Annotated in this window: 43 protein-coding genes and 1 other RNA gene (2 of these 44 only partly in view); 18 read left to right on the top strand and 26 right to left on the bottom strand. The window is 61.6% G+C overall.

Annotated elements, in window-relative coordinates; all coding sequences use genetic code 11:
* Positions 1-89, top strand: partial view of a helix-turn-helix transcriptional regulator gene (locus PFZ56_RS15395; RefSeq protein ID WP_170004300.1) — the 3' portion only. Its footprint begins 730 nt before the window's first position; the window shows 89 of its 819 coding nt (coding positions 731-819); its start codon lies off the left edge, out of view; it ends in the stop codon at positions 87-89.
* 10 nt (positions 90-99) lie between these two features.
* Here the strand turns inward: PFZ56_RS15395 and PFZ56_RS15390 are convergent, their stop codons facing one another.
* The 8 genes from PFZ56_RS15390 to PFZ56_RS15355 all read right to left on the bottom strand — a co-directional run bounded on the left by PFZ56_RS15390 (position 100) and on the right by PFZ56_RS15355 (position 11,323).
* Positions 100-603 (bottom strand): GrpB family protein, encoded by a 504-nt coding sequence (locus tag PFZ56_RS15390; protein WP_170004298.1) that lies wholly within the window; start codon positions 601-603, stop codon positions 100-102.
* Positions 604-711: 108 nt separating this feature from the next.
* Complete coding sequence (locus PFZ56_RS15385) at positions 712-1,653, bottom strand: class I SAM-dependent methyltransferase (protein WP_102878990.1); 942 nt, start codon at positions 1,651-1,653, stop codon at positions 712-714.
* A gap of 366 nt (positions 1,654-2,019) precedes the next feature.
* Positions 2,020-2,116: signal recognition particle sRNA small type (ffs, locus tag PFZ56_RS15380), an RNA gene on the bottom strand.
* 162 nt (positions 2,117-2,278) lie between these two features.
* Entirely contained in the window at positions 2,279-3,445 is a 1,167-nt protein-coding gene (locus tag PFZ56_RS15375) for a putative zinc-binding metallopeptidase (protein WP_110652554.1), read from the bottom strand.
* Positions 3,446-3,563: 118 nt separating this feature from the next.
* Positions 3,564-5,936, bottom strand: a complete 2,373-nt coding sequence (gene ligA, locus PFZ56_RS15370) for an NAD-dependent DNA ligase LigA (RefSeq protein WP_123392352.1) — start codon at positions 5,934-5,936, stop codon at positions 3,564-3,566.
* Positions 5,937-6,060: 124 nt separating this feature from the next.
* Positions 6,061-6,915, bottom strand: coding sequence for a cell division protein ZipA (gene zipA / locus PFZ56_RS15365; RefSeq protein ID WP_102878987.1), 855 nt, complete (start codon positions 6,913-6,915; stop codon positions 6,061-6,063).
* Positions 6,916-7,172: 257 nt separating this feature from the next.
* Positions 7,173-10,661, bottom strand: a complete 3,489-nt coding sequence (gene smc / locus PFZ56_RS15360) for a chromosome segregation protein SMC (protein WP_170004296.1) — start codon at positions 10,659-10,661, stop codon at positions 7,173-7,175.
* A gap of 2 nt (positions 10,662-10,663) precedes the next feature.
* A complete protein-coding gene (locus PFZ56_RS15355; RefSeq protein WP_102863827.1) occupies positions 10,664-11,323 on the bottom strand; it encodes a GntR family transcriptional regulator in 660 nt (219 codons plus the stop codon).
* Positions 11,324-11,589: 266 nt separating this feature from the next.
* Here PFZ56_RS15355 and xdhA point away from each other — a divergent pair, with 266 nt between their 5' ends.
* The 4 genes from xdhA (at position 11,590) to guaD (ending at position 17,703) form a co-directional block, all read left to right on the top strand.
* A complete protein-coding gene (gene xdhA, locus PFZ56_RS15350; RefSeq protein WP_102863828.1) occupies positions 11,590-13,044 on the top strand; it encodes a xanthine dehydrogenase small subunit in 1,455 nt (484 codons plus the stop codon).
* A complete protein-coding gene (xdhB, locus tag PFZ56_RS15345; RefSeq protein ID WP_115581941.1) occupies positions 13,037-15,436 on the top strand; it encodes a xanthine dehydrogenase molybdopterin binding subunit in 2,400 nt (799 codons plus the stop codon). Before xdhA ends, xdhB begins: the two co-directional genes overlap by 8 nt.
* Before the next feature lie 96 nt (positions 15,437-15,532).
* Positions 15,533-16,375, top strand: a complete 843-nt coding sequence (gene xdhC, locus PFZ56_RS15340) for a xanthine dehydrogenase accessory protein XdhC (protein ID WP_170003311.1) — start codon at positions 15,533-15,535, stop codon at positions 16,373-16,375.
* A 23-nt stretch (positions 16,376-16,398) separates the two neighbouring features.
* Positions 16,399-17,703: a guanine deaminase gene (gene guaD / locus PFZ56_RS15335; protein WP_170003313.1), complete on the top strand. Its 1,305-nt coding sequence runs from the start codon at positions 16,399-16,401 to the stop codon at positions 17,701-17,703.
* Between the two features lie 82 nt (positions 17,704-17,785).
* On the opposite strand, the gene PFZ56_RS15330 is transcribed toward guaD, so the two are convergent.
* The 3 genes from PFZ56_RS15330 to PFZ56_RS15320 form a co-directional block, all read right to left on the bottom strand.
* On the bottom strand, positions 17,786-18,619 hold the full coding sequence (locus PFZ56_RS15330; protein ID WP_102878982.1) for a nucleoside-binding protein: 834 nt from the start codon (positions 18,617-18,619) through the stop codon (positions 17,786-17,788).
* A gap of 148 nt (positions 18,620-18,767) precedes the next feature.
* Entirely contained in the window at positions 18,768-19,718 is a 951-nt protein-coding gene (locus tag PFZ56_RS15325; RefSeq protein WP_102863832.1) for a LysR family transcriptional regulator, read from the bottom strand.
* Between the two features lie 187 nt (positions 19,719-19,905).
* On the bottom strand, positions 19,906-20,670 hold the full coding sequence (locus PFZ56_RS15320) for a GntR family transcriptional regulator (RefSeq protein WP_025128787.1): 765 nt from the start codon (positions 20,668-20,670) through the stop codon (positions 19,906-19,908).
* A 318-nt stretch (positions 20,671-20,988) separates the two neighbouring features.
* Here PFZ56_RS15320 and PFZ56_RS15315 point away from each other — a divergent pair, with 318 nt between their 5' ends.
* A complete protein-coding gene (locus PFZ56_RS15315) occupies positions 20,989-22,179 on the top strand; it encodes a benzoate/H(+) symporter BenE family transporter (protein ID WP_170003315.1) in 1,191 nt (396 codons plus the stop codon).
* Positions 22,180-22,361: 182 nt separating this feature from the next.
* On the opposite strand, the gene PFZ56_RS15310 is transcribed toward PFZ56_RS15315, so the two are convergent.
* Positions 22,362-22,706: a YggL family protein gene (locus PFZ56_RS15310; RefSeq protein WP_102863834.1), complete on the bottom strand. Its 345-nt coding sequence runs from the start codon at positions 22,704-22,706 to the stop codon at positions 22,362-22,364.
* A 234-nt stretch (positions 22,707-22,940) separates the two neighbouring features.
* Here PFZ56_RS15310 and dacB point away from each other — a divergent pair, with 234 nt between their 5' ends.
* Positions 22,941-24,401, top strand: coding sequence for a D-alanyl-D-alanine carboxypeptidase/D-alanyl-D-alanine-endopeptidase (dacB, locus tag PFZ56_RS15305; RefSeq protein ID WP_102863835.1), 1,461 nt, complete (start codon positions 22,941-22,943; stop codon positions 24,399-24,401).
* Positions 24,402-24,446: 45 nt separating this feature from the next.
* On the opposite strand, the gene PFZ56_RS15300 is transcribed toward dacB, so the two are convergent.
* Entirely contained in the window at positions 24,447-26,846 is a 2,400-nt protein-coding gene (locus PFZ56_RS15300) for a diguanylate cyclase (RefSeq protein WP_115581939.1), read from the bottom strand.
* A gap of 136 nt (positions 26,847-26,982) precedes the next feature.
* Positions 26,983-29,247, bottom strand: a complete 2,265-nt coding sequence (gene rlmKL, locus PFZ56_RS15295) for a bifunctional 23S rRNA (guanine(2069)-N(7))-methyltransferase RlmK/23S rRNA (guanine(2445)-N(2))-methyltransferase RlmL (protein WP_170003317.1) — start codon at positions 29,245-29,247, stop codon at positions 26,983-26,985.
* 546 nt (positions 29,248-29,793) lie between these two features.
* Between rlmKL and rmf the strand changes: the two genes are divergently transcribed.
* Positions 29,794-30,009, top strand: coding sequence for a ribosome modulation factor (gene rmf, locus PFZ56_RS15290; protein ID WP_016965693.1), 216 nt, complete (start codon positions 29,794-29,796; stop codon positions 30,007-30,009).
* Between the two features lie 131 nt (positions 30,010-30,140).
* Here rmf and PFZ56_RS15285 read toward each other — a convergent pair whose 3' ends face one another.
* A complete protein-coding gene (locus PFZ56_RS15285) occupies positions 30,141-31,163 on the bottom strand; it encodes a quinone-dependent dihydroorotate dehydrogenase (RefSeq protein WP_170003319.1) in 1,023 nt (340 codons plus the stop codon).
* Between the two features lie 229 nt (positions 31,164-31,392).
* Here PFZ56_RS15285 and PFZ56_RS15280 point away from each other — a divergent pair, with 229 nt between their 5' ends.
* From PFZ56_RS15280 to cobA, 8 genes are all read left to right on the top strand, one after another.
* Positions 31,393-32,604, top strand: coding sequence for a CmpA/NrtA family ABC transporter substrate-binding protein (locus PFZ56_RS15280; protein WP_170003321.1), 1,212 nt, complete (start codon positions 31,393-31,395; stop codon positions 32,602-32,604).
* 15 nt (positions 32,605-32,619) lie between these two features.
* Positions 32,620-33,195: an ANTAR domain-containing response regulator gene (locus PFZ56_RS15275; protein ID WP_102863840.1), complete on the top strand. Its 576-nt coding sequence runs from the start codon at positions 32,620-32,622 to the stop codon at positions 33,193-33,195.
* A gap of 329 nt (positions 33,196-33,524) precedes the next feature.
* Complete coding sequence (locus PFZ56_RS15270) at positions 33,525-34,736, top strand: NarK/NasA family nitrate transporter (RefSeq protein WP_102878976.1); 1,212 nt, start codon at positions 33,525-33,527, stop codon at positions 34,734-34,736.
* A gap of 7 nt (positions 34,737-34,743) precedes the next feature.
* Entirely contained in the window at positions 34,744-36,414 is a 1,671-nt protein-coding gene (locus PFZ56_RS15265) for a protein kinase (protein WP_394304640.1), read from the top strand.
* 457 nt (positions 36,415-36,871) lie between these two features.
* Positions 36,872-39,325, top strand: a complete 2,454-nt coding sequence (gene nirB / locus PFZ56_RS15260) for a nitrite reductase large subunit NirB (protein ID WP_170003325.1) — start codon at positions 36,872-36,874, stop codon at positions 39,323-39,325.
* Positions 39,322-39,639 carry a nitrite reductase small subunit NirD gene (nirD, locus tag PFZ56_RS15255; RefSeq protein ID WP_170003327.1) on the top strand — a complete coding sequence of 106 codons (318 nt, stop codon included), beginning with the start codon at positions 39,322-39,324 and terminating at the stop codon, positions 39,637-39,639. The genes nirB and nirD overlap by 4 nt, the downstream gene beginning before the upstream one ends.
* Positions 39,639-42,359, top strand: a complete 2,721-nt coding sequence (locus PFZ56_RS15250) for a nitrate reductase (RefSeq protein WP_170003329.1) — start codon at positions 39,639-39,641, stop codon at positions 42,357-42,359. Before nirD ends, PFZ56_RS15250 begins: the two co-directional genes overlap by 1 nt.
* Before the next feature lie 9 nt (positions 42,360-42,368).
* Positions 42,369-43,109 (top strand): uroporphyrinogen-III C-methyltransferase, encoded by a 741-nt coding sequence (cobA, locus tag PFZ56_RS15245; protein ID WP_170003331.1) that lies wholly within the window; start codon positions 42,369-42,371, stop codon positions 43,107-43,109.
* Positions 43,110-43,187: 78 nt separating this feature from the next.
* Here cobA and PFZ56_RS15240 read toward each other — a convergent pair whose 3' ends face one another.
* The 8 genes from PFZ56_RS15240 to ppsA form a co-directional block, all read right to left on the bottom strand.
* Positions 43,188-44,165 carry an OmpA family protein gene (locus PFZ56_RS15240; RefSeq protein WP_025128772.1) on the bottom strand — a complete coding sequence of 326 codons (978 nt, stop codon included), beginning with the start codon at positions 44,163-44,165 and terminating at the stop codon, positions 43,188-43,190.
* 107 nt (positions 44,166-44,272) lie between these two features.
* Complete coding sequence (sigX, locus tag PFZ56_RS15235) at positions 44,273-44,863, bottom strand: RNA polymerase sigma factor SigX (RefSeq protein ID WP_011060195.1); 591 nt, start codon at positions 44,861-44,863, stop codon at positions 44,273-44,275.
* A gap of 87 nt (positions 44,864-44,950) precedes the next feature.
* Positions 44,951-45,775 (bottom strand): mechanosensitive ion channel domain-containing protein, encoded by an 825-nt coding sequence (locus PFZ56_RS15230; protein WP_016964357.1) that lies wholly within the window; start codon positions 45,773-45,775, stop codon positions 44,951-44,953.
* Positions 45,776-45,777: 2 nt separating this feature from the next.
* Positions 45,778-46,023, bottom strand: coding sequence for a hypothetical protein (locus tag PFZ56_RS15225; RefSeq protein ID WP_011060193.1), 246 nt, complete (start codon positions 46,021-46,023; stop codon positions 45,778-45,780).
* A gap of 63 nt (positions 46,024-46,086) precedes the next feature.
* A complete protein-coding gene (locus PFZ56_RS15220) occupies positions 46,087-47,082 on the bottom strand; it encodes a zinc transporter ZntB (RefSeq protein ID WP_102863847.1) in 996 nt (331 codons plus the stop codon).
* 25 nt (positions 47,083-47,107) lie between these two features.
* Positions 47,108-47,599: a ribonuclease E activity regulator RraA gene (rraA, locus tag PFZ56_RS15215; RefSeq protein ID WP_102863848.1), complete on the bottom strand. Its 492-nt coding sequence runs from the start codon at positions 47,597-47,599 to the stop codon at positions 47,108-47,110.
* A gap of 255 nt (positions 47,600-47,854) precedes the next feature.
* Positions 47,855-48,844 carry an alpha/beta fold hydrolase gene (locus PFZ56_RS15210; RefSeq protein WP_123392283.1) on the bottom strand — a complete coding sequence of 330 codons (990 nt, stop codon included), beginning with the start codon at positions 48,842-48,844 and terminating at the stop codon, positions 47,855-47,857.
* A gap of 102 nt (positions 48,845-48,946) precedes the next feature.
* Entirely contained in the window at positions 48,947-51,322 is a 2,376-nt protein-coding gene (ppsA, locus tag PFZ56_RS15205) for a phosphoenolpyruvate synthase (RefSeq protein ID WP_102878970.1), read from the bottom strand.
* 174 nt (positions 51,323-51,496) lie between these two features.
* Between ppsA and PFZ56_RS15200 the strand changes: the two genes are divergently transcribed.
* Positions 51,497-52,315 (top strand): pyruvate, water dikinase regulatory protein, encoded by an 819-nt coding sequence (locus tag PFZ56_RS15200; protein WP_102863851.1) that lies wholly within the window; start codon positions 51,497-51,499, stop codon positions 52,313-52,315.
* A gap of 73 nt (positions 52,316-52,388) precedes the next feature.
* Here the strand turns inward: PFZ56_RS15200 and PFZ56_RS15195 are convergent, their stop codons facing one another.
* The gene (locus PFZ56_RS15195; RefSeq protein WP_170003333.1) at positions 52,389-53,813 is read right to left on the bottom strand and encodes a PLP-dependent aminotransferase family protein; all 1,425 of its coding nucleotides are present in this window, start codon (positions 53,811-53,813) and stop codon (positions 52,389-52,391) included.
* Positions 53,814-53,906: 93 nt separating this feature from the next.
* Between PFZ56_RS15195 and PFZ56_RS15190 the strand changes: the two genes are divergently transcribed.
* The gene (locus PFZ56_RS15190) at positions 53,907-54,860 is read left to right on the top strand and encodes a DMT family transporter (RefSeq protein WP_170003335.1); all 954 of its coding nucleotides are present in this window, start codon (positions 53,907-53,909) and stop codon (positions 54,858-54,860) included.
* A 124-nt stretch (positions 54,861-54,984) separates the two neighbouring features.
* Here PFZ56_RS15190 and prpD read toward each other — a convergent pair whose 3' ends face one another.
* Together prpD and prpF are read right to left on the bottom strand one after the other, a co-directional pair.
* A complete protein-coding gene (gene prpD, locus PFZ56_RS15185; RefSeq protein ID WP_170003337.1) occupies positions 54,985-56,469 on the bottom strand; it encodes a 2-methylcitrate dehydratase in 1,485 nt (494 codons plus the stop codon).
* 164 nt (positions 56,470-56,633) lie between these two features.
* Positions 56,634-57,671 carry the 3' portion of a 2-methylaconitate cis-trans isomerase PrpF gene (prpF, locus tag PFZ56_RS15180; protein WP_170003339.1) on the bottom strand. 153 nt of this gene lie beyond the right edge of the window, so the window shows 1,038 of its 1,191 coding nt (coding positions 154-1,191); the start codon falls outside the window, past its right edge — the gene reads right to left on this strand; its stop codon occupies positions 56,634-56,636.

Raw genomic sequence — 57,671 nt, 5'->3', positions numbered from 1 at the left:
CCAGCGGCTACGCCTCGGCATCACGCTTTGCGGCGCGCTTTCGCAAGCATTACGGGCTTTCGCCCCGTGAACTGCGGGCAGCGATCTAGCCAGCGCGCCTCACCGCGACAGGCCATCCATCACCGCATCGATGAAGGGCGCCTTTTGCGCGAGATACTCGCCAATGCCCTCGCGATTGCCGGCTTCAAGCCGAAGCTTAAGATCCTGATATTGCTGACGGATGCCGCTGTCCTGACGCAACAGATCACGAAAACGCAGCATGCGCCCGATCTGCTCATGACCACAGATGCAGACATGCACTTTGTGGGTCCGCACGCCTTCAACATCGCGGCGGTAAAAGTGATGCCCCGGGGACAAATCACTGCCCCGGACATAGCCCAGGGTCGCCATGAAGGCATTGCGCGCAGCCTCATCCCGGTGCTCCACGACCACGGCCAAAAGATCGATTTCCGGCTTGGCCGCCAGCCCTGGAACAGCCGTGCTGCCCACATGCTGAATATCCACTAGCTCGACGCCCAAGCCCTGGGCGATACGCGCTTGCTCGGCAGTGAAGGCCGCAGGCCAGTGATTGTCATAAGCACAGATTTTACTGGTCAGCGCCATTGGCACTCCGTCCCTGGTAGCAAAAAAACGCGAGAGCTTAACTTCGATAGGCACCCCTTGGAATCCTCCAGGTCGCAGAAGCAGTCTTTGAAGAGGCCGTAGATGGCGCTACGCGCATTCCCTGCGCCCATCAAACTCAAACCAGAAACTGGCGCCACCACTAACGGATCGGCCGTACATGAATTCGCTCAACAGGTCGTCATTAAAGTGCTTGTGATAGGCATTGCCATACAACAGCCGGGTTCGCGGGTTATCAATCAACAACGCAAGCAGAAGATACTGCTCGGTCCAATAGATCTGATGATCAATCACCCAACTCTGCGGCAGCGCAAAGGGAAGAAAGACATCATGCACATGGACAAAGATCTTCTTGGTTATTTTCGGCAGCAGGCGCAAGTAAATGTGCAGGCAGTCGCTACCGGTCTTCACCGTATGCGTGGAGTCGATAAAAAGGATATCGCCATCTTGCAGAATGGCGTTCAGGCACTCGACCGTCAGTTCCTGAGCCGGCCTTACCTGCAACTCAAGTGCACCCTCGGCCCCCAGCGCAGCAATGAACGGCCGCGGGAAGGGCTCGATGCAATGCAACCGCCCGACCGCGTTCCTGGACAATGCCTCCAAGGCAATCAGCGAAGAAAAACCACTGCCGATCTCGACAATGTTCCTCGGACGGATGCGCCGTATGTAGGCGTAGTAGGCCATGGCGTCACTGCCTGTGAACTGGCCGTTTTTCCAGAAGTACGAACGACTGTTTTCCTTATCCCCGGTTTGCGCCGGAGTGAAGTCGACCCCATATCGAATCAACTCGACAAGCTCTGCCCGCAGCTTGTCCCGATCAAATATTCCACAGTGCAAATACGGCGGCTCTGCTTCGCGGTATTCATAGGAGTTGAATGTCTCGGAAATCGATGGCGTGTTCGAGTAGAAGTTCACAGGAATCAAGTTAAGTCCATGCCCCTGCAAGCGCTCCCTGTCCTGCTGGTCAGCCCACAAAAGTTTTTGCATCACAGGCAAAGCCGCATTGAATTCCTTATCCGTGAGGCGCGCCATCTTATCGACTTCCTTGTTCAAGCTACGTTGGATAAAGCAGAAGACCTGCTATAGGTCCTTTCCCTTTCGGAGAAACAGCGTAGACCGCTCAAGCCCGACGTGCAGCGCAGCGCTTTTGAACTGACAGCAAAAACTCTTGCCGATGGATAAGCCCCTCAGGCTCGCCACAGGCTGGCAAGGAGCAAAAGATATGCTTGAGAAAACGACGGACGCATAAGATCCAGCACCACGATTCGGAAGCTTTAGGCCGAGTGGCGGTACAACGTTAGGTAGGATCGAAGCGATACGGATATGTCACGCCTTGTACCAGCGCATGGCAAAGGGTGAAAAACAGCTAGAAGAGAATCATTTGAAGATTGGAGGCAACCCCACCAGCCACACCCCGGCACACAATGTTCCCGCTGTGGCTGCTGCCTTCCGGCTCTGACCAGGTTCACGGGTAATCGTTGCGGGGGGACCGATGGGGTCACCATAACGACGTTCGCCTGACGGCGAGCCGCGTCATTGTACCTATCTGAGTTGAACTTACAACCGCTCGTTGCAGATTAAAAAATCCGATGAGCTTCAAGCACTTGGATACACCTCTGGGTAAAAGCCCTCCCCCATCGCCTGAAGGACGGTGGAGTCAGTCCAGGGACAGCACTTCGTCGGCACGGCCGCCTTCTTGCTGGATCACCAAATGAATGAAATGCAGCTTGGCAATCACCGCCGGCGGCAGGATGAAGGGGTAGAAATCCGGCTGGCCCATGCTGCGGGACAGTTCGTTGAGCATGCCAGCCAATTCGATCCAAGCGTTGACGAAGGCCAGGAACGCCGGTCCGCCAGGATGCTGCGGGTCGTACAGGCTGCTCAGGGGAAACGGCTGGTAGTCGAGATCGACGTCGCGGGCACTCATGCCAAAGCCCAGGGCGGTGTCCACCGCGTCCATCATGTGCAGGTAGTGAGCCCAGGTTTCCGCCCAGTCCTCCCAGGGGTGCATGGTGGCGTAGGCACTGACGTGGCTTTGCTGCCAGCCGTTTGGCGCACCCTGCTGATAGTGCTGCTCCAGAGCCTCGGCGTAGCTGTAGCGCTCGTCGCCGAACAAGCTGCGAAACGACTCCAGCCAGGGGCTGTTGGCAATCAGCCGATCCCAGTAGTAGTGCCCCACTTCATGGCGAAAGTGCCCAAGCAGGGTGCGGTACGGTTCATGCATCTGCGCCCGCACCCGCTCGCGATGGGCATCATCGGCTTCCTTGATATCCAGGGTGACCAGGCCATTGGCATGTCCGGTAATGGGCGTCCTTCCCTCAAGATCAACACCAAGGAAGTCGAAAGCCAGGCCCCGCGCTTCGTCGTCGCTCTTGGGGATCACTTGCAGCCCGAGGGCGATCAGTTGGGCGACCAGGCGGCGCTTGGCGATTTCCACTTTGCGCCAGCGCTCCGGATTCTCCGGGACGGACAAGTCGGGGATGGTGCGGTTGAGGCTGCAGGCTACGCACAGATTACCGGTCAGGTGGGCCGGCAACAGCCAGTTACAAGCGGCGGGCGTATCGAGGTTGGCGCAGCGCTTGAACGCCCCCGCATCAGGCTCGGCATCCAACACCCAGGTCCCGGCGGCGGGCCCTGGCTGCAGGGACGACAGACAGCCTGATTGCGGCGCATAACCGAGCAAGGCAGAGCACGCCAGGCACTGGCTGTTGCGAAAGAACAGCGACTGCCCACAGCGGCATGACCAGAGTTTGCTGTTGCGTGAGCGGTCACCGACGAAGGGCGCGGCGATCCGGGAACTGAGCTGCTCGAAGAAACGGTACATGACGCATCCTCCCTGGGGCTTGCCAAGACTAGATCATCCTGGCTGCCTCATCGTTCCCTCGGCCTGTCAGGAGCCGGCTTGCTGGCGAAGCCATCGCTGCCCAGCCGGCTCCCAAGGATCACGCGGGGATGGGGATGCCGTGGTCGACAAGAAAGGCGACAAAGGCCGCTTCATCCAGGACCTTGAGCCCCAGCTCATTGGCCTTGGCCAGTTTGGAACCGGCTCCGGGGCCGGCGACGACGCAGTGGGTTTTCGCCGAAACGGACCCCGCCACCTTGGCCCCCAGGCTTTCCAGCTTTTCCTTGGCCACATCGCGACTCATCAACTCCAGGGAGCCGGTGAGCACCCAGGTCTTGCCAGCCAACGGCAGGCCTTCGACCACCTTCTTTTCGCTCTGCCAATGCATGCCAAAGGCCTTGAGCTGCTCTTCGATGGCCTGGGCCAACCGGGCATTGGCCGGGTTGTCGAAGAACTCCCGCACCGACTTGGCCTGCTTCTCCGGCAGGGCCTGGCGCATATCCAGCCAGTCAGCCGCAATCACGCCCTGCAGGGAACCGAACTTGTCCGCCAGTTTCTGCGCCGCACCCGGCCCCACCGAGGGGATATTAAGCTTGTCGAGCATGCCGCCCAGCGTGGTGCTGGCGGCAAACTCTGCCCCCAGCTCGCCCTGATCCTGCAACACCAGGCCGCATTGATCCTCGGCCAGCAAGGCACCAATCACGCTCCGGTTATGACTGTCTTCGAAGAAGCTGTGAATCTCGTGGGCCACTTCCAGCCCCACATCCGGCAGGTAGGTCAGCACCTGGGGCAAAGCCTGCTGGACCCGCTCCAGGGTTCCCAGGGAACGGGCCAGGACCTTGGCGGTTTCCTCACCCACATCCGGAATGCCCAAGGCATAGATGAAGCGAGCCAGGGCCGGACGCTTGCTGTCCTCGATAGCCTTGAGCAGCTTGTTGCTGGAAACCTCGGCAAAACCTTCCAGATCGATGATCTGTTCGTACTTGAGCTGATAGAGATCCGCAGGCGAAGCAATGAGCTTTTCGTCCACCAGTTGCTCGATGGTCTTGTCCCCCAGGCCTTCGATGTCCATGGCTCGACGGGAAACGAAGTGGATGATCGCCTGTTTGAGCTGGGCACCGCAGGCCAGGCGACCGACGCAACGATACACCGCGCCTTCGCTGACGGTTTCCCGGCCCTTGCTGCGCTTGACCAGTTGCGTGCGTTCGACATGAGAGCCACAGACCGGACAGCTTTGCGGAATCTGTACCGGCCGGGCGTTTTCAGGGCGACGCTCAACGACCACCTGCACCACTTGCGGGATCACGTCACCGGCGCGGCGGATGATCACCGTGTCGCCGATCATCAGCCCCAGGCGCGCCACCTCATCCATATTGTGCAAAGTAGCGTTGGACACAGTGACTCCCGCCACCTTGACGGGCTTCAGGCGCGCCACTGGCGTCACGGCGCCAGTGCGGCCGACCTGGAATTCCACATCCAGCAACTCGGTGAGTTCTTCCATGGCCGGGAATTTATGGGCAATGGCCCAACGCGGCTCCCGGGCACGGAAACCCAGTTCACGCTGAGAGGCGATGCTGTTGACCTTGAACACCACACCGTCGATCTCATAGGGCAGCGCATTGCGCCGCTCGCCGATCTCACGGTAATAGTCCAGGCATTCATCAACCCCTTTGGCCAGGCGCAGCTCACGACTGATGGGCATGCCCCACTGCTTGAGTTGCTCCAGGTTGCCAATATGCGTGTCGGCAATGTCGGCGCTGACTTGGCCCAGGCCGTAGCAGCAGAACTCCAGCGGCCGGCTGGCAGTGATCTTCGAGTCCAGCTGGCGCAGGCTACCCGCCGCCGCATTGCGCGGGTTGGCAAAGGTCTTGCCGCCCGACTCCAGTTGCGCCGCGTTCAGGCGCTCGAAACCGGCCTTGGACATGAAGACTTCGCCGCGCACTTCCAGGGTCGCCGGCCAGCCGCTGCCTTGCAGCTTGAGCGGAATGTTGCGCACGGTACGCACATTGACACTGATGTCTTCACCGGTGGTGCCGTCGCCACGGGTGGCGCCACGGACCAGCACACCATCCTGATACAGCAGGCTGACCGCCAGGCCGTCGAGCTTGGGCTCGCAGCTGTACTCCACCGCCGCACCGCCACCAAACAGATCGCCCGCCGGCAGGTCCAGGCCTTCGTTGACCCGGCGATCAAACTCGCGCATGTCGACTTCTTCAAAGGCGTTACCCAGGCTGAGCATGGGGATTTCATGGCGCACCTGGGTGAAGGCCGAGAGCGCCGCGCTGCCCACACGCTGGGTTGGAGAGTCACTGGTGACCAGCTCTGGGTGCTCGGCCTCCAGGGCCTTGAGTTCGTGGTACAGGCGGTCGTACTCGACGTCCGGAATGCTCGGTTCGTCCAGTACGTGGTAACGGTAGTTGTGTTGGTCCAGCTCGGCGCGCAGCTCAAGAATGCGGGTTTCAGCGGCGGTCATGGGGGTTCTCTCATAAAGCAAAAGAGCAGCCTAGGCTGCTCGATCTGAAGATGGGGGCGTGGGCTTCGCTGGCAAGCCAGTTCCTGCACAGTCAGCTCCTGCGAGAGGAGCTGACTGTGGAAGCTTAGCGCTTCTGGGTCAGAGCGCGGCGTTCGAATTCGACGATACGCTGGCGGTAGTGCTCGATGGTCTGGGCAGTCAGCACGCTGCGCTGGTCGTCCTTGAGTTCGCCATTGAGCTCCTGGGACAGCTTGCGCGCCGCCGCCACCATCACGTCGAAGGCTTGCTTCGGGTGACGCGGGCCAGGCAAGCCTAGGAAGAAGCTCACCGCCGGAGTGCTGAAGTGATCGATATCATCCAGATCGAACACGCCGGGCTTGACCGCATTGGCCATGGAGAAAAGCACTTCGCCATTGCCCGCCATGCTTTCGTGGCGGTGGAAGATATCCATCTCGCCAAAACGCAGGCCACTTTCAAGGATGTTCTGCAACAGTGCCGGGCCTTTGAAACCAGCGCTGTCGCGGCAGATCACACTGATCACCAGAACTTCTTCGGCTTGCGGCTGTTCCTTGTCGCTGTGACCGGCAGCCTTGCCTTCATCCGCCGGGAAGTCATCGTCGCGGCTACTGAAGCTTGGGCCGCTATCCAGATCCAGGTCCAGATTGAGGTCACCCTGATGAGGCTCGCCCCCACGCTTGCCGCGCTTGGACGAAGAACTATCCCGAGGCTCGCGGGCAGGCATGCTCACCGACGGCAGATCGTGCTCGTCCAGTTGCGGTTCTTTATGAGTATCCAGCACCCGAGGCGGACCCAGGAGTTCGGCACTGCCTTCATCGTCCGGCAGATTGGAAAGACTTCGATCAAGACGGAACTTCAACTTCCCCTTGCCGCCGCGCATACGCCGCCAGCCATCAAAAAGAATACCGGCGATAACAATAATGCCGATGACGATCAGCCACTCGCGCAGACCGATTTCCATGTAATCCCGTGCCTCTATAAAAAATGCTGAAAAATAAGGGGTTTACAATCTGCAAACCGCTTTAAAACGTGGCGCCAACTCTATGTTCTGAATGGCGTTTTGCCCACGCATAGGAAAAATTGACATTAAACTAGCACGACCAAAGGCAACTTTACACCGTCTGTCGCAACGGTTACGGCCAATATGTCGATTGGCCAGCTTGGTAATGTGAAAAATCCCCCGACTTGCCGTCCAATAGTCACCTTAGTCGCCCGGACTCAAGCGTCCACCATCGCCATCGCCTCCTCGACATCCACGGCTACCAGGCGCGAACAACCGGGTTCGTGCATCGTCACCCCCATCAACTGATCGGCCATTTCCATGGCGATCTTGTTGTGGGTGATATAGATGAACTGCACAGTCTGCGACATCTCTTTAACCAATCTTGCATAGCGTCCAACGTTAGCGTCATCCAGCGGCGCGTCAACTTCATCGAGCATGCAGAACGGCGCCGGATTCAACTTGAAGATGGCGAATACCAGGGCCAAGGCAGTCAATGCCTTTTCGCCCCCCGAGAGCAAATGAATGGTGCTGTTCTTCTTCCCGGGAGGACGCGCCATGATCGTTACCCCTGTATCGAGTAGATCTTCGCCCGTCAGTTCCAAATAAGCGCTGCCGCCACCAAAAACTTTTGGAAAGAGTGCCTGCAAACCGCCGTTGATCTGATCAAAGGTATCTTTGAATCGATTGCGGGTTTCCTTGTCGATCTTGCGAATCACGTTTTCCAGGGTTTCCAGGGCCTCCACCAGATCGGCGTCCTGGGCATCCAGATAGCGCTTGCGCTCTGACTGCTGCTGATACTCGTCGATGGCCGCAAGGTTGATTGCGCCCAAGCGTTGAATTCTTGCCGCAATGCGCTCCAGCTCTTCTTCGGCGGCCTGCTCGCTGGCCTCCCCGGTCAGGGTCGCCAGCACGCCGTCCAGGTCGTAGCCATCGGCCAGCAACTGCTCCTGCAAGGTCTTGCGGCGCACGGTCAGGGCTTGCCATTCCATGCGTTGCTGTTCGAGCTGGCCGCGGATCAGTTGGGATTGCTGCTCGGCCTGGTTACGGCGCTTCTCGGCATCGCGCAGTTCGCGATCGGCATCTTCCAGGGCGATCTGCGCGGTCTTGAGCTCGACATCCACGGTCATGCGCTTTTCCAGCAGCTCTTCGAGCTTGAGGCGCAGTTCTTCCAGCGGTGCCTCGCCCTCCTCCAGGTTGAGGCTGAGCTGTTCGCGCTTCTCGGACAGGCGCTCGGACTGCAGCTCCAGACGCTCCAGGGCCTGACGCGTGGAATCGTGCTGGGCCTTGAGGGAGCCCATGCGCACCGCCAATTGATGAGCGTGATCCTTGTGCTGGCGTGCTTCCTGGCGCACCCGATCAAGGCGCTCGCGCAAGCTGTCGCGCTGGGCCAACAGCAGCTCACGCTGCTCGGTGTCCAGGGCCATGCTGTCGAGGGCCTCCTGCAATTGCAGACGCGCCTCGCCCACTTGTTCATGCTCCAGCTCACGCTGCTCGCCGACCTCTACCAGCTCTTCATCGAGGCGGGTACGACGCAGATTCAACTGCTCGGCCTTGGCCTTGCCGGCGGACAGCTTGGCTTTCAACTCTCCCTGCTGGCGAGCCTCGTCCTGCAACAGGCGACGCAAGTGTTCGCGACCGTTCTCCTGCTGACGTTGCTGGGCCCGCAGGTTGAGCAATTGACTCTCCAGGGCTTCGACACTGGCTTCGCGCTCATCGCGCTCCAGGGTCAGTTGCTGGATTTCCTGGCCTCGCGCCAGCACGCCGCTTTCCGCTTCGCTGGCCCGCCGCACCCGCAGGAAATGCCGGCCGACCCAGTAGCCGTCGCGACTGATCAGGCTCTGCCCGGCTGCCAGTTGCCCACGCAAGGCCAGGGCCTGTTCGAGGTTTTCCACCGGTTTGACCTGCCCCAGCCAGGGCGACAGATCGACCGTGGATTCCACCTTGTCCAGCAAGCTGCCGGGCATGCGCAGCGCATCGCCTTGCAGGCTCAGCAGACGCAGGTCGCCTTGCTGGAAACCGGCCAGATCGATACCGGTGAAATCATCCACCAGCACCGCTTGCAGATCGGCGCCAAGCACGGTTTCCACCGCCAGCTCCCAGCCCGCTTCCACGTGCATGCCATCGGCCAGGCGCGGACGCTCGGCCAACTGCTGTTCACGCAGCCACTGTGCAGTACCGGTGCCCGGGTCCAACGCGGCTTGCTGCAGGGCCTCCAGAGACGCCAAGCGGCCATTGAGCCGCTGCAATTCACCCTGGGCCTGCTGCTGAGCCTGGGTCGCCTGCTGCAATTGCTGGCGCAGTTGCTCCAGGCGCTCGACCTGGGATTCCTCACTGGCTTGCAGGTCTTCCAGAGTTGCTTCGCTGGCGGCCAATTGTTCGTTGAGTTCGAGGATCGCCGCGTCTTCCGGGTCGGCCGAGAGCAATTCGCGCTCCTCCCCCAGGCGTCGCTGACGCTCGGCCAGCCGCTCCATGCTGCTTTCGAGCTGCTGGATGCGCGACTGCTGCACTTCCGCCTGGCGCCGCGGCTCGGCAGAACTCAGGTTGAAGGCGTCCCACTGCTCCTGCCAGCCGTGCATGGTGGTTTCGGCTTCTTCCAGGGTCGCGGCGGCTTCCTCGGCGGCGGCTGCAGTGACCTCCTGCTCGGGTTCGAGCATGGCCAGCTCTTCCCCGAGGGTTGCCAGCAAGGTGCGGTCGTGCCCCAGGTGCGACTCGGTTTCCAGGCGCGCACGTTCGGCTTCCTTGAGATCATCCTGCAATTGCCGCAGGCGCTGCTGGCCATGCTGGATGCTCTGCTCGACCCGGGCGATATCACCGCCCACCGAATAGAAGCGCCCCTGCACCAGATTGAAGCGCTCGGACAATTCATGGTGACCGTCACGCAAGCGTTCGATAGCAGCATCGGCATTGCGCTGCTCAGCCACCAGGGCCTCGAAGCTGACTTCCTGGCTACCGATCACCGACTCGCGCTGGCCGACTTGCTCATTCAATGCCTGCCAGCGCAGAGCCGACAGTTGCGCCTTGAGCTGGCGCTCCTCGGCCTTGTATTCCTGGTACTTCTCGGCGGCCTGGGCCTGGCGATGCAGGCGTTCCAGCTGACGCTCCAGCTCTTCGCGCAGGTCGGTCAGGCGGGCGAGGTTCTCATGGGTGCGGCGGATGCGGTTTTCCGTCTCGCGCCGGCGCTCCTTGTACTTGGAAATGCCCGCGGCTTCTTCAATGAAGTTACGCAGGTCCTCGGGCTTGGCCTCGATCAGCTTGGAGATCATGCCCTGCTCGATGATCGAGTAGCTGCGTGGCCCCAGGCCGGTGCCAAGGAAGATGTCGGTGATGTCCCGACGGCGGCACTTGGCGCCGTTGAGGAAATAGCTGTTCTGGCTGTCGCGTGTGACCTTGCGGCGAATGGAGATCTCGGCGTAGGCCGCGTATTCGCCCACCAAGGTGCCGTCGGAGTTGTCGAACACCAGTTCGATACTGGCCTGGCTCACTGGCTTGCGACTGGTGGAGCCATTGAAGATGACATCGGTCATCGACTCGCCACGCAGGTTTTTCGCCGAGCTTTCGCCCATCACCCAGCGCACGGCGTCGATGATATTCGACTTGCCGCAGCCATTGGGCCCCACCACCGCCGCCATGTTACTGGGGAAGTTCACCGTGGTCGGATCGACGAAGGACTTGAACCCCGCCAGCTTGATGCACTTGAGTCGCACGCTTAAGCATCCGCCAACGCAGACACCACCAGATCGCTGCTGCGCTGGGCGTAGGCCGTCAACACCTGGCGGATCTGCTCCAGATCACGGGCCAGCACCGCGGCCAGCAACTGCTCGAACAACTCCAGGTACTCGCTCATCGACGCCTTGCGCTGCTCCAGTGCCAGGTAATAGGCACGGCTCATGGCCGGCTGCAGATTCTCGACGGTTTCCTGCAGGTAAGGGTTGTTGGCAAAAGGATAGGCCGCGCGCATCACGCTGAAGCTGTCCTCGACGAAGGCGCGGATGTCCTGGCGCTCGTAGGCACCCTCCAGACGCTGCTGGATCTGCAGGAACGGCGTCATGTCGCTCTGCTGCACCCAGCCGCTGGCCACGCAGTTGCCCAGCAGGATGTACAACTCGCTCATCAGGGTGCAAAGACTGCGGACCTTGTGCTCGGTGAGCTCGGTCACGTGGGCACCACGGCGCGGCAGGATGGCAATCAGATGGCGGCGCTCAAGAATCAGCAAGGCCTCGCGGACCGAACCACGACTGACATTGAGGGCCAAGGTGACCTTCTGTTCCTGAATGCGCTCTCCAGGCTTGAGATCCCCGCGAATGATACGTTCGGCGAGGTGGTGAGCAATCTGCTCGGCGAGGCTGTCCGGCGCCTTGAACGTCATGGTTTTCCTTCAAAATCTTTAATCGGCACAAGCGGCGCAGTGTAGCGCAATTGCTACCCCATCGCGGAGTGCTCCGACAGGGGAATTTGGCATGAAACAAGCAGATTGATGTTGATTCAAGGGTTTCTCAAATGCCGTTCATACTTGAAATGTTGAGCACAGAAATTTCCTGACCCAAAGGTCAGAAAATCATTGACCGAAAAGTCAGACATGACTAAATTCGGCTCAGTTCGCTTAACAACAATAAAGAGTCTGCGAGGCCTTCCGTGATCCAGTTTTTACTCAACCAGGAACTCCGTAGCGAGCACGCCCTGGACCCAAACCTGACCGTGCTCAACTATCTGCGCGAGCACTTGGGCAAACCCGGCACCAAGGAAGGCTGCGCCAGCGGCGACTGCGGCGCCTGCACCGTGGTGGTGGGCGAGTTGCAGGTGGATGCCCAGGGCGGCGAATCCATTCGCTATCGCAGCCTCAACTCGTGCCTGACCTTCGTCTCCTCCTTGCACGGCAAACAGCTGATCAGCGTCGAAGGCCTCAAGCATCAGGGCCAACTGCACAGCGTGCAGCAGGCCATGGTCGAGTGCCACGGTTCACAATGCGGCTTTTGCACCCCAGGATTCGTCATGTCGCTGTTCGCCCTGCAAAAGAACAGCAGTGAACCCGACGCCCACAAGGCCCATGAGGCCCTGGCCGGCAACCTGTGCCGTTGCACCGGCTACCGGCCGATCCTCGCTGCTGCCGAGCAGGCCTGCTGCGGCCAGCAGAGCGATCAGTTCGACGCCCGCCAGACCGAGACCATCAGTCGCCTCAAGGCCATCGCGCCCAAGGACACCGGTGAACTCAACAGCGGCGACAAGCGCTGCCTGGTGCCGCTGACCGTGGCCGACCTGGCCGACCTCTACGACGCCTACCCCCAGGCACGGCTGCTGGCCGGTGGCACCGACCTGGCCCTGGAAGTCACCCAGTTCCACCGCACCCTGCCGGTGATGATCTACGTCGGTAACATTGCCGAGATGAAGCGCGTCGAACGCTTCGACGATCGCCTGGAGATCGGCGCGGCCACGGCCCTCACCGACTGCTACGACGCACTGCGCGCCGAGTACCCGGACTTCGGCGAATTGCTCCAGCGCTTCGCCTCGTTGCAGATCCGTAACCAGGGCACCCTGGGGGGCAATATCGGCAACGCCTCGCCCATCGGCGACTCACCGCCCCTGCTGATCGCCCTGGGTGCGCAGATCGTACTGTGCAAGGGCGAAGTACGCCGCACCCTGGCCCTGGAAGACTATTTCATCGATTACCGGGTCACGGCCCGCCAGGACAGCGAGTTCATCGAGAAGATCATCGTGCCCCGGGCCAGCGCCGAACGGCTGTTCCGTGCGTACAAGGTCTCCAAGCGTCTGGACGACGATATCTCTGCGGTCTGCGCGGCCTTCAACCTGCAGATTGAAAACGGCGTGGTCAGCGACGCGCGCATTGCCTTCGGCGGTATGGCGGCGATCCCGAAACGAGCCAAGAGCTGTGAAACCGCACTGATTGGCGCGCCCTGGAACCTGTCCACGGTGGAGCGCGCCTGCGCGGCCCTGGCGGAGGATTTCACCCCGCTTTCGGATTTCCGTGCGAGCAAGGAATACCGCCTGCTGAGTGCGCAGAACCTGCTGCGCAAGTACTTCATCGAACTGCAAACACCGCACATCGAGACCCGGGTGACCGCTTATGTCTAATCATCACAAAGTCGAGAAGACTCAAGCCGAACTGACGGCCCTGTTTCACCAGGACCTGACCACGGGCGTTGGCCGCAGCGTCAAGCACGACAGCGCCGACAAACACGTGTCCGGCGAGGCGCTGTACATCGACGACCGCCTGGAATTCCCCAACCAGTTGCATGTCTACGCGCGACTGTCGGACCGAGCCCACGCCAAAGTCATCAGCATTGACACCGGCCCCTGCTACGCCTTCGAAGGCGTGCGCATCGCCATTACTCATGAAGACATTCCCGGCCTGAAGGACATCGGCCCACTGCTGCCCGGCGACCCGCTGCTGGCCATCGATACCGTGCAGTTCGTCGGCCAGCCGGTGCTGGCGGTGGCCGCCAAGGATCTGGAAACCGCGCGCAAGGCGGCCATGGCCGCGATCATCGAGTACGAGGACCTGGAACCGGTGCTGGACGTGGTGGAAGCCCTGCGCAAGCGCCACTTCGTGCTGGACAGCCACACTCACCAGCGCGGCGATTCCGCCGGCGCCCTGGCCAACGCCGAACACCGCATCCAGGGCACGCTGCATATCGGCGGCCAGGAGCATTTCTACCTGGAAACCCAGATTTCCTCGGTGATGCCCACCGAGGACGGCGGCATGATCGTCTACTGCTCGACCCAGAACCCCACCGAAGTGCAGAAACTGGTGGCGGAAGTGCTCGACGTGTCGATGAACAAGATAGTGGTCGACATGCGGCGCATGGGCGGCGGCTTCGGCGGCAAGGAAACCCAGGCCGCCAGCCCTGCCTGCCTCTGTGCGGTGATCGCCCGCCTCACCGGCCAGCCCACCAAGATGCGCCTGCCCCGGGTCGAAGACATGCTCATGACCGGCAAGCGTCACCCGTTCTACATCGAATACGACGTGGGCTTCGACAGCAACGGCCGCCTGCACGGCATCCAGCTGGAACTGGCGGGCAACTGCGGCTGCTCACCGGACCTCTCGGCGTCCATCGTCGACCGGGCGATGTTCCACTCCGACAACGCCTACTACCTGGGCGACGCCACCATCAACGGCCACCGCTGCAAGACCAACACCGCCTCCAACACCGCCTACCGCGGTTTCGGCGGCCCGCAAGGCATGGTCGCCATTGAAGAGGTGATGGACGCCATCGCCCGCCACCTGCACCTGGACCCGCTGGCGGTGCGCAAGGCCAACTACTACGGCAAGACCGAACGCAACGTCACCCATTACTACCAGACCGTCGAGCACAACATGCTCGAAGAGATGACGGCCGAACTGGAAGCCAGCAGCCAGTATGCCGAGCGTCGCGAAGCCATCCGGCTATACAACGCCAACAGCCCGATCCTGAAAAAGGGCCTGGCACTGACCCCGGTGAAGTTCGGCATCTCCTTCACCGCCAGCTTCCTCAACCAGGCCGGCGCGCTGATCCACATCTACACCGACGGCAGCATCCACCTGAACCACGGCGGCACCGAAATGGGCCAGGGCCTGAACGTCAAGGTGGCCCAGGTAGTGGCCGAGGTGTTCCAGGTGGACATCGAGCGGGTACAGATCACTGCCACCAACACCGACAAAGTACCCAACACCTCGCCCACCGCGGCATCCAGTGGCGCCGACCTCAACGGCAAGGCCGCGCAGAACGCAGCGCAGACCATCAAGTCGCGCCTGGTGGAGTTTGCCGCGCGCAAGTACCAGGTCAGCGAAGAGGATGTGGAATTCCACAACGGCCACGTGCGTGTCCGCGACCATATCCTGACCTTCGAGGAACTGATCCAGCAGGCGTATTTCGCCCAGGTGTCGCTGTCCAGCACCGGTTTCTACAAGACCCCGAAGATCTACTACGACCGCAGCCAGGCTCGGGGTCGGCCGTTCTACTACTTCGCCTTTGGCGCAGCCTGCGCCGAGGTGATAGTCGATACCCTGACCGGCGAGTACAAGATGCTGCGTACCGACATCCTGCACGACGTCGGTGCCTCGCTGAACCCGGCCATCGACATCGGCCAGGTGGAAGGCGGTTACATCCAGGGCATGGGCTGGCTGACCACCGAGGAACTGGTGTGGAACGCCAAGGGCAAACTGATGACCAATGGTCCCGCCAGCTACAAGATCCCGGCGGTGGCCGACATGCCCCTGGACCTGCGGGTCAAGCTGGTGGAGAACCGCAAGAACCCGGAAGACACGGTGTTCCACTCCAAGGCCGTGGGCGAGCCGCCGTTCATGCTTGGCATCGCTGCCTGGTGCGCGATCAAGGACGCAGTGGCCAGCCTGGGCGACTACCGCCATCAACCGCAGATCGATGCCCCGGCAACACCGGAGCGAGTGTTGTGGGGCTGCGAGCAGATGCGTCGCTTGCAGGTGACCAGAGCCGCGGATCAGCAAGTCGAGCTGGCGCCGCTGTAACGGCCTTCACGGGCAAGCCCGCTCCTGCACCGCGCCCGTAGGAGCTGGCTTGCCGGCGAAGCAGCCCGAACAGACCACCAAGATGTCGAGGTAAACATGAACAACTGGATCAGCGCCCTCGCCGACCTGCAGAACCAGGGTGAACCCTGCGTGTTGGTGACCATCATCGAGGAGCTCGGCTCAACGCCGCGTAATGCCGGTTCGAAAATGGTCGTCAGCGCCACCCAGGCCTTCGACACCATCGGCGGCGGGCACCTGGAGTACAAGGCCATGCAGATCGCCCGTGACCTGCTCGCCAGCGGCCAGCAGGCCACCCACCTGGAGCGCTTCAGCCTCGGTGCCAGCCTCGGCCAGTGCTGCGGCGGCGCCACCGTGCTGCTGTTCGAACCCATGGGCCAGGTGCAAGCGCAAATCGCCGTGTTCGGTGCCGGGCACGTCGGCCGCGCCCTGGTGCCACTCCTGGCCAGTCTGCCGTGCCGGGTACGCTGGATCGATTCCCGGGAACAGGAATTCCCCGAACAGATTCCCCAGGGCGTGAGCAAGATCGTCAGCGAAGAACCGGTGGAGGAAATCGATAACCTGCCGCCTGGCAGCTATTGCATCGTCATGACCCATAATCACCAGCTGGACCTGGAGTTGACCGCCGCCCTGCTCAAGCGCAACGACTTTGCCTATTTCGGCCTGATCGGCTCGAAGACCAAGCGTGTGAAGTTCGAGCACCGCTTGCGCGATCGCGGTTTCGACGCAACCACCTTGCAGCGCATGCGTTGCCCGATGGGGCTCGCTGAAGTCAAAGGCAAGTTGCCCGTGGAAATCGCCATCTCCATTGCCGGTGAGATCATCGCTACCTACAACGCCCATTTCGGCCAGTCCAGCGCCAGCGCCGAACCCATTGCCAAGCTGCTGCCGGCCTCGCGCCGCAGCCAGACTTCGAACTGACACGCCACACACTGAGAACGACCATGCCTTTGACTCGCAAAGCCTACCGTGCCGCCATCCTGCACAGCATCGCCGACCCGGCCGAAGTCGGAATCGAAGCCTCCTATGAGTATTTCGAAGACGGCCTGCTGGTGGTCGAGGACGGCCGGATCAGCGCCCTCGGCCACGCCAGTGAACTGCTTGCCGGCCTGCCCGCCGATGTAGAGATCAATCATTACCCCGACGCCCTGATCACCCCGGGCTTCATCGACACCCACATCCACCTGCCCCAGACCGGCATGGTCGGTGCCTACGGCGAACAGTTGCTGGACTGGCTGAACACCTACACCTTCCCCTGTGAACGCCAGTTCGCCGATCAGGCCCACGCCGATGAAGTGGCGGACATCTTCATCAAGGAATTGCTGCGCAACGGCACCACCACCGCGCTGGTGTTCGGCAGCGTGCATCCACAGTCGGTCAATGCCTTCTTCGCCGCCGCCGAGAAACTCGACCTGCGGATGATCGCCGGCAAGGTGATGATGGATCGCAACGCTCCGGACTACCTGACCGACACCGCAGAATCCGGCTACCTGGAAAGCAAGGCGCTGATCGAGCGCTGGCACGGCAAGGGCCGCCTGCACTACGCGGTGACCCCGCGTTTCGCCCCGACCAGCACCCCGGAACAACTGACCCTGGCCGGCAAACTGCTGACCGAGTACCCCGATCTCTACATGCAGACTCACATCAGTGAAAACCTGCAGGAGATCGAATGGGTCAAGGAACTGTTCCCGGAGCGCAAGGGTTACCTGGACGTTTATGACCACTATCAACTGCTGGGGGAACGCTCGGTGTTCGCCCACGGCGTGCACCTGTGCGATGACGAATGTGCGCGCCTGGCGGAAACCGGTTCGGCCGTGGCCTTCTGCCCAACCTCGAACTTCTTCCTCGGCAGTGGTCTGTTCAACCTGCCCATGGCGGAAAAACACAAACTCAATGTCGGCCTGGGCACCGACGTCGGTGGCGGCACCAGTTTCTCGCTGCTGCAGACCCTGAACGAAGCCTACAAAGTCATGCAGCTACAGGGCGCACGCCTGAGCCCGTTCAAGTCCCTGTACCTGGCAACCCTGGGCGGCGCCCGCGCCCTGCGCCTGGAGGAGCGAATCGGCACTCTGCACCCTGGCACCGACGCCGACTTCGTGGTCCTCGACTACCACGCCACTCCCTTGCTCAGCTATCGCCTGAAGCAGGCCAACAGCATCGCTGAAACCCTGTTTGTACTGATGACCCTGGGGGACGATCGCACCGTGCTGCAGACCTACGCCGCCGGCCAGCCAGTCCACCAGCGCTAAGCCCGCAAACGAAAAATCCCCCGCTCGCGGAACATCGAACGGGGGATTTTTCATGCCTGAGTCCCAGGCGATCAGGTGCAGACTAGAACGTCACTTCCATGTTCAAGGTCGGCGCCGTGGTCCGCGTCCCCCGTCCACCGTCCACCCCGAACTTGTTGTGCCAGTACTCGTAGCCAACACCCAGGTACAGGTTGGGCTTGACGTTCTTGCCGGGCAACACGGCCACCATCAGCGACGTCCGCACCAGGGTTTCCGCTGCGGTGTCACGATAGTTGTAGTCGTGGCCCTTTTCCCCGGTGTAGTTGACGAAGCCCTGGAACTTGGCGGCGTGACTGCCAACTTCGAAGGGACGCATCCAGGCCAGGTTGAGCATGTAAGTATCGTCGAAGGTGTGATCCGGGTCCTTGGCCCCGGGGATGCCGGAATGGTTGTTTTCCTTGTAGTACAGCAAGCTCAGGTCCAGCACGCCGACGGTGTTGAATTTCAGGGTCGGACCGAAGACCAGGGCGCGTTTCTTGGCCGAGCCCAGGTTGTTGTTGCGACTGGCATCGAAGCCCAGGGTCAGCGCGTAGTCCTTGACGAGGCCGGTGCCCAAGGGCGTATCGAACACCCGGGACGCGAAGAGCTGGTGACGATAGACGCCATAGACTTCGCTGCTGCCCTTGTGGGTGCCCTTGCGCGGATCGTCGCTGTCGGAGAGCAGCAGATCCAGGTGCAGGTAGTTGCTGCCGTACTGGTAGCCACTGGCGTGGGTGAAACTGTAGATGCGCTTGCTGATGTAGTGCGGATTGTTCGGGTTGGTGAACTCCTTGCCGTACCGAAAGCCGACGCTGTTGTTCATCCACTCCAGGGCGGCTGCTTCCCCTGCTCCGATCAGTGTCATCAGCAGGGTTGCGCCTTGTAATGCCTTTTTCATTTTTATTATGTCCTGTGGCGGTGTGGCGTAAGGCAGCTTCGCTGGCTGCCGTCCGCACGCAGTATCGGCACAAGCGCCACAGGCCCCAAAGCACAGAATATCGATCAGCGCGCTGCCAAAACGGCAACAGCCGCCCACAGCCATGGACTCAGAGCGTTAGCTGGCCGAAAGCGCGCTCGGCCCGCTCGCGAATGGCGATCTCCTCGCCAAGCAGATGCGCCAGCGCCTCCACCGCGCTGGGCAGATCACGACCGCTGCGGGCATAGAGCCCCAGGTCGCTATAGATCCCCCCCTGATCGCTCAGCGGGATATGCACCAGTTCCCCCTTGCTCAGGTCGCCCTCGACCCCGACCCGGGTCTGGAAGGCCACCCCCATGTTGTGCCGGGCCATCTGTCGCGCCAGCTCCATGGAGTTGCTCTGCAAGGGCGGCTTGTCCAACAGCCCCAGGCGCTTGTGCAACGGCGCCAGCAAGTGATGGATCGACAGCTCGCTCTTGGCCAGGATCAGCCCGTGCTCGGCGCAGGTGGCGAAATTGACGCTGCCCCGCTCGGCCAAGGGATGATCGGGACTGACCAGCGCCCCCAGGCGAAAATGACCGACGCTCAAGGGGCGGATCTCCGGCGCCCTGGGCAAGGCGAACGCCAGGCCCAGGTCCGCACGACTGTTGATCAAGGCCTGGGGAATGGATTGCGAGCCCTGCACCGTGACGCCGATGGTCACCTGTGGATACAGATCGCGCATGCGCTTGAGCACCGAGGGCAGCAGATCCACCGTCGCGCCTTCCACCGCGGCAATCTCCACATGCCCGCTCTTGAGGCCACGCAGAGCATCGAACTCCAGGCGCACCCGCTCCAGGTCCTGCAGCACCAGATTGACATGACGGCTCATGACCTCTCCCGCCAGGGTCAGGCGCAGGCCGCCCGGCAGGCGTTCGAACAAGGGCGCGCCGATTTCATCCTCGATCTTCAGGATCTGCCGGTTCACCGCCGAAGACGCGACATTCAGGCGCCGAGCAGCCTCGCGGATCGAATGACAGCGACGAACCATATCGAAGTAATGGATGGCGGAAGAATGAATGCGTAGCGTTCTGCCGATCATGCCGCGGGCTCCTTTCGCAGGACCAGAGGCGCACGGATTGCCGGCCGTGAGCCTCGAAGCAGGCACTGTATACAATCTTAATTGAAATTTAAAACAATCTTCCTGATCAGCAGGCAGACCCGCCGCCAAACAAAAATCCCCCGCTGCATAGGGCTACGCAGCGAGGGATTTTCAGTCTGATCGAGGCTTACAGCTTGGCCGTCGGCCGCCCCGGCTTCTTGGTCTGCAGCAGGTGCGAGAACACCGCATGCAGGTCGTCCGAGGCGCTTTCCTCGTCGAGATTGAGCTTGCTGTCGATGTGATCCATGTGATGCATCATCAGGTTCACCGCCAGCTCGCCGTCCCGGGCCTCGATGGCGTCGATCAGTTGGGTGTGCTCATCGTAGGAGCAGTGGGAGCGGTTGCCGCTTTCATACTGGGCAATGATCAGCGACGTCTGGGACACCAGGCTGCGCTGGAAGCTGATCAGCGGTGCATTCTTCGCAGCTTCCGCCAGCTTCAGGTGAAACTCCCCGGACAGGCGGATACCGGCACCACGATCGCCTCGGGAAAAGCTGTCGCGCTCCTCGTTGACCATCTGCCGCAACTCCAGCAGCTGTTCGGCGGTGGCATGCTGGACCGCCAGCTCGGTAATGGCTCGCTCCACCAGACGCCGGGCGAGAAAGACCTGACGGGCTTCCTCGACGCTCGGACTGGCAACCACCGCCCCCCGATTGGGTCGCAACAGGACTACGCCTTCATGGGCCAGCCGCGACAATGCACGACGGATGATGGTCCGACTGACTCCGAATATTTCCCCAAGCGCCTCTTCACTCAACTTGGTGCCGGGCGCCAGGCGCTGCTCGAGGATGGCCTCAAAGATATGCGCGTAGACAATATCGTCCTGGGTTCCGCTGCGACCGGCTTTGCCTGCTCGCGGTTGTTTCTTGAGAGGTTGCAACTGTTCGTTCATGGGCACTCGGGTCGGGAGGACTGCGGCGATTTCGGCGTGACTTTAATACGCCACGGTGGGTCGCTGGCAAGTATCGCGTTAAAACAGGGGCACATTGTACACAACCGCTGGGGATCATTAGCAAAAAGTGTTACCGGCCCCACCACTTATTCAACGACTGTACGGCTATTTGTAGTCACGGCTGTATTGCAATGCAAAGTTGCTTTTAAGTTTAGGCTTGAACCTTGAACCCTATTACCGGCTCGTTGCTTGCGCAGGCTGCAAGCAGCGTTCGCCGGGTATGGGTTTTGCGTCTTTCAAGAACAAGGAACAGCAGTAATGTCCGATGCCACCCCCGCGCAATTACGCCCCCTCGCGGACACTTCGCCCTCCGCCATCGTTGCCGGCTTCATCGCCATGATGACCGGCTACACCAGTTCCCTGGTGCTGATGTTCCAGGCTGGGCAAGCCGCCGGCCTGACCAGCGGTCAGATCTCCTCCTGGATCTGGGCCATCTCCATTGGCATGGCGGTGTGCAGCATCGGCCTGTCTCTGCGCTATCGCACCCCCATCACCATCGCCTGGTCCACACCCGGCGCTGCCCTGCTGATCACCAGCCTGCCGGGGGTGACCTATGGCGAAGCCATTGGCGCCTACATCACTTGCGCGGTCCTGGTGACCATTTGCGGACTCACCGGCAGCTTCGAGCGCCTGGTGAAAAAGATCCCGGCATCCCTGGCAGCCGCCTTGCTGGCGGGAATCCTGTTCAAGATCGGCAGTGAAATCTTTGTGGCGGCCCAACACCGTACCGGTCTGGTACTGGGGATGTTCTTCACCTACCTGGTGGTCAAGCGCCTGTCGCCACGTTATGCCGTTCTCGCGGCCCTGCTGATCGGCACTGCACTGTCCGGGCTGATGGGCTTGCTGGACTTCAGTGGCTTCCACCTGGAAGTGGCGACGCCGGTCTGGACCACGCCGCACTTTTCCCTGGCGGCCACCATCAGCATCGGTATTCCACTGTTTGTGGTCGCCATGACCTCACAGAACATGCCCGGGATCGCGGTGCTGCGCGCCGACGGCTACAACGTCCCGGCCTCGCCACTGATCACCGCCACCGGGCTGGCTTCGTTGCTGCTGGCGCCATTTGGTTCCCACGGCATCAACCTGGCGGCCATCAGCGCTGCGATCTGCACCGGCCCCCACGCCCACGAAGATCGCAGCAAGCGTTACACCGCCGCGGTGTGGTGCGGGGTTTTCTATGGCATCGCCGGAGTCTTCGGCGCCACCCTGGCGGCGCTGTTCGCGGCCTTGCCTAAGGAACTGGTGCTGTCCATCGCCGCCCTGGCGCTGTTCGGCTCGATCATCAACGGCTTGAGCATCGCCATGAGTGAAGTGAAGGAACGAGAAGCGGCGCTGATCACCTTTATGGTGACGGCCTCGGGGCTGACGCTGTTTTCCATTGGCTCGGCGTTCTGGGGAATTGTCGCTGGGGTGGTGACCTTGATGATTCTGAATTGGCGCAGCGCCTGAAGGGCTTCGCTGGCCTACATAGACCGGCGCCCACTGCAGGAGCCAGCCTGCCGGCGAATAGCGCCCACGACAAAACCCGGGGCTGGCCCGTGGCAGATGCAAGGATACAAAGGGGGAAATCGACAGGTTGCCCTGGGGGCAACATCGCATGAGCGGCCCGGACGGGCCGCTCACACATGACATCACGCGACTGGGTTGATCGCGTTGTCCGGGTACCAGACGTCCAGCAGCGGGCTGACTTCAACGCTGGTCAGCTCGGTACGGCCTTTGAGCCAGGCTTCAACAGCTGCACGCTGTGCTTCGCTGACGGAACCGCGCTTGCTCAGGCAAACCAGACCGAAGTCATCGCCGCCAACATAGCCCAGACCGTTGGCTTCCATCGCTTCTTTGAGGAACGCGTCGAGGAAAGCGTCAATAGCTTCTTCAGCCAGATCTTCTTTGAAATCCAGGTTCAGCTCAAAACCCAGCTCCTGAAATTCATCTACGCAGAGTTTTTTGCGCAGACGGCGGGAACGGTTAGTGGCCATGGAACAATCCTCATAAGTAATAACGGGCGGCACTTTACCAGTTTAGGCGGGCGATTGCCTGACTCTATGAGGATGCAGGACCGCCATTGGTAAAAAAAATACCGCCACGGCGGCCCGTGGCACGGCACAAGCCGCTATACCTTGGGGCATAATGCCGACACTTTCATGATCACTGAGGGATTTTATCTGCATGCCCTCGCCTTTTTTCCCCTCGACTGCAGGGTTCCACTTCATATGATCAAATCGTTGCGTCCTCTGTTGCTTGCCAGTGTTTTTCTTCCCCTGGCATTTCCTGTCTCTGCGGCTCCGGTCAACACCACCCTGACCCCCAAGGTTCAACAAGCCCTCAAAGCCAGCAAGCTCCCGAACAACGCCCTGTCGCTGGTGATGATTCCCCTGAACGGCCCTGGCACGCCGACGGTTTTCAACGCCGATGTCTCGGTCAACCCGGCCTCCACCATGAAGCTGGTCACCACCTACGCGGCCCTGGAAATGCTTGGCCCGACCCACCAGTGGAAGACCGAGTTCTATACCGATGGCACCCTCAGCGGTGGCATTCTCAACGGCAATCTCTATCTCAAGGGCGGCGGCGATCCCAAGCTGAACATGGAGAAGCTCTGGCTGCTGATGCGTGACCTGCGAGCCAATGGCGTGCAGCAAGTCACCGGCGACCTGGTACTGGACCGCAACTACTTCGTGCAACCGCAGTTGCCTGAGTTCAATGACGACGGCAACGACGAGAACAAGCCGTTCCTGGTCAAGCCCGACGCGCTGATGGTCAACCTCAAGGCCCTGCGCTTCGTCGCCCGCAATGATTCCGGCCGGGTACTGGTTTCGGTAGAGCCGCCGATTGCCAAGATCCGCATCGACAATCAGGTCAAGGCAGTCAACACCAAGCAGTGCACCGGCGACGTTCGCTACAACCCCGTGCCCCAGGCCGATGGCAGCGTGATCGTCACCGTTGGCGGCCAGTTGGGTGATGGCTGCAGTTCCCAGACCTATCTGTCGCTGCTGGACCACGCCACCTACACCGCCGGTGCGGTGCGGGCGATCTGGAGCGAACTGGGCGGCAGCATCCAGGGCAAGGACCGCCTCGCGGTAGTTCCCAAGGATGCCAAGGTCCTGGCCCGTGCCTTCTCTCCGGACCTCGCGGAGGTCATCCGCGACATCAACAAATACAGTAACAACACCATGGCCCAGCAGCTGTTCCTGAGCCTGGGCGCCAAGTACCGCAATGAAGCCGACGGCGATGACGCCAAGGCGGCCCAGCGTGTGGTGCGCCAGTGGCTGGCGAAAAAAGGCATCACCGCGCCGCATCTGGTAATGGAAAACGGCTCCGGCCTGTCCCGTGCCGAACGGGTCAGCGCCCGGGAACTGGCCGGTCTGCTGCAAGCTGCCTGGAAGAGCCCCTACGCCGCCGAGTTCATCAGTTCCATGCCGATTGCCGGCATGGACGGCACCATGCGCAAGCGCCTGAAACGTACCGCCATGTCCGGTGAGGCCCACATCAAGACCGGCACTCTGAACACCGTGCGCGCCATCGCCGGCTATAGCCGCGATGACAACGGCAACACCTGGGCGGTGGTGGCGATCCTCAACGATCCACGCCCCTTCGGCGCCTCTTCGGTGCTGGATCAGGTGCTGCTGGATCTGTATCGCCAGCCAAAACTGGCCACCAGCGCATCCGTTCTGTAGCTCGCTGTTGCGACAGTGGCGGACCCGCTCCGCCGCTGTCAGCGATCAGGGCAGCTCTGGCTGGACTCGATCGCGTCCGGCCTGCTTGGCGGCATAGACCCCGGAGTCAGCCCGCAACAACAAACCGTCCGCCCCCTCGCCTTCGCGCCAGCTGGCAATGCCGAAACTGGCGGTGACACTGCCCACCGGCTCGATCGGCGAACTGCGCAGCCCCTGCCACAGTTCCTGAGCCAGGATCAGCGCCTGCTGGGCGTTGGTGCCCGGACACAGCACCATGAACTCCTCGCCGCCGAGACGGCAGAACACATCGGTACGCCGCAGACGCCCACCAATGCGGACACATAGCCCCCGCAATACCTGATCCCCTACCCCGTGTCCGTACTGGTCGTTGATCCGCTTGAAATGATCGATATCCAGCATGATCACCGCCATCTCGCCTCCAACACGTTCAAGACGCTGCATTTCGCTCTGCAACTGCTCCTGGAAATAGCGCCGGTTGTGAATGCCGGTCAGGGAGTCGGTCACTGACAACGCACGCAACTCTTCCTCGACCCGCTTGAGGTCGGAAATATCCGAGATATAGCCGTGCCAGAGCACGCCGCCGCCCTGCAGGCTTTCCGGGGTCGCCGCGCCACGCATCCAGCGCAGCCCCCGTTGCGGCAGGCAGACCCGATACTCCTCGCGCCACGGACTGAGCTGCTTGGCGGAAACCTGGATCGACTTGCGCACCCGCTGCACATCCTCAGGATGGATACGCTCGAACACTGCCTCGGCATCCTCCTGCAACACCTGCGGCTCGATCTCGTAGATTTCGCGAATGCCATCGCTGGCATAGGTGAAGCTCGCGTGTCCCTCGGCATCCAGCTTGAACTGGTAGATCCCTCCGGGAACATGGGCACTGAGCCTTTTCAACAGGCGGTCCCGGGCCGCCAGGGCCTCGTGCACCCGCTTGCGCTCGGTGATGTCGATGCAGATGGCCAGGTGGCCGATCCACAGCCCCTGATCATCCAGCACCGGGGTTGCCAGCATGTTCACTTGCAGGTGGCTGCCGTCACGCCTGACCAGCGTCCACTCCCGCGCCTCATGGCCACCGGCCAGGCCTTCTTCCACCAGCATGGCCCGGGACACTGGAATGGCCTTGCCATAGCGCTGGGTAAGGCTCTGAGCCCAGCTTTCCAGCTCCCGGGGCAGGTGCAGGCTTTCCAGGGTCAGGTGGCCTACCGCTTCACTGCTGCTGTAGCCGAGCATCTGCTCGGCCCCGGCATTGAAGGTACTGATGACACCACGCAGGTCCGTGGCGATGATCGCCACCTGGGTCGCGGCATTGAGCACGCAGCGCAACTGACTGTGAGTGCCGCGCAACTCCTGCTCGCGACTGCGCAGCTCCCCCGTGCGTTGCTCCACCAAGGCCAAGGCCCGTTGCCGCTGACTCACCAGCACATAGAGCAAGGCGCTGAGCAGCAGACTGAGCAAGCCACCGAGAATCACCAGGCTGCTCAGGGAAGATTGGTTGGCGTGCAGGAACGCCGCGCTGGGGCGGATATCAACCTGATAATCCCGGTCCGCCAGGCGCAGCAAACGGCTGGCCGTCAGGTGACTGGCGATCGGCGGGTTGTTCGATTCATAGAGCACCTCGTGCTGGCCCTCGGTGGACAGATCGAGAATGCGCACCGACAAATTGTCGCTGGCCGGCACCGGCAAGCCGTCCGCCACCAGTTGCCGCAGGCTGATCACCGCCAGCACATAACCGTAAGGCCTGGCCTCGGGCAAGGGGCTGTCCTGGGGCCGCCTGACCGGCGCAGCCAGCAGCACGCCCCGGGCATAGGCCGGGTCCACGGCAACCAGGTGCAAAGGCGGCGAAACCGCCAGGCCGTTGAGCTCCCTGGCCCGCTCCAGAGTAGCCCGGCGCTGAGGCTGGGCCAGCAAGTCGTGCCCCAGGGGCGACCCCAGGGGGCTTTGAGTCTGGCTGTACAGAATCGGCGCAAAGTCTTCTTGCTCACCAGCGGGCTCCATCTGGCCGCTGGCGTTCAATTGCAGGATGGTGAACCCCGCCACCCCCTGATCCCGCACCGCCTGTTCGAACGCCGGCCGCTGGGCACGACTCACCAGAGGCGCCCAGGCATAGGCCTGAGTGTGGCGTAGCAGAGGCTTGGCGTAACCATCGAAGTCCTGGCGGGTCACCAGGTCGGAATTGACAAAGAAACGCCGCAGACCGTCCAGGCGTTGCTCCTGGTCTTGAAAGCGCTCTTCGATACGGCTGTAGCGTTCACTGGCGAGCAATTGGAAGCGCTGGCGCAGTTGCTGTTTGTTCGAGTTGTAAGTGGACCAGGCCAGCAGCCCGGTGAGAATGCCGCCCGCAAGCAACACCAGCACAGCCACTAGCCAGGCAGAGACTTCTTCACTAATGAAACCCAGGATCTTCGGGCGTACCACATGCAACGGCATAAGTAGAACTCATCACGCCAGCGAGTTTGGGTGTCATCCGGACTTGGTGTGAGTTATAGCTATTAGCCACTAATTTGACCAGCGCTAAACAGCCCCCAAAGCCCGAAAAAACGGGCGTTGGGGACTTATCCGGCCATCAGCGGGCGCTGATTTTCCAAGCACGGTGAATTTTGCTGTTACGGGCAAAATCCGGGTCGATGGTTTTCGCCGTGATCTCCTCGACCTGATAGCGCGCGGCGAGGTTCTCGTCCAACTGGAACTTGCGGAAGTTGTTGGAGAAGTACAGCACGCCACCCGGCGCCAGACGGGCCATGGCCAGGTCCAGCAACTGCACCTGGTCACGCTGCACGTCGAACACCCCTTCCATGCGCTTGGAGTTGGAGAAGGTCGGCGGGTCGATGAAGATCAGGTCGAACTCGTCACGGCAGCTGTCCAGCCAGGCCATCACATCACCCTGCTCCAGACGGTTCTTGTCGGAGAAACCGTTGAGGGAGAAGTTGCGTCGCGCCCAGTCCAGGTAGGTTTTCGACAAGTCGACGCTGGTCGTACTGCGGGCTCCACCCTTGGCCGCGTGCACACTGGCGGTGGCGGTGTAGCAGAACAGGTTGAGGAAACGCTTGCCAGCCGCCTCTTTCTGGATGCGCATGCGCATCGGCCGATGATCGAGGAACAGCCCGGTGTCCAGGTAGTCGGTCAGGTTCACCAGCAGCTTGACCCCGCCTTCGCGAACTTCGGTGAACTGGCCCTGGGCGCTCTGGCGCTCGTATTGCTTGGTGCCGCTCTGGCGCTCGCGACGCTTGATCACCACACGGCTCTTATCCACGTTCAGTGCCTGGGGAATCGCTGCCAGGGCATCGAACAGACGCGCCTGGGCCTTCTCCGGGTCCACCGACTTGGGCGCCGCGTATTCCTGGACGTGCACCCAATCCTGGTACAGGTCGATGGCCAAGGAGTATTCCGGCATGTCCGCGTCATAGACCCGATAGCACTCGACACCTTCGCGCTTGGCCCATTTGCCCAGCAGCTTGAGGTTCTTTTGCAGGCGGTTGGCAAACATCTGCCCGCCCTCGCTCAGACGGGCCTGCTCGACCACCGGCGCCGGCGCAGGAGCCGGCTTGATCGGGTTACCATTCTTGTTGTACTGGCGCACTGGCGGCTCGTCTGCAGCGGTCTGGGCCTGCTCGCGTTCCAACTGGCGCTGCTCGGCAGTGCGTCGCTCACCGGTGACGAACTGGTCCGGCAGCACCTTGATCAGCAGCAGCTTGCACGGCAAGGCGCCGTTCCAGAACGAGTACTGCTTGTGGCTGCGAATGCCCATGCGCTTGCCCAGGTCCGGGGCGCCGGTGAACACCGCCGCTTCCCAGTTCAGGCAGGCCTGACGCAGGCGCTCGCCGAGGTTCTGATAGAGGTACAGCAGGCTGGCTTCGTCACCCAGGCGCTCGCCGTAGGGCGGGTTGCAGATCACCAGGCCCTTCTGGTTCTGGTCCGGACGCGGTTCAAAAGTCCCCACTTCGCCCTGGTAGATCTTGATCCAGTCGCTCAAGCCCGCGCGCTCGACGTTGTTGCGACCCGGCTGGATCAATCGTGGATCGGCCTCGTAGCCGCGAATCCACAGCGGTGGCTTGGCCAGTCCGGCCTGGGCCCGAGCCAGGGCTTCATCATGCAGTTTGCGCCACAGCGCCGGCACATGGCCGAGCCAGGCGGTAAAGCCCCACTGCTCACGCTTGAGGTTGGGAGCGATGTCCGCGGCAATCATCGCCGCTTCCACCAGGAAGGTGCCGACACCGCACATTGGGTCGGCCAGGGCCCCGCCTTCAGCGGCGATGCGCGGCCAACCGGAACGGATCAGGATCGCGGCCGCCAGGTTTTCCTTGAGCGGCGCGGCGCCTTGCTGCAGGCGATAGCCGCGCTGGTGCAGGCTGTGGCCGGACAGGTCCAGGGACAGGATGGCTTCGCCGCGATCCAGGCGCAGGTGGATGCGCAGGTCCGGATTGAGCTTGTCCACCGAAGGACGCTCGCCGGTAGGTGTACGCAGTTTGTCGACAATGGCGTCCTTGACCTTCAGGGCACCAAAGTGGGTGTTGTCGATGCCCGAACCGTGGCCGCTGAACTCCACCGCCAGGGTGCCATCGGCCAGCATGTGGTCCTGCCAGTCGACGTCGAGCACGCCGTGGTAGAGGTCCTCGGCGTCCTTCATTGGAAAGCGCTTGAGGACCAGCAGCACCCGGTTGGCCAGGCGCGACCACAGACACAGCCGATAGGCCGTCTCCATGTCGGCCATGCCGCGCACGGCAGAAGTGTGCTCACGCGCTTGCTCAAGGCCAAGCCCGACGGCTTCCTCGATCAGCAGGCCTTCAAGGCCTTTGGGACAGGTGAGGAAGAGTTCATAACGATCCGACATGGGAGTACCAGGGCCTTTGGCAATAAGTGAACGGACAACGCATCGCCCGTTCGGTTTTCAATCAAGCGCTTTTCTTCAAGAGCGCTCGTGTGGCACGAAACTGTGCCGTCCCACCCCGGCAGGCAGGCTTTCTTGCAGGGCAAAAAAGCTTAGAGGCCGGGACAGATAAAAAAGTCAGGGCAACAAAATGACATAAGTCGACCCTTCGTCGAATAGTAGTTGAGTGCAACCGTTCGACATTCTCACTAAAGCATTAACCTCATCATCTAGTGAGAGGCTGATCACAGCGGGCTTTGCCTGGCAAACAAGCTAAAAAACCCGTCCCGGCTTATGGCCTGGACAGCATTATCGTTACGTCCTTATGACAAAACGATCATTCACTTGCTGTGACCTATTGGTTAGAACTCAACACAGGTTGGCGCCGCAATGGCGTCAACATCAAGGCTCGCCACGCCGGCAGCGAGCACCAACGGCAGAGACAATCTGCCCGACCTCAGAAGAAGGTCGACGGGACATAAGACAGTCAACAAGTGAGGGAAACACCCTATGAGAAGACTAAAGCGTGATCCGTTGGAAAGAGCATTTTTACGCGGATATCAGTATGGCGTTAATGGCAAGTCCCGTGAGCTTTGCCCATTTACTCTACCGTCGGTACGCCAAGCCTGGATTAACGGCTGGCGAGAAGGACGCGGCGACAACTGGGACGGTATGACTGGCACTGCGGGCATCCACAGACTCAACGAACTTCGCGCTGTCGGCTGATCAGGGCACATTCCGACACCTACAACTTGAATAGATGACGACTTAACCACGCACGCCCCATCCGGGCGGCGGGCTTCGGCCCAGGGGCTCCTTCGAGGAGCCCTTTTTTATGGCCGCGCTGGCACCCGTTCTTATTGGCCCATGGCCGCGATGGCATCCACCGACTCGCGAATCAACGCCGGCCCCTTATAAATGAAGCCCGAATACAGCTGCACCAGGCTGGCGCCCGCGGCGATCTTCTCAGCCGCGTGCTTGCCTTCCGTGATGCCGCCCACGGCAATGATCGGCAAGCGACCGGCCAGTTCGGCGGCCAGGACCTTGACTGTGTGGGTGCTCTTGTCGCGCACCGGCGCGCCGGACAGGCCGCCTGCCTCATCGCCGTGTTCCATGCCTTCGACGCCTTCGCGACTCAAGGTGGTGTTGGTGGCGATCACCGCGTCCATGCCGGTTTCCAGCAAGGCCCGAGCCACTTCAACGGTTTCCTCATCACTCATGTCCGGCGCGATCTTGATCGCCAGGGGCACGCGTTTGCCATGAATGCTCGCCAGCTCCTGCTGACGCTGGCTCAGAGCCGACAGCAGCTGCTTGAGGGACTCGCCAAACTGCAGGCTGCGCAAGCCCGGGGTATTGGGCGAGCTGACATTGACCGTGACATAACTGGCATGGGCATAGACCTTGTCCAGGCAGATCAGGTAGTCGTCCACCGCCCGCTCCACCGGGGTGTCGAAGTTCTTGCCGATATTGATCCCCAGCACGCCCTTGTATTGGGAGGCGGCCACACGCGCCAGCAGATTATCGACCCCCAGGTTGTTGAAGCCCATGCGGTTGATGATGGCTTCGGCCTGAGGCAGGCGGAAGATCCGCGGCTTGGGGTTGCCCGGCTGCGGACGCGGGGTGACGGTGCCGATCTCGACAAAGCCGAAGCCCAGTTGAGCGAAGCCATCGATGGCGGCGCCGTTCTTGTCCAGACCGGCAGCCAGGCCCACCGGGTTCGGAAACTCCAGGCCCATGACCTGCACCGGCAACTGCGCCGGCGCCTTGCACAACAGACCGTTAAGGCCCAAACGCCCGCCCGCACCGATCAGGTCCAGGGACAGATCGTGGGAGGTTTCCGGGGAGAGTTTGAACAACAGCTGGCGGGCCAGGGTATACATGGGCGGGATGAACTCGGTTGGCGGTGAAATAAGGCGCCGATTATAGCCGCGCCCAGGGCTTGCAGGCGAGGCGCAGAATGAAATCCCCGACAATGGCATATGCCTTGCACCCACTTGCTCATCAGACCTGGACCAATGGCGGCCCAGGTTCAAGGACAACGGCGTCGTCACCCACACAGGCTTTGCCTGGCCAGTGGGTACGACGCTTTTTTATGCAAGGTGCCAAGCCATGACTGAACACCCCAACTGCGCACTGGCCTGGGTCAACGGCAGCGATGCCCCGGAAAAGTCCGCCATCAACCTGGGCTTCATGGCCCTGACCGATTGCGCCTCGGTGGTGGTGGCCGCCACCCAGGGCTTTGCCCAGCCCTACGGCCTGACCCTGAACCTCAAGCGCCAGAGTTCCTGGGCCGGGCTGCGGGACAAGCTGGTGAGTGGCGAACTGGACGCTGCCCACAGCCTGTACGGCCTGATCTACGCCGTGCACCTGGGCATCGGCGGGACCCATCCCTGCGACATGGCGGTGCTCATGGGCCTGAACCAGAATGGCCAGAGCATCAACCTGTCGCGGGAACTGCAAGCCCTCAAAGTGACCAGCCCTGAAGCATTGGACCGCCATGTGCACCAAAGCCGGGCACGACTGACCTTCGCCCAGACCTTCCCCACCGGTACTCACGCCATGTGGCTGTACTACTGGCTGGCCAGCCAGGGCATCCACCCGCTGCAGGACGTCGACAGCGTAGTGGTGCCGCCGCCGCAGATGGTGGCTCACCTGCAGGCCGGGCGCATCGACGGGTTCTGCGTCGGCGAACCCTGGAGCGCCAGTGCAGTGCAGCAGGATCAGGGCTTCACCCTGGCCACCAGCCAGGCAATCTGGCCGGATCACCCGGAAAAAGTCCTCGGCTGCACCCGCGCCTTCGTCGAGCAATACCCCAACACCGCCCGGGTCCTGGTCATGGCGATCCTCGAGGCCAGCCGCTTTATCGAACAAAGCCCGGAAAACCGCCGCAGCACCGCCCAGTTGCTGAGCGCCGCCGATTACCTGAATGCACCGCTGGACTGCATCGAGCCGCGGCTGCTGGGGGCTTACGCCGACGGCCTGGGCAATCGCTGGCAGGACCCCCACGCCCTGCGCTTTCACCACCATGGCGCCGTCAACCTGCCTTATCTGTCCGACGGCATGTGGTTCATGACCCAGTTCCGGCGCTGGGGCCTGCTGCGGGAAGACCCGGACTACCTGGGCGTCGCTCGCCACGTGCAGCAGCTTGAACTCTATCGCGAAGCCGCCAGCGCGCTGGGCATCACCGCCTGGGACCAGGACATGCGCAGCAGCCAGTTGATTGATGGCAAGGTGTGGGACGGCTCTGAGCCTGCCGCCTATGCCCGCAGCTTCCGCCTGCATGCGATGAACGACAGCCCTGCCCTTGCCGCCCAGCGCTGACCGGAGCCCGCGAAAATGCTGCGTATCCTGCTGATCAACGACACCGCAAAAAAAGTCGGAAGGCTCAAGGCCGCACTCAGCGAAGCCGGTTTCGAGGTGATTGACGAATCCGGCCTGACCATCGACCTGCCGGGCCGCGTCGAAACGGTGCGCCCGGACGTGATCCTGATCGATACCGAGTCACCCAGCCGTGATGTGATGGAGCAAGTGGTGCTGGTCAGCCGCGATCAACCGCGGCCCATCGTGATGTTCACCGATGAACACGATCCGGGGGTGATGCGCCAGGCGATCAAGTCCGGGGTCAGCGCCTACATCGTCGAGGGTATCCAGGTCCAGCGCCTGCAACCGATCCTCGACGTGGCCATGGCGCGCTTTGAAAGCGACCAGGCCCTGCGCGCGCAACTCCAGGCCCGGGACCAGCAACTGGCGGAGCGCAAGCGCATCGAGCTGGCCAAGGGCCTGTTGATGAAGATGAAGGACTGCGACGAAGAACAGGCCTACACCCTGATGCGCCGTCAGGCCATGGGCAAACAGCAGAAGCTGATCCAGGTCGCGGAACAGATCATCGCCATGCAGGAACTACTCGGCTGACCTGTGCCCCGTAGGAACCGGCTTGCCGGCGAACAGGCCTCTGAACCTTGTGCCAGTGTTGAGGGCGCCTTCGCTGGCAAGCCAGCTCCTAAAGCGAGCCTGCATCGGCCGCCGGTTGGCGCGGCTCTTGCTATCAAATCCTCAACGGTAACCAACGGCGGTTGCCCCACCTACGACAAAGACGTCGCGCACCCTGCTTGCCACAACGAGCCGGATGCCGACGTTTTTTCGTTTTGGCCCCACTGACCGGGGTCGGTGGCGCGGCCGTGGCGGCGCTCCACCTGCAAGCTCATGACGACTCCAACGACTCTTATCAGCTGAGGTGCGCGATGAATTCAAGCTTCTGGAAATCCGGCCACACCCCGACCCTGTTCGCAGCCTTTCTGTATTTCGACCTGAGCTTCATGGTCTGGTACCTGCTGGGCCCCCTGGCGGTACAGATTGCTGCCGACCTGCACCTGAGCCCCCAGCAACGCGGGCTGATGGTGGCCACACCGATCCTCGCCGGTGCAGTGCTGCGTTTCATCATGGGCCTGCTGGCCGATCGCCTGTCGCCCAAGACCGCCGGCCTGATCGGCCAGGTGATTGTCATCGGCGCTCTGTTCGGCGCCTGGAAGCTGGGCATCCACAGCTATGAGCAAGCCTTGCTACTGGGGGTATTCCTCGGCATGGCCGGCGCCTCTTTCGCTGTGGCCCTGCCCCTGGCCTCCCAATGGTATCCGCCACAACACCAGGGCAAGGCCATGGGCATCGCCGGTGCCGGCAACTCCGGCACGGTGTTCGCCGCGCTGCTCGCTCCGGTGCTGGCAGCGGCTTTCGGCTGGAGCAATGTCTTCGGCTTCGCCCTGATCCCGCTGCTCCTGACACTGGTGCTGTTCGCCTGGCTGGCGAAGAACGCCCCCGAGCGGCCGCGGGCCAAATCCATGGGCGACTACTTCAAGGCCCTGGGGGACCGCGACAGCTGGTGGTTCATGTTCTTCTACAGCGTGACCTTTGGCGGTTTCATCGGCCTGGCCAGCGCCCTGCCCGGCTATTTCAATGACCAGTACGGCCTGAGCCCGGTGACTGCTGGCTACTACACCGCCGCCTGTGTCTTCGGCGGCAGCCTGATGCGCCCTCTGGGCGGCGCCCTGGCGGACCGTTTCGGCGGTATCCGCACTTTGCTGGCGATGTACAGCGTGGCGGTGGTCTGCATCGCCGCCGTGGGTTTCAACCTGCCCAGTTCCTACGCTGCCCTGGCCCTGTTCGTCTGCACCATGCTGGGCCTCGGCGCCGGCAATGGCGCGGTGTTCCAGCTGGTACCGCAACGTTTTCGTCGGGAAATCGGGGTCATGACCGGGCTGATCGGCATGGCCGGAGGCATCGGCGGTTTTGCCCTGGCCGCAGGCATGGGCGCGATCAAGCAGAGCACCGGCAGCTATCAACTGGCACTGTGGCTGTTCGCCAGTCTCGGGGTCCTGGCCTGGTTCGGCCTGCACGGGGTCAAGCGCCGCTGGAGAACCACCTGGGGCTCCGCTGCCGTAACTGCGGCACGGGTCTGAGCGCGCCATGAGCCTGCAACTGAGCCATGCCGAGGCCAGCGCCACCGGACCGCGGACGGAAAATCAGGACGCCTTGCGCCGGGTCACCCCGGCGCCGGATCTGGCGGCGAGCAAGGGCCTGCTGTTCGCCATCGCCGATGGCGTCAGTCAGTGCGCCGACGGCGGCCTGGCAGCGCGTTCGAGCCTGCAGGCCCTGGCCCTGGATTACTACGCCACCCCGGAAACCTGGGCCGTGGCCCAGGCCCTGGAACGCCTGCTGACCGCCCAGAACCGCTGGCTCCAGGCCAACGGCGGCGGCCAGCCCCTGCTCACCACCCTCAGCGCCCTGGTACTGCGGGGCCGGCGCTTTACCCTGGCCCATGTCGGCGACTGCCGGGTCTACCGTTGGCACCAACAGCAGTTGCAACGCATCAGCGAGGACCATGTCTGGGACCAGCCGGGCATGCAGCATGTGCTCAAGCGCGCCCTGGGCCTGGACCAGCATCTGGTACTGGACTTCCTCGATGGCGAACTGCGCCAGGGCGAAAGTTTCCTGATGCTCAGCGACGGGGTCTGGGCCAGCCTGGGCGACAGCGCCATCGCCGCCATTCTGCGGGACCAGCCCGACCTGGACAGCGCGACACAGACCTTGGTCAACGCAGCGCACCTGGCCGGTAGTCAGGACAATGCCAGCGCGCTGCTAGTGCGGGTCGACGCGCTTGGCGAAAGCAGCCTCGGCGATGCCCTGCTGCACTTGCAACAATGGCCCCTGCCGCCGTTGCTGAAACCCGGGCGACGCTTCGAAGGCTGGCAGGTGGAGAGCCTGGTCAGCCAGAGCCAGCAATCGCTGCTGTACCGCGTGCGTGACGAACAGCACCAGGCCTGGCTGCTGAAAACCCTGCCGGCGGCCCTGCACAACGACCTGACGGCCTGCCAGGGGCTGCTGTCCGAGGAATGGCTGCTGCGCCGCGTTGCCGGACGGTATTTTCCCCAGGTGCACGGTGGCACTGCGCGCCAGCATCTGTATTACCTGATGCGCGAATACCCCGGTCGCACCCTGCAACAGCTGTTTCGCTACAACGGCCCCCTGCCCCTGGACCAGTGGCAGTCCCTGGCCGAGCGCCTGCTGCGGGCCGTTGGCCTGCTGCACCGCCGGCAGATCCTGCACCGCGACATCAAGCCGGACAACCTGCTGCTGGGGGACGACGGCGAACTGCGGATTCTGGATTTCGGCCTGGCCTACTGCCCGGGCTTGTCGGCGGACCTGGCGCACCAGCTGCCCGGCACCCCGAGCTATATCGCCCCGGAAGCCTTCGCCGGCGAACCTCCCAGCCCGCAACAGGATCTCTATGCGGTGGGTGTCAGCCTGTATTACCTGCTGACCGGGCACTACCCCCATGGCGAGATCGAAGCCTTCCAGCGCCCGCGCTTCACCGCTGCTGTTCCCCCCAGCCGCTACCGCCCGGATCTGCCGCAATGGCTGGAGCAAAGCCTGGAACGCGGGGTCTGTGCCGACCCGGCCCAGCGCTATGAAACCGCCGAAGAATGGCTGTTGGTGCTGGAACAGGGTGAACGCCGCAGCCTGAGCCTGCGGCCGCGCCCCTTGCTGGAACGGGAGCCGCTGAAGGTCTGGCGCGGCCTCGCCCTGCTCGCCCTGCTGCTCAACCTGATATTGCTGCTGGCACTGCTGCATCGTTAGCGCCCCGCGTCCCCACGGGCCGTTCGCAGCCTGCGGCAGCGGCTACACAACCCTCGGCTGCCTTGGGCCTGTAGCCGCTGCCGAGCCATAGCGAGGCTGCGATAAGGTCCGCAGGACCTTGCTTGACGCCCCCCAGACCGCCCATCGCCCCCCCCCCACAGCCCCCAAGCGCCGAAACAGGGCGCAGCGCCTCAATCAGGTGCAACGGCCACACCCGACATCCCCGGAAACCTGACCCAGGCCCCATAAAACCGCGCCCTCGGCAACTTGGCACAAGCGCTGCATGAGAGCGGACAACAGACATAAAGCCCGGCCTTCAACGACGAAGGCAGGCTTCCCGAGAGAACGGGATCGGACAAAGGCGTCCTCGTCAGGCCACTGACGGGACGCCTTTTTTGTTTGCGCGCAGTTTTTCGAGCCAGGCCGCACTGAACCTGCCTGAGCTCCGGAGAAGCCCATGAAAAGACTCAAACTGGTAATGATCGGCAACGGCATGGCCGGGGTCCGCACCCTGGAAGAGTTGCTCAAACTGAGCGACGAGCTGTACGACATCACCGTGTTCGGTGCCGAACCCCACACCAACTACAACCGCATCCTGCTCTCGCCGGTGCTGGCCGGAGAACAGACGTTCGAGGACATCGTCCTCAACGACCTGGACTGGTACCTGAACCACAACATCAAGCTGCTGCTCAATCGCAAGGTGGTGGAAATCGACCGGATCAAGCGTCGAGTGATCGCCGAGGACGGCAGCGAAGCCGAGTACGACCGCCTGCTGATCGCCACCGGCTCCACACCCTTTATCCTGCCGATTCCCGGCAAGGACCTGCAGGGGGTGATCGGCTATCGCGACATTGCCGACACCCAGGCGATGATCGACACGGCCAAGACTCACACCCATGCGGTGGTGATCGGCGGCGGCCTGCTGGGCCTGGAAGCTGCCAACGGCCTCAAGCTGCGGGGCATGGACGTGACCGTGGTGCATATCGGCGAATGGCTGCTGGAACGGCAACTGGACCAGACCAGCGGCCAGTTGCTGCAAGGCGCCCTGGAAAGCCGTGGCCTGAAGTTTCGCCTGTGTGAACAGACCCAGGCCCTGATCGATGCCGGCAATGGCCGGGTCGGCTCGGTGCAGTTCAAGAATGGCGAGATCATCCCCGCCGATCTGGTGGTGATGGCCGCCGGCATCCGCCCCAACACCGAGCTGGCGGAACGGGCCGGCCTGCCCTGCAACCGTGGGATTCTGGTCAACGACACCCTGCAAACCTTCGACCCGCGTATCTACGCCATCGGTGAGTGCGCCAGTCACCGCGGTATCGCCTACGGCCTGGTGGCACCGTTGTTCGAACAGGCCAAGGTCTGCGCCAATCACCTGGCCCAACTGGGCTTCGCCCGCTACCAGGGCTCGGTGACGTCCACCAAGTTGAAGGTCACTGGCATCGATCTGTTTTCCGCCGGGGATTTCATGGGTGGCGACGGTACCGAAACCATCACCCTCGCCGACCCCATTGGCGGGGTCTACAAGAAGCTGGTGATCAAGGACGACGTGCTGGTCGGCGCCTGCCTGTATGGAGACACCGCGGATGGCGGCTGGTATTTCCGGCAGATCCGCGAGCAGCAGGCCATCGGCGAGATCCGCGACCACCTGATGTTCGGTGAGAACGCGTTGGGCGACGTCGGCCATCAGGGCCAGGACAAGGCCATGAGCATGGCCGACACTGCCGAGGTCTGTGGCTGCAATGGGGTGTGCAAGGGCACCATCGTCAAGGCCATTCAGGAACAGGGGCTGTTCAGCGTCGACGAGGTCAAGAAGCACACCAAGGCCGCCAGCTCCTGCGGCTCCTGTGCCGGGCTGGTGGAGCAGATCCTGATCAACACCGTGGGCGGCGCGGCGGACGTCAAGCCGAAAAGCGAAAAAGCCATCTGCGCCTGCAGCGACCTGAACCACGGGCAGATCCGCCAGGCGATCCGCGACCAGCACCTGCTGACCATCGCCGGCACCATGAGCTACCTCAACTGGCGCACCCCTAACGGCTGTGCCACTTGCCGTCCGGCGCTGAACTACTACCTGATCTCCACCTGGCCGGGGGAAGCCCGGGACGATCCGCAATCGCGGCTGATCAACGAACGGGCCCACGCCAACATCCAGAAAGACGGGACCTACTCGGTGGTGCCGCGGATGTGGGGCGGCGTGACCAATCCGTCCGAGCTGCGACGCATCGCCGATGTCGCCGACAAGTACCAGGTGCCCATGGTCAAGGTCACCGGCGGCCAGCGCATCGACCTGCTGGGCATCCGCAAGGAAGACTTGCCCGGAGTCTGGAAAGACCTGGACATGCCGTCCGGCCACGCCTACGGCAAATCCATCCGCACCGTGAAGACCTGCGTCGGCAGCGAGTTCTGCCGCTTCGGCACGCAGAACTCCACCCAGCTGGGAATCGAGCTGGAACACGACCTGTTCAACATGTGGTCGCCGCACAAGGTCAAGCTGGCGGTCTCCGGTTGCCCGCGCAACTGCTCGGAAGCCGGGATCAAGGACGTGGGCATCATCGGCGTCGATTCGGGCTGGGAGATGTACATCGGCGGCAACGGCGGGATCAAGACCGAGGTGGCGGAGTTTTTCGTCAAGCTCAAGACCGCCGAAGAAGTGCGCGAATATAACGGCGCCTTCCTCCAGCTGTACCGCGAAGAAGCCTTCTACCTCGAACGCACCGTGCACTACCTGCAACGGGTCGGCATGGAACACGTGAAAAAGGCCGTGCTGGAAGACCCCGAACGGCGCAAGGCGCTGAACGAGCGCTTGCAGTTCTCCCTGTCCTTCGAGCAGGACCCATGGCAACAGCGCCTGGCCGAGCCGCAGCTGAAAAAAGAGTTCGAGTCAATCCCCGTAAAACAACTGGAGGTGCCGGCATGAACTGGCTGGATATCTGCGCCCTGGAAGAGATCAATTCCCTGGGCTCGCGCATCATCAAGGGCCCCAAGGGCGATATCGCGATTTTTCGTACCAGCGATGATCAAGTCTTCGCTCTCGACGATCGCTGCCCGCACAAGGGCGGCCCCCTGTCCCAGGGATTGATCTACGGCAAGCGCGTAGCCTGCCCGCTGCACAACTGGCAGATCGACCTGGAATCCGGCGAAGCCCAGGCCCCGGACACCGGCTGCGCCCATCACCATCCGGCGCGGGTGGCAAGTGGCCGGGTGCAGTTGGCCCTGCGGGATGCCGGCTGATGAAGCCGCAGAGCACGGCCTCGACCTGTTGCTACTGCGGGGTTGGCTGCGGTGTGCTGATCGAGCATGACGGCCGGCAGATCCTCGGGGTCAGCGGCGATCCGGCGCACCCGGCCAACTTCGGCAAGCTGTGCAGCAAGGGCGCCAGCCTGCATTTGACCGGCGACCGCAACGCCCGCGCCCTGTACCCGGAGCTGCGCCTGGGCAAGGACCTGGCTCGTAGCCGCTGCGACTGGGACAGCGCCCTGGAGCATGCCGCCGGGGTATTCGCCCAGACCATCGCCGAGCATGGCCCGGACAGCGTGGCGTTCTATGTCTCCGGGCAACTGCTGACCGAGGACTATTACGCCTTCAACAAGCTGGCCCGGGCCCTGGTGGGCACCAACAATATCGACAGCAACTCACGGCTGTGCATGTCCTCGGCGGTGGTGGGCTACAAACGCAGCCTGGGGGCCGATGCGCCGCCTTGCAGTTATGAGGACCTGGAGCACAGCGATTGCGTGGTGATCGTCGGCAGTAACATGGCCTACGCCCATCCCGTGCTGTTTCGGCGCCTGGAACACGCGAAAAGCCAGCGTCCGGACATGAAAGTCATCGTCATCGACCCGCGTCGTACCGACACCTGCGATCTGGCCGACCTGCATCTGGCGATTCTGCCGGGCACCGATGTCGCGCTGTTCCACGGGATTCTCCACCTGTTGCTGTGGGAGGACTGGGTCGATCGGGACTTCATCCGAGAACACACCGAGGGCCTGGCCGAGCTGAAGCTCCTGGTCCGCGACTACACCCCGACGATGGTGGCGCAACTCTGCGGTATCAGCCTTGAGCAACTGCAGCTGTGCGCCCAATGGATAGGGACGGCGCCCAGCTTCCTGTCGTTGTGGTGCATGGGCTTGAATCAGTCCAGCGCCGGCAGCGCAAAAAACAGTGCGCTGATCAATCTGCACCTGGCCACCGGGCAAATCGGCCGAAAGGGCGCGGGGCCCTTCTCCCTCACCGGTCAGCCCAATGCCATGGGCGGGCGCGAAACCGGCAGTCTGAGCAACCTGCTCCCCGGGCACCGGGAAGCTGCCGATCCCCAACATCGCGCTGAGGTCGCCGCTTATTGGGGGGTGGAACAGTTGCCAGCCAGCCCCGGGCTGACCGCTATCGAATTGTTTGAACAGCTGCAAAGCGGTCGCATCAAGGCCTTGTGGATCGCCTGTACCAACCCGGCGCAGTCGCTGCCGGACCAGAACGCGGTGCGTGCGGCCCTGCAGCACTGCCCGTTCGTGGTCCTGCAAGAAGCCTTCGCCACCACGGAAACCGCGGCCTTTGCCGACCTGCTGCTACCTGCCGCCAGTTGGGGCGAGAAGGAAGGCACGGTGACCAACTCGGAACGGCGGGTTTCTCATGTGCGTCAGGCGGTAATCGCACCCGGTGAGGCACGGCCTGATTGGGCCATTACTGTGGATTTCGCCCAACGCCTGGAGCGACGCCTGCGGCCCGGGCAGCCGAGCCTGTTTGACTTCGATTCCCCAGCCCAGCTGTTCGATGAGTACAAAGGCCTGACCCAGGACCGCGATCTGGACCTGTCCGGCCTCAGTCACCAGTTGATCGACCGTCTCGGCCCACAGCAGTGGCCCTTCCCCAGCGGCGCGACACAGGGCACGCCGCGCTTGTATGGGGATGGGCGTTTTCCCACCGCCACTGGCCGTGCGCACTTTGTCTGCGACCCTTACCTGCCCGCCAAGGAACAGCGCGATGCCCGCTTTCCCCTGACCCTGATCACCGGTCGGCTGCGGGACCAATGGCACGGCATGAGCCGCACCGGCACCGCGGCGCAGCTGTTCGGCCATGTCAGCGAAGCACTGCTGAGCCTGCATCCGGACGAACTGCGGCGCCAGCGGCTAAGGGAGGGAGATCTGGTCAACCTGAAAAGCCGCCGTGGCAGTGTGATCGTCGCCGTCAGCAGCGATGACAGCGTGCGTCCCGGCCAGGCCTTTGTGCCGATGCACTGGGGCGATCGCTTCCTCAAGGGCGGGGTCAATGTCGTCACTCAGCCGGCCTTCGACCCTCTGTCCAAACAACCGGAACTCAAACACAGCGGCGTGCGCCTGGAGCCGGTGCAACTGCCTTGGCAATTGTTTGCCCTGATCGAAGGCGACGTGCAGGCGCACTTCAGGGCTCTGCGCCCCCTGTGCGAAGCCTTTGCCTATGTCAGCCTGAGCCTGACCGGTCGCGAACGTCCGGCCCTGGTGATTCGGGCCGCTCATCAGGAGGCGCCGCAGCCGGCATTGCTCAAGCTCATCGATCAGCACTTGGGGCTCGAAACTGGGCCGGTACTGGCCTATGACGATCCGCGTCGGGCCATCGGCAAGCGGGTGCGCATCGAACAAGGGCGGATCACCGCGATTCGCCTGGCCGGCGAAACCCTGGCCCAGCACTGGCTGCAGGAACTGTGGCTCGAGGGGCGCGCCGATGAGCAACTACGGCGCTGGTTGCTGGCGCCGATGAGCAGCCCGCCGGGGGCCAGCGGCCTGGGCGGGGAACGGGAGCGGACCCTGTGTAACTGCAAGAACGTCAGCTACCGGGCGGTCTGTGCCGGTATCGCTGAAGGCCTGAATCTCGACCAACTGAAACAACAACTGGGTTGCGGTAGCCAATGTGGCTCCTGCGTGCCGGAGATCAAGCGCCTGCTGGCGACTCCGGTGCAACCTGTCGTCGCCATCCCTGTGTGAGGAAAACGTATGAGCGCAAAAGTCTGGCTGGTAGGTGCAGGGCCTGGAGACCCCGAGCTGTTGACCCTCAAGGCCGTACGCGCCCTTGGCGAAGCCGATGTGGTGTTGATCGATGATCTGGTGAACAGCGCGGTGCTGGACCATTGCCCCACAGCGCGGGTCATCCCGGTGGGCAAGCGCGGTGGCTGTCGCTCCACGCCCCAGGCCTTCATTCATCGCCTGATGCTGCGCTATGCCCGGCAAGGGCGCTGCGTGGTGCGCCTCAAGGGTGGCGATCCATGCATTTTCGGGCGAGGTGGCGAGGAAGCTCAGTGGTTGAAGGAACGTGGGATCGAGGTGGAGTTGGTCAATGGCATCACCGCCGGACTGGCGGGTGCGACCCGTTGTGATATTCCCCTGACCCTGCGAGGCGTGGCTCGGGGCGTGACGCTGGTGACCGCCCACACTCAAGATGACAGCAGCCTGAACTGGCAGGCTCTGGCTCAAAGCGGTACGACCCTGGTGATCTACATGGGGGTGGCGAAGCTGGCGGAGATTGCCGGGCACTTGCGCGACGGCGGTCTGGCAGCCGATACGCCGGTGGCGATGATTGAAAATGCCTCGCTGCCTGAACAACGGGAATGCCGCAGCGATCTGGCGGGGATGGAGCGCGATGCCCTGCGCTTCGAGTTGAAGAGCCCGGCGATCCTGGTGATCGGTGCAGTGGCGGCCACAGAGTCCGCTGTCCAAGACTCTGCGTGCCAAGCCTGAGTCGCGCCTCTGGGCCAGGTAAATCGCAGACAAAGAAAAACCCGGCCTAGGCCGGGTTTTTCCAAGCTACAAGGCTAATTACTTAGCTTGAGCTTCAACCGATGCTTCTACGCGACGGTTAACTGCGCGACCAGCTTCAGTTGCGTTGTCGGCAACTGGGCGGGACTCACCGTAACCAACGGATTGAACGCGGTTAGCGCCAACGCCGTACTGGTTGACCAGAACTTGTTTAACGGCGTTTGCACGACGCTCAGACAGCTTCTGGTTGTAAGCGTCAGGACCGACGGAGTCAGTGTGACCTTCAACAACGGTGGTGGTCTGTGGGTACTGATTCATGAAATCAGCCAGGTTCTTGATGTCAGCGTAGCTGTTAGGCTTAACGACCGACTTGTCGAAGTCGAACTTAACGTCCAGCTCAACACGAACAACTTCAGCAACTGGAGCTTCTGGAGCTGGCTCAGGAGCTGGAGCTGGAGCAACTGGAGCTGGAGCAACTTTGCCGCCGCTGCCACCGAAGTTCACACCCAGACCGATAGTAGGAGCGTAGTCCCACTTGCCGTTGTCCAGCTTGTAGTCAGCTTCAACGCCGGCACGGGCGAACAGGTTGTCGGTGAAGTAGTACTTAACACCAGCGCCTGCAGTCAGGAAAGTCGACTGGTCGCGGCCGCTGTGACCGTCAGCGATCACGTTGGTCATGCTCTTGTGAGCAACACCGCCGGAAACGTATGGACGCAGAGCGTCACCCACGGTACCAAAGTGGTACTGAGCGTTCAGGCCGAAGTTGTCGCCTTTGATTTTCTGGTTACCAGTACCGTCGTTAGAACGGGTGTGGTTGGTCTTGTCGTAGGTGGCGTTCAACGACAGATCGTCGGTCAGGAAGTAACCGATCGATGCGCCTGGGTTGAAGCCGTCTTCAACGTGATTAACGCTGTCGTTGTACTGTTTTTTGTAAAACAGTTCACCCTCGACCGCGCCTTGGCCTTGCGCCAGAACGCCGAACGAAGTCACGGCAACAATAGAACCAATGGCAATGCCCAAGGTGTTTTTCAGTTTCATCCGTTAAATCCCCATCTGGTGATTGTAAAGCAGTCCCACATACCGGGGGACAACTCGGCGGTAAGTCTATCAGAACTCACCTAGACGTAAGAGATATTTGCGCCGAACTAAGTTTCAGCAATGCCTGCAAATTTCTCACGCAATTTATCAAGAGCACGTTTGTAACGCATTTTTGTAGCACTCAACCCCATGTGCATGATGTCCGCGATCTCCTGAAACTCCAGTTCTGCGACAAATCGTAGCACCAGAATTTCTCGATCAATCGGGTTCACATGCACTAGCCATCGGTCAAGTCCGCCCTTCTCCTCAGGTTTCGGCGCCTTCTCTTCAGAGGCCTCCTCGAGGGGGTCAAGACTTAAAGCGTCCATCAACCGACGCTTGCGCCGCTCCTTGCGATACTGCGTGATGCATTCGTTGTACGTGATGCTATATAGCCATGTCTTGAACTTCGATTTGCCCTCAAAGTTCTTAAGGCCATACAGCACCTTCAACATCACCTCCTGACAGACATCATCCGCATCACGATCGTTCCCTAGATAACGCGCACAAACATTAAATAGGGTCCGCTGATAGCGTCGCATCAACTCTTCATAGGCGCGTGTTACGTGAAACAGCTCCGTATGTGAGCGCGCAACCAACTCCTCATCAGAGAGCTCACGGGGGTCATAGCGCGTGGATAGCGATTGGGTTTTATTCAAAACGAGTCGTGCCGACAGTCAGGTCAATGTCCGCCGCAGCCCGATGAGGGCATTTTGCGGCGGCATACATTAGCAGGGTTTGCCGGGTTAGCGGCTACTTACATGCTGCTCCAGCAGGATCCGATTGGACAGAGAGACTAGCTCACCCTCCTCGGTCAGCAATGTAGTTTTAACCGTGCCGATCTCTTCGATCTGGCCTTCGACCTCACCAACACGTACTTGTTGCCCAACCTGGTACAACTCACGCACATAGATTCCCGCAAGAATCTGTCCGGCAATTTCCCGGCTTCCCAAACCCATCGCCAGCGCAACGGCCAGACCAACGGTAATCAATACGATCACGATCACATGGTTGAGCAGGTCGGTTTTGACCTCCAACTGACTGATCGCAACGGAAATACTGATGATGATCACCAGCCCCTGGGCAATCCGTCCCAGGCCACTGGCGTAATCGAGGCCTACACCTTCCGCCGCTCCGCGCACCAGACCGTTGGCCAATTGCGCCAGCAGAACCCCCACCAACAGCACCAGCGCAGCACCGAAAACCTTCGGCAAATACAGCGCAAGCATGTCGAGCGTAGCCGAAACTCGCTCAAGGCCAAGGGATTCAGCAGCAGAAACCAGAAAAATAAGCAGAACGAACCAATAGACGATCTTGCCGATCAAGGTCGAGATCGGTACTTGCAAGCCCGCGCGGGACAGCAATTTGGTCAAGCCGGTACCGCCCATCAGGCGATCCAGGCCCAGCTTGGCCAGCAATTTCGACAACAGGGTATCCAGCAGCTTGGCCACCACGAAGCCCAGCAACAGCACCACCAGCGCGCCGAACAGGTTCGGAATGAAGTTCGCTACCTTGGTCCACAAGGCAGTCATCGCCGTGACGAGGCTCTGCGTCCAGAGATCAAGTTCCATATTCAATCAGCCTTATCAGCAGTGCGAGCAGAAGATTTACGACGGGAAACCGGCGCGATATGGGCCGATCCGTTATTCAAGGCGATCATCAGCGCCGGCAGCCAGCGGCCCAGCAGGCTGAACAGATCCCCCGCACCAACCTGGCGGTTGGCGGTTTTCAGTACGCGGCCCAGGCAGGCATCGTCATCGCGGCTCGATGGCGAAGCTTTGAGCATGTCACGCAAAGACTGTTCAAACGGATCGTGCATACGCACCTCGGGTGATGTCTGGAAAAGACGCGATCAGATTTATTCGGGTCACATGACGCATCATCACACCCAGCGCAAACGGCGAAACAACCACCATTGTCCCAGGGCCACCGACACCAGCAGCAGGCAGGCAATGATGAATCCGTAAGGGCTGGCGGAGAACGGAATGCCGCCGACGTTGATCCCCAGAAGACCGGTGAGAAAACTCATGGGCAGGAAGATCCCGGTGATGATCCCGAAGCGATACATGGTTCGATTCATGCGTACGCTCAAGCGCCGGTCTTCGGCCTCCAGCACAAGCCCCACGCGCTCTCGAGTCAATTCCAGCTCTTCCAGGTAACGGGTAAGGCTGTTGTGCAGTTCATTCCAATAATCACCATCATCGACGGCGAACCAGGGCAGTTTTATCCGACTCAGTTGGGAGAAAATATCCCGCTGCGGTGCCAGGAAACGCTTCAGTCCGGCAGCCCGGCGACGGATCTGCAAAATACTCCCATGCTCCGGGGTATACCGTTCGTCGGCATCTAGCTTTTCTTCCTCAGCATCGACCACTTCAGAGAGATCGCTGACCAGATCCTGCACTTTATGGGTCAGGTATTCGGCCATATAGAGGAGGAGCTCGGCGGCGGTTTTCGGCCCCTTGCCCTCGGCCAGTTGTACCAACAGCTCATCGGTGGCCCGCAAAGGCCGCAAGCGCAGAGAAATCACCCGCTGCGCGGACGCAAAGATGCGCACCGAGACCATGTCTTCAGGCTCGGCTCCCGGATTGAGATTGATGCCCCGCAGAAACAGCAGCAGTTCCGACTCCGGCAAGGCCAGCAAGCGCGGCCGGGTATTTTCCTCCAGCAGCAGATCACAGCTGAATTCGCTCAAGCCGCTGGAGCGGCGCAACCAGGTCTGGGTTTGCGGATGACTGCGATCCCAATGCAGCCACAGGCTTTCATGGGCCTGTAGCTGCAGATCGTCAAGCTCAGTCCGGGCTATCGAACGCGCACCACCTTCACCATCCAGCACCAGGGCATGCACCAGCCCCCATTGCGCGTTTTCTTCCTCGAACATCCTCATCCCTTGTCAGGCCAACTACTTATTCAGGCATTTTCAGCGGGCTCGGCGACACGATCACGCCGTTGTTATCGGCGTAGACATACTGGCCCGGACGGAAAGTCACACCGGCAAAGGTCACTGCCACATTGAGATCACCAATGCCACGCTTGTCGGTCTTCATCGGGTGGCTGGCCAGGGCCTGGACACCGAGGTCAGTCTGCGCGATGACATCCACATCGCGGATGCAACCGTAGATCACCAGACCTTCCCAGCCATTTTTCGCCGCCTTCTCGGCCAGCAGGTCGCCCAGCAGCGCGCGACGCAGGGAACCACCGCCATCAACCACCAGTACCTTGCCGTGCCCCTTGAGTTCGACTTGCTCCTTGACCAGCGAATTGTCTTCGAAGCACTTGATGGTGACGATTTCCCCACCAAAGGAATCGCGACCACCAAAGTTGCTGAACATGGGCTCAACCACCTGTACCAGGTCCGGGTAGGCGTCGCACAGGTCGGGAGTGAGGTAATGGTTCATCGAGAAACTCCTGTAGCAGAAAGAACACGATCGAAGGTATCGGCAAATTCCAGGGGCTGCCTTGGAAATACGAGCTCAAGCGGCAGATGTTTAACCCACAATGCCTGAGAAGCTGATCGGCCTGTCGCGTATTTTGCAGCCGCCTCACTGGAACGGAAAGTCGACTCAACAACTGAATGTGACCAAAACAGCACAATGCGTCATATCTTAGCCGCAAGCGTTATCGAGCGAAATGCCCTTCTCAGAGCCCTCGCATCAGACCGCAGCCACCTGCTCGGGCGCTGAAACCAGCAACGGCGTGTGCTGATCCTTGAGCCAGCGCTCCACTAACGGCCAGACCTCAGTCTGCGCCGGCTTGCTCACCAACATCTCGACATGACCGAAATTGCTACTGAACCCTAGCTCACGCCCCAGGCAGACAAATTGTTTCTGCTCGCTGGCCAACTGATCGAACAACTTGCGACAGGCCCAGGTCGGGTCCTGGTGATCCCCAGTTGCGCTGACCGCCAGCACCGGCACTGAAACCTCCGCTAGCCCTGCCCACCAATCCTTATCAGCATCGCCAAAACGACCGAACAGGCCATGCCAGCGCATGCTTTCCAAGGCCAGGCCAATGGGCTCGTCTTCCGGACCGCGCTTGAGCCGGGAACCGGAGAGTTGGGCAAAACGCTTGATGACCAGGCGCCCGCCCCACTCCACCATAGGAATTTTCAGCGGCCAGTAGGTGCGACTGACCTGGGTGCCGAAAAACGCTGCCGAAGCCACCCCCGCATCCCCCAGATACTGCCCACCCAAAGCCGCCGCCAGGGTGGTACCCCCCAGGGAATGGCCAATCCAGTGCGGTATTTGCGCACTTTGCTCACGAACGAAGGCCGCAATCGCCGGCAGATCGTAACGCGCGTAGTCAGCCACCCGATTCTTGCGGTAATCGGCATTGCGTCGCGACAGACCGTGACCGCGCATCTCGGGAATCCACACATCAAAGCCCGCTCGGGCCAGATAGGCCCCGAGGCCAATGCCCTTGGGCGAGTACCAGAAACGCCGGTTGGAAAAACTGCCGTGAAGCAGGACCACAGGCACACCCCGGGCCTCGTGCTCATCAGCCAGCCCCAGGCGGGTCACCGCCAGCTCTACGGAGCTGTCCGGACTGTTGCCGGGTTTCAAGCGATAGACATCTTCGCTGAGGTCGCCTCGACGCTCGGCACTGATCAAGGCGACGGGAAATAGATTGCTGCTGCTTTGCATATTCTTCTTGCACAAAAAAGGGCGGCATCCAGAAGAAGCACGCCCTGCTTGAATCTTCAAGAGCCGGCCAGCCTCACGAGCGACCGACTCTTCGTTCACCGATTACGCCGCGCCCTGGCCTTCAGCCAGGAAGAACCAGGTTTCCAGCACCGAGTCCGGGTTCAACGAAACGCTTTCAATGCCCTGCTCCATCAGCCACTTGGCCAGATCCGGATGGTCCGAAGGCCCCTGGCCGCAAATGCCGATGTACTTGCCAGCCTTGTTACAGGCGGCAATGGCATTGGCCAGCAGTTTCTTGACCGCAGGATTACGCTCGTCAAACAGGTGGGCGATGATCCCGGAGTCGCGGTCCAGGCCCAGGGTCAGCTGGGTCAGGTCGTTGGAACCGATGGAGAAACCATCGAAGTACTCGAGGAACTCATCAGCCAGGATGGCGTTGGATGGCAGTTCGCACATCATGATCACGCGCAGGCCGTTTTCGCCACGCTTGAGGCCGTTTTCAGCCAGCAGATCAACCACTTGGCTGGCTTCGCCCAAGGTACGCACGAACGGCACCATGATTTCGACGTTGGTCAGGCCCATCTCGTTGCGCACGCGTTTCAGCGCGCGGCACTCGAGCTCGAAGCAGTCACGGAAGGATTCGCTGATGTAACGCGAAGCACCGCGGAAGCCCAGCATCGGGTTTTCTTCTTCCGGCTCGTAGAGCTTGCCGCCGATCAGGTTCGCGTACTCGTTGGACTTGAAGTCCGACAGACGCACGATGACCTTCTTCGGCGTGAACGCTGCCGCCAGGGTGCTGATGCCCTCGACCAGCTTGTCGACATAGAAGTCCACCGGATCGTGGTAACCGGCGATGCGCTTGTCGACGCTGTCCTTGATCTCCTGCGGCAGCCCGGCGTAATTCAACAGCGCCTTGGGGTGCACGCCGATCATGCGGTTGATGATGAATTCCAGGCGAGCCAGGCCCACGCCGGCATTGGGCAGTTGGGCGAAGTCGAAGGCGCGATCCGGGTTACCGACGTTCATCATGATCTTGAACGGCAGCTCCGGCATGGCATCCACCGAGTTCTTCTTGATGTCGAAGCCCAGTTCGCCTTCAAAGATGAAACCGGTGTCGCCCTCGGCGCAGGAAACGGTCACGCCCTGGCCATCTTTCAGCAGCTCGGTGGCGTTGCCGCAACCGACCACCGCAGGAATACCCAGCTCGCGAGCGATGATCGCCGCGTGGCAGGTACGACCGCCACGGTTGGTGACAATGGCGCTGGCGCGCTTCATCACCGGTTCCCAGTCCGGGTCGGTCATGTCGGAGACCAGCACGTCACCTGGCTGGACCTTGTCCATCTCGGAAACGTCCTTGATGATCCGCACCTTGCCGGCGCCGATGCGCTGGCCAATGGCACGGCCTTCCACCAGCACGGTGCCGGTTTCCTTGAGCAGGTAGCGCTCCATGACATTGGCCTGGGTGCGGCTCTTCACGGTTTCCGGACGGGCCTGGACGATGTACAGCTTGCCGTCGTCGCCGTCCTTGGCCCATTCGATGTCCATCGGGCACTGGTAGTGCTTCTCGATGATCATCGCCTGCTTGGCCAGCTCGCTGACTTCCGCATCGGTCAGGCAGAAACGCGCGCGATCGGCCGCGTCCACGTCGACGGTCTTCACCGAACGCCCGGCCTTGGCTTCATCGCCGTAAATCATCTTGATCGCCTTGCTGCCCAGGTTGCGGCGCAGAATGGCCGGACGACCGGCTTCAAGGGTGTTCTTGTGGACGTAGAACTCGTCCGGATTGACCGCACCCTGAACCACGGTTTCACCCAGGCCGTAGGCGCCGGTGATGAATACCACGTCACGGAAGCCCGACTCAGTGTCGAGGGTGAACATCACGCCGGCGGTGCCGGTTTCCGAACGGACCATGCGCTGCACACCCGCAGACAAGGCCACCAGCTTGTGGTCGAAACCCTGGTGCACGCGGTAAGAAATGGCGCGATCGTTGAACAGAGAAGCAAACACTTCCTTGGCCGCGCGAATCACGTTATCCACGCCACGGATGTTGAGGAAGGTTTCCTGCTGGCCGGCGAAGGAGGCGTCCGGCAAGTCTTCAGCGGTAGCCGAGGAACGTACGGCTACGGCGATGTCCGGGTTGCCCGCCGACAAAGCGGCGAAAGCGGTGCGGATTTCGGTGTTCAGGCGCTCGGGAAACTCGGCTTCCATGATCCATTGACGGATCTGCGCGCCGGTCTTGGCCAGGGCGTTGACGTCATCGACATCCAGCGCATCGAGGGCGGCATGGATCTGGTCGTTCAGACCGCTCAACTCAAGAAAATCACGATAAGCCTGAGCTGTCGTGGCGAAGCCACCAGGGACCGATACGCCCGCACCTGCGAGGTTGCTGATCATCTCGCCCAGGGATGCGTTCTTGCCCCCCACATGCTCAACATCGTGTTTGCCGAGCTTATCGAGGGAAACTACGTACTCTACCAAGGTGATCTCTCCACTAACTGTGTTGGAAAAGCTCAGAAGCCGGCTGCTCTTTGGAGCGTTTGCCCGCTATATGGCCTGGACCTGGAAAATAAGTGAGAATGCGGGCCATTCCCGGCCGACAAATCGCGCCTATCATATCCAAGAATCGTCACTAGCTTAAGGCCCAAGCCGCAAATGAAACGATCTGCTTTCTTTATCTCCGACGGTACCGGCATCACAGCGGAAACCCTCGGCCAGAGCCTGTTGGCGCAGTTCGAAAACGTTACCTTCAGCAAATTCACGCGGCCGTATATCGACAGCATGGAAAAAGCGCGGGCCATGGTACAACAAATCAATATAGCCGCCGAAAAAGACGGCTATCGGCCGATTATCTTCGACACCATCGTCAATCAGGACATTCGTGAGATCCTCGCCACCTCCAATGGTTTCATGATCGACATCTTCTCGACCTTCCTCGCCCCCCTGGAACAGGAGCTCAGCGAGCACTCTTCCTACTCCGTCGGCAAGTCCCATTCCATTGGCCACAACTCCAACTACATGGAGCGGATCGAGGCGGTGAACTTCGCCCTGGACAACGACGACGGTGCCCGCACCCACTATTACGACAAGGCCGACCTGATCCTGGTGGGCGTGTCGCGCTGTGGCAAGACCCCGACCTGCCTGTACATGGCCATGCAATTCGGCATCCGTGCGGCCAACTACCCGCTGACCGAAGAAGACATGGAGCGCCTGCAACTGCCCAACGCCCTGCGCGCCCACAAGCACAAGCTGTTCGGCCTGACCATCGACCCGGACCGCCTCACCGCGATCCGCAACGAGCGTAAGCCCAACAGTCGCTATTCCAGCTACGCCCAGTGCGAGTTCGAAGTGCGTGAGGTGGAAAACCTGTTCCGCCGCGAAAACATTCCCCACATCAACTCCACGCATTTCTCGGTGGAAGAGATCTCGGCCAAGATCCTCGTGGAAAAAGGCGTGGAACGGCGCTTCAAGTAAGCATCGACGCCACTTCAGCCGATCCGATGTGGCAAGCACGCGCCCTTGCCACATCCACACCGCCTTCAGCGTCTCACCACCCCGGCAATCCAGGCTCCTGGCTTAACGCCGCAGCCAGCGCAGCAAAACCCTCAGTCAGTTTCCGATCATCGGCAGTGGTATTGCAGACACTGGCACGAATGAACTGCGGCACCCCTGCCTGGCCGACGGCAAAGGCCTCGGCCGTGGCCACCAGATAGTGCTGCTGCTTCAGATGCGCTTCGATCTCCGAGGCCCGCCAGGGCTCGGGAACCTGAATCCAGAAATGCGGGCATGCCTGCGGACTGCGCCACTCCAACCCTTGCAGCAAACCCGCCACCAGCCCCTTGCGACGAGTGATCTCGGCCATTTGCTGCTGACGCAGGCGTTCGGCAATACCGTCGTCGATCCACCCGGCAGCCAGCTCCAGGGCCAACGGCGTGGCCATCCAGCAGGTTGCCCGCAGCGCTGCGGCCAATCGTCCCACCAGAGGCTGCGGCCCATGCACGAAGCCGACCCGCAACCCAGCCGCCACAGCCTTGCTCAGGCTGCTGATCAGCACCGTGCGCTCCGGGGCAAAATGCGCCAACGGCGCCGGGCGCCGATCCATCAGCACGGCATGGGTTTCGTCTTCAAGAATCAACAGATTGTGTCGCCGACAGACCTCGGCAATGGCCTCCCGCCGCGTCGGGGACTGCACCGCCGTGCTGGGATTCTGCAAGGTCGGCGTGCAATACAGGGCCGCCAGCCGGTGATGCCGGCACGCCTCCTCCAGCGCCTCGGGCAACAGCCCCTGCTCATCCATGGGCAACCCCAGCAACTTGATCCCCAGCATCCGTGCAGTGCTGATCAGACCCGGATAGGTCAGGTGTTCGGTAGCCAGGGTATCCCCGGCCTTGAGCAGCGCCAGCAAGGCGACATGCAAGCCGTGCTGCGCCCCGTTGACGCAAATGACCTGCTGGGGATCAACCTGCAATCCCTCTTGGCTCAGCCAGCGGGCGCCGGCCTCGCGATAGCGCGCCAGCCCGGCTTCCGGGCTGTAGCGAGCCACCTCCAGCAACCCCTGAGGATCGTCGGCTAAAGCCCGCAGACTCTGGGCGATGTAACGACTCTCCGAACCGGGGATATGGGTATTGCGACTCATGTCGAACAGCGCGGGCGACTCGTCTCCGACAGTGCGGAACCCCGAATCACGCTGACGCTGCAAACCGTCCTGGCGCACATAAGTGCCATCACCGACCCGCGCCACCACCTGCCCCAGGCGCTCCAGCTCGGCATAGGCACGGCTGATGGTGCCGATGGTCACGCCCAGTTGATCGGCCAGCAGCCGGTGGGGAGACAGTTTGCTACCGGGCGCCAGCAGGCCTTGCTCAATGCCCTGGTCCAGGGCCTCTGCCAGCCGCTTGTACTTGGGCCCCGAGCCCTCCTGCAACGCGGAACGCAACATTGACACCATGTCAATACTTACTTTGACAGCCATCATTTACCCCAATAACGTGCTTTACAGGTTCAATCACCGGAAATGACTCGCCAAATATAGGGGTCAATTGCCAATCACGAAAGGAATGTCAGTGTGAACACCCTCACGGCAGCACCTACCACGCCTGTGTCATCGCGCCAGTGGCTCGCCACGCTGGTGACCTGCACCCTGTTCCTGATTGTCTGCCTGAGCTGGGGCACCACCTGGCTGGGCATCAAGATTGCCGTGGAGAGCGTGCCGCCGCTGACCGCCGCCGGGCTGCGCTTTCTGATCGCCTTCCCGCTGTTCGCCTGCTTTGCCTGGCTGCGCCGCGAACCACTGATGTTTCCCAAAGGCAGCCGGGGTTTCTTGCTGTTCGTCACCTTGTGCTACTTCAGCCTGCCCTACACCTTGCTCAACTACGGCGAGGTCCACGTCTCCTCGGGCCTGACCGCGCTGCTGTTCAGCTGCATGCCGGTGTTCATCCTGATTTTTTCCGCCTTGCTGTTGCGCGAGAAGATTCATCTGGCACAACTGCTGGGCATCGCTGTCGGCTTCGCCAGCCTGTTCCAGATCATCCGCGGCCAAGGCCTGCTCAGCGATCACAACGAACTGTCGGGGGTACTGGCGATTCTCGGCGCGGCGCTGCTGCATGCACTGTGCTACGTGGTCACCAAGAAACACGGCAGCGCCATCAGTGTCATCACCTACAACACCTTGCCAATCGGCATCGCCGGTTTGCTGCTGTGCCTGGCGGGGCTGGGGATTGAGCAACCGGACTTTGCCGCCATCAGCCCGCGTTCCTGGGGCGCCTTGCTGTATCTGGGGCTGGCTGCTTCGGTGGGCGGATTCATTGTCTACTTCTTCCTGCTCAAGCGACTGAACCCGGTGATCCTGTCCTTCGTGTTCATCATTTTCCCGGTGTTCGCGGTGATCATCGGCGCCTGGTACGAAGGACAGAGCCTGTCCCGGGACTTGTTGCTGTACTCCGCCACCCTGCTCGGCGGCTTTGCCATCACCAAATTGCCATTGGATAAATGGCTGTCCAGAACACCTGCCCAAGACTAAAGGAACTCAGTAGCGGCGAGTTTGCTCACCAACCCCATCGGAACGCCGGGTTCGCCCGGCGAACCGGTGTCATCACTGACATTCATCGCGAGCAAACTCGTCCCTACAAAGGGAGAAGGTTGCCTCAGATCACCAGCAAATCGACGAACCTATGCACCGGTGTTGCCTCCAGGCGCGCCGGGTCCTTGCACAGTTGGAAAATCTGCGTCGAACGCTGGGCGGTGAAGCGCGTGGCCAGATTGGCCTTGAACTTGTCCTCCAGCAATGGAATGCCTTCGGCGCGGCGACGACGGTGACCGATGGGATATTCCACCGCCACCTGCTCGGTACTGGAGCCGTCCTTGAAGAACACCTGCACGGCATTGGCGATGGAGCGCTTGTCGGCCTCCAGGTATTCACGGGTGTAACGCGGGTCCTCGACGATCTCCATCTTGCCCCGCAACTGATCGATGATCGGATGCGCTGCGTGGAAATCATCTTCGTAGTGCTCGGCCACCAAGGTGCCGAACGCCAGGGGCACGGCGGTCATGTATTGCAGGCAATGATCACGATCGGCGGCATTGGCCAAGGGACCGACCTTGGAAATGATGCGGATCGCCGATTCATGGGTGGTGATGACGATCCGGTCGATCTCGGGCAAGCGATTGCGCACCAGGGGATGCAGAGTCACCGCCGCTTCACAGGCGGTCTGCGCGTGGAACTCCGCTGGGAAGCTGATCTTGAACAGTATGTTTTCCATCACGTAACTGGCGTACTTCTGCGACAGGCTGAAACAGCGCCGCGCCTCGGGCTTCAACGCCAGGTCCTTGTTGGTGTGACTGAACAGCACATCATAGAAACCCCATTGCGGCGCACTGAGCACCCCGGGAATGCCCATCTCGCCACGCAGTGCAATATCCGCCAGACGCACCCCACGGCTTGAGGCATCTCCCGCCGCCCAGGATTTGCGCGAACCGGCATTGGGGGCATGGCGATAGGTACGCAGCGCCTGTCCGTCGACAAAGGCATGGGACAACGCCGCCAACAACTGCTCGCGATTGGCACCCATCAGCTTGGCGCAGACCGCTGTGGAGGCAACCTTTACCAACAGCACATGATCGAGACCGACCCGGTTGAAGGAGTTTTCCAGGGCCATCACCCCCTGGATCTCATGGGCCATGACCATCGCTCGCAACACATCGCCCATGGTCAACGGCGCTTCACCATTGGCCACACGCTTTTGCGAGAGATGGTCGGCCACCGCGAGAATGCCGCCGAGGTTGTCCGAGGGATGCCCCCATTCGGCCGCCAGCCAGGTGTCGTTGTAATCCAGCCAACGCACGATGCAGCCGATGTCCCAGGCCGCCTTCACCGGGTCCAGGCGATAGCTGGTGCCGGGAACCCGGGCACCGAAGGGCACCACCGTGCCTTCGACGATCGGTCCCAGGTGCTTGGTGCATTCAGGGAAACGCAGGGCCAGCAAGCCGCAGCCCAAGGTATCCATCAGGCAATTGCGGGCGGTATCGAGGGCTTCCCGGGAGTCGATGACGTAGTCCAGGACATAGTCGGCAATGTCCTGCAAAACCGGGTCGTAATCGGGACGGTTGTTCAGGTCAACGTTGGCGCTCATGAGTGCTTCACTCCTGTTGCAAGGTTGTGGGTGGCGGTGATTCCTCAGGTACAGGTCAATAACGGCATCGCAGGTCTGCGCCTGCTCAGCGATTCAATAACGACATCACGACTGGCGGTGGTGGCGAGGGTGCAAGCCCCACCGCCACGCCAACGTGGCTCTGCTTAGAAACTGTCGCCAGGCACTCGCACCCAGCCTTCCATCAGCACTCGGGCGCTGCGGCTCATGATGGCCTTGACCACCGTCCAGTCACCGCCGCTTTGAGTGGCTTCGGCGCCGACACGCAAGGTGCCCGAAGGGTGACCAAAACGCACCGCGCTGCGCGCGCCGCCACCGGCCGCCAGATTGACCAGGGTCCCGGGAATCGCTGCGGCGGTACCGATGGCCACCGCGGCGGTGCCCATCATCGCGTGATGCAGCTTGCCCATGGACATGGCCCGCACCAACAGATCGACGTCCCCGGCCTTGATCGCCTTGCCGCTGGAAGCCTGGTAATCCGCCGGCGGCGCCACAAAGGCCACTTTCGGCGTGTGCTGACGCTGGGCGGCTTGGTCCAGGTGCTGAATCAGGCCCATGCGCAGGGCGCCGTGGGCGCGGATGGTCTCGAACATCGCCAGGGCCTTGGGGTCGCCATTGATGTCGCCCTGCAGCTCGGTGCCGCGATAACCGATGTCCGCCGCGTTGACGAAGATCGTCGGAATCCCGGCATTGATCAGAGTCGCCTTGAAGGTGCCGACACCGGGGACTTCCAAGTCGTCCACCAGGTTGCCGGTGGGGAACATCGAACCACCGGCGCCCTCTTCCTCGGCCGCCGGATCGAGGAATTCCAGCTGCACTTCGGCCGCCGGGAAGGTCACGCCGTCGAGCTCGAAATCACCGGTTTCCTGAACCTCGCCATTGGTGATCGGCACGTGGGCGATGATGCTCTTGCCGATATTGGCCTGCCAGATGCGCACCACTGCCACGCCGTTCTGCGGAATGCGACTGGCGTCCACCAGGCCGCTGCTGATGGCGAACGAGCCGACCGCCGCCGAGAGATTGCCGCAGTTGCCGCTCCAGTCGACGAAGGCCTTGTCGATGGCCACCTGCCCGAACAGGTAATCGACGTCGTGATCGGCCTTGATGCTCTTGGACAGAATCACCGTCTTGCTGGTGCTGGAGGTGGCACCGCCCATGCCGTCGATCTGCTTGTCATAGGGATC

Origin of the sequence: Pseudomonas danubii, from assembly GCF_042980055.1 — a bacterium.
GTDB classification, from domain to species: domain Bacteria; phylum Pseudomonadota; class Gammaproteobacteria; order Pseudomonadales; family Pseudomonadaceae; genus Aquipseudomonas; species Aquipseudomonas danubii.
This window is presented reverse-complemented; position numbering and strand designations above follow the sequence as displayed.

Coding starts and splice junctions, on each gene's coding strand:
- PFZ56_RS15330 (WP_102878982.1), bottom strand. CDS start 18,619: ATGAAAAAGGCATTACAAGGCGCAACCCTGCTGATGACACTGATCGGA.
- PFZ56_RS15385 (WP_102878990.1), bottom strand. CDS start 1,653: ATGGCGCGCCTCACGGATAAGGAATTCAATGCGGCTTTGCCTGTGATG.
- rraA (WP_102863848.1), bottom strand. CDS start 47,599: ATGAACCATTACCTCACTCCCGACCTGTGCGACGCCTACCCGGACCTG.
- nirB (WP_170003325.1), top strand. CDS start 36,872: ATGAAAAGACTCAAACTGGTAATGATCGGCAACGGCATGGCCGGGGTC.
- PFZ56_RS15225 (WP_011060193.1), bottom strand. CDS start 46,023: ATGCACGATCCGTTTGAACAGTCTTTGCGTGACATGCTCAAAGCTTCG.
- zipA (WP_102878987.1), bottom strand. CDS start 6,915: ATGGAAATCGGTCTGCGCGAGTGGCTGATCGTCATCGGCATTATTGTT.
- PFZ56_RS15285 (WP_170003319.1), bottom strand. CDS start 31,163: ATGTATACCCTGGCCCGCCAGCTGTTGTTCAAACTCTCCCCGGAAACC.
- cobA (WP_170003331.1), top strand. CDS start 42,369: ATGAGCGCAAAAGTCTGGCTGGTAGGTGCAGGGCCTGGAGACCCCGAG.
- rmf (WP_016965693.1), top strand. CDS start 29,794: ATGAGAAGACTAAAGCGTGATCCGTTGGAAAGAGCATTTTTACGCGGA.
- PFZ56_RS15250 (WP_170003329.1), top strand. CDS start 39,639: ATGAAGCCGCAGAGCACGGCCTCGACCTGTTGCTACTGCGGGGTTGGC.
- PFZ56_RS15300 (WP_115581939.1), bottom strand. CDS start 26,846: ATGCCGTTGCATGTGGTACGCCCGAAGATCCTGGGTTTCATTAGTGAA.
- ligA (WP_123392352.1), bottom strand. CDS start 5,936: ATGACCGCCGCTGAAACCCGCATTCTTGAGCTGCGCGCCGAGCTGGAC.
- PFZ56_RS15240 (WP_025128772.1), bottom strand. CDS start 44,165: ATGAAACTGAAAAACACCTTGGGCATTGCCATTGGTTCTATTGTTGCC.
- PFZ56_RS15280 (WP_170003321.1), top strand. CDS start 31,393: ATGACTGAACACCCCAACTGCGCACTGGCCTGGGTCAACGGCAGCGAT.
- rlmKL (WP_170003317.1), bottom strand. CDS start 29,247: ATGTCGGATCGTTATGAACTCTTCCTCACCTGTCCCAAAGGCCTTGAA.
- PFZ56_RS15265 (WP_394304640.1), top strand. CDS start 34,744: ATGAGCCTGCAACTGAGCCATGCCGAGGCCAGCGCCACCGGACCGCGG.
- PFZ56_RS15200 (WP_102863851.1), top strand. CDS start 51,497: ATGAAACGATCTGCTTTCTTTATCTCCGACGGTACCGGCATCACAGCG.
- PFZ56_RS15315 (WP_170003315.1), top strand. CDS start 20,989: ATGTCCGATGCCACCCCCGCGCAATTACGCCCCCTCGCGGACACTTCG.
- prpD (WP_170003337.1), bottom strand. CDS start 56,469: ATGAGCGCCAACGTTGACCTGAACAACCGTCCCGATTACGACCCGGTT.
- PFZ56_RS15210 (WP_123392283.1), bottom strand. CDS start 48,844: ATGCAAAGCAGCAGCAATCTATTTCCCGTCGCCTTGATCAGTGCCGAG.
- PFZ56_RS15310 (WP_102863834.1), bottom strand. CDS start 22,706: ATGGCCACTAACCGTTCCCGCCGTCTGCGCAAAAAACTCTGCGTAGAT.
- guaD (WP_170003313.1), top strand. CDS start 16,399: ATGCCTTTGACTCGCAAAGCCTACCGTGCCGCCATCCTGCACAGCATC.
- dacB (WP_102863835.1), top strand. CDS start 22,941: ATGATCAAATCGTTGCGTCCTCTGTTGCTTGCCAGTGTTTTTCTTCCC.
- xdhC (WP_170003311.1), top strand. CDS start 15,533: ATGAACAACTGGATCAGCGCCCTCGCCGACCTGCAGAACCAGGGTGAA.
- PFZ56_RS15220 (WP_102863847.1), bottom strand. CDS start 47,082: ATGTTCGAGGAAGAAAACGCGCAATGGGGGCTGGTGCATGCCCTGGTG.
- PFZ56_RS15195 (WP_170003333.1), bottom strand. CDS start 53,813: ATGGCTGTCAAAGTAAGTATTGACATGGTGTCAATGTTGCGTTCCGCG.
- PFZ56_RS15355 (WP_102863827.1), bottom strand. CDS start 11,323: ATGACGTTCAAGGCGCCGGACAGCCTCGCCGAGCAGATTGCTCACCAC.
- PFZ56_RS15270 (WP_102878976.1), top strand. CDS start 33,525: ATGAATTCAAGCTTCTGGAAATCCGGCCACACCCCGACCCTGTTCGCA.
- xdhB (WP_115581941.1), top strand. CDS start 13,037: ATGTCTAATCATCACAAAGTCGAGAAGACTCAAGCCGAACTGACGGCC.
- PFZ56_RS15375 (WP_110652554.1), bottom strand. CDS start 3,445: ATGTACCGTTTCTTCGAGCAGCTCAGTTCCCGGATCGCCGCGCCCTTC.
- PFZ56_RS15230 (WP_016964357.1), bottom strand. CDS start 45,775: ATGGAACTTGATCTCTGGACGCAGAGCCTCGTCACGGCGATGACTGCC.
- nirD (WP_170003327.1), top strand. CDS start 39,322: ATGAACTGGCTGGATATCTGCGCCCTGGAAGAGATCAATTCCCTGGGC.
- PFZ56_RS15325 (WP_102863832.1), bottom strand. CDS start 19,718: ATGATCGGCAGAACGCTACGCATTCATTCTTCCGCCATCCATTACTTC.
- PFZ56_RS15390 (WP_170004298.1), bottom strand. CDS start 603: ATGGCGCTGACCAGTAAAATCTGTGCTTATGACAATCACTGGCCTGCG.
- PFZ56_RS15275 (WP_102863840.1), top strand. CDS start 32,620: ATGCTGCGTATCCTGCTGATCAACGACACCGCAAAAAAAGTCGGAAGG.
- PFZ56_RS15320 (WP_025128787.1), bottom strand. CDS start 20,670: ATGAACGAACAGTTGCAACCTCTCAAGAAACAACCGCGAGCAGGCAAA.